The organism is Nonomuraea maheshkhaliensis, assembly GCF_039529435.1.
GTDB lineage: Bacteria > Actinomycetota > Actinomycetes > Streptosporangiales > Streptosporangiaceae > Nonomuraea > Nonomuraea maheshkhaliensis.
In genome coordinates this window covers 2387-60057 of sequence record NZ_BAAAMU010000064.1, presented here as the reverse complement: position 1 = coordinate 60057, position 57671 = coordinate 2387, and the positions used below count along the sequence as shown (strand labels likewise).

44 protein-coding genes and 1 pseudogene (1 of these 45 cut by a window edge) are annotated in these 57671 nt (G+C 71.6%); 22 read left to right on the top strand and 23 right to left on the bottom strand.

Going from position 1 to position 57671, the window contains the following annotated elements:
- Positions 1 to 5897, bottom strand: the 5' portion of a protein-coding gene (locus tag ABFX54_RS34190) for an SDR family NAD(P)-dependent oxidoreductase (protein WP_428834603.1). Its footprint begins 397 nt before the window's first position; the window shows 5897 of its 6294 coding nt (coding positions 1-5897); the start codon lies at positions 5895 to 5897; its stop codon lies beyond the left edge, outside the window.
- 218 nt (positions 5898 to 6115) lie between these two features.
- Between ABFX54_RS34190 and ABFX54_RS34185 the strand changes: the two genes are divergently transcribed.
- Positions 6116 to 7213, top strand: a complete 1098-nt coding sequence (locus ABFX54_RS34185; protein WP_346110741.1) for an alpha/beta hydrolase — start codon at positions 6116 to 6118, stop codon at positions 7211 to 7213.
- Positions 7214 to 7311: 98 nt separating this feature from the next.
- Here ABFX54_RS34185 and ABFX54_RS34180 read toward each other — a convergent pair whose 3' ends face one another.
- Together ABFX54_RS34180 and ABFX54_RS34175 are read right to left on the bottom strand one after the other, a co-directional pair.
- Positions 7312 to 7644: a hypothetical protein gene (locus ABFX54_RS34180; protein WP_346110740.1), complete on the bottom strand. Its 333-nt coding sequence runs from the start codon at positions 7642 to 7644 to the stop codon at positions 7312 to 7314.
- A 169-nt stretch (positions 7645 to 7813) separates the two neighbouring features.
- The gene (locus tag ABFX54_RS34175) at positions 7814 to 9937 is read right to left on the bottom strand and encodes an alpha-galactosidase (protein WP_346110739.1); all 2124 of its coding nucleotides are present in this window, start codon (positions 9935 to 9937) and stop codon (positions 7814 to 7816) included.
- A gap of 167 nt (positions 9938 to 10104) precedes the next feature.
- On the opposite strand from ABFX54_RS34175, the gene ABFX54_RS34170 reads away from it, so the two are divergent.
- The 4 genes from ABFX54_RS34170 to ABFX54_RS34155 are packed head-to-tail and all read left to right on the top strand — an operon-like array spanning position 10105 to position 14504.
- Positions 10105 to 11256 carry an ROK family protein gene (locus tag ABFX54_RS34170; protein ID WP_346110738.1) on the top strand — a complete coding sequence of 384 codons (1152 nt, stop codon included), beginning with the start codon at positions 10105 to 10107 and terminating at the stop codon, positions 11254 to 11256.
- A gap of 29 nt (positions 11257 to 11285) precedes the next feature.
- Positions 11286 to 12236, top strand: coding sequence for a carbohydrate ABC transporter permease (locus ABFX54_RS34165; protein ID WP_346110737.1), 951 nt, complete (start codon positions 11286 to 11288; stop codon positions 12234 to 12236).
- Complete coding sequence (locus ABFX54_RS34160; protein WP_346110735.1) at positions 12236 to 13114, top strand: carbohydrate ABC transporter permease; 879 nt, start codon at positions 12236 to 12238, stop codon at positions 13112 to 13114. Before ABFX54_RS34165 ends, ABFX54_RS34160 begins: the two co-directional genes overlap by 1 nt.
- 37 nt (positions 13115 to 13151) lie before the next feature.
- Complete coding sequence (locus tag ABFX54_RS34155) at positions 13152 to 14504, top strand: ABC transporter substrate-binding protein (protein WP_346110734.1); 1353 nt, start codon at positions 13152 to 13154, stop codon at positions 14502 to 14504.
- A 70-nt stretch (positions 14505 to 14574) separates the two neighbouring features.
- Here the strand turns inward: ABFX54_RS34155 and ABFX54_RS34150 are convergent, their stop codons facing one another.
- The 5 genes from ABFX54_RS34150 to ABFX54_RS34130 are packed head-to-tail and all read right to left on the bottom strand — an operon-like array spanning position 14575 to position 22704.
- Positions 14575 to 15870, bottom strand: a complete 1296-nt coding sequence (locus tag ABFX54_RS34150) for a hypothetical protein (RefSeq protein ID WP_346110733.1) — start codon at positions 15868 to 15870, stop codon at positions 14575 to 14577.
- Positions 15871 to 15922: 52 nt separating this feature from the next.
- Positions 15923 to 17176, bottom strand: a complete 1254-nt coding sequence (locus ABFX54_RS34145; RefSeq protein ID WP_346110731.1) for a glycosyltransferase — start codon at positions 17174 to 17176, stop codon at positions 15923 to 15925.
- Positions 17177 to 17205: 29 nt separating this feature from the next.
- Positions 17206 to 18573: an MFS transporter gene (locus ABFX54_RS34140; protein WP_346110729.1), complete on the bottom strand. Its 1368-nt coding sequence runs from the start codon at positions 18571 to 18573 to the stop codon at positions 17206 to 17208.
- Positions 18570 to 21017: an MMPL family transporter gene (locus tag ABFX54_RS34135; RefSeq protein ID WP_346110728.1), complete on the bottom strand. Its 2448-nt coding sequence runs from the start codon at positions 21015 to 21017 to the stop codon at positions 18570 to 18572. Before ABFX54_RS34135 ends, ABFX54_RS34140 begins: the two co-directional genes overlap by 4 nt.
- A complete protein-coding gene (locus ABFX54_RS34130; RefSeq protein ID WP_346110727.1) occupies positions 21010 to 22704 on the bottom strand; it encodes a fatty acyl-AMP ligase in 1695 nt (564 codons plus the stop codon). The genes ABFX54_RS34135 and ABFX54_RS34130 overlap by 8 nt, the downstream gene beginning before the upstream one ends.
- A gap of 187 nt (positions 22705 to 22891) precedes the next feature.
- On the opposite strand from ABFX54_RS34130, the gene ABFX54_RS34125 reads away from it, so the two are divergent.
- Positions 22892 to 24148: an MFS transporter gene (locus tag ABFX54_RS34125; RefSeq protein WP_346110726.1), complete on the top strand. Its 1257-nt coding sequence runs from the start codon at positions 22892 to 22894 to the stop codon at positions 24146 to 24148.
- On the opposite strand, the gene ABFX54_RS34120 is transcribed toward ABFX54_RS34125, so the two are convergent.
- On the bottom strand, positions 24130 to 24627 hold the full coding sequence (locus ABFX54_RS34120; protein WP_346110725.1) for a hypothetical protein: 498 nt from the start codon (positions 24625 to 24627) through the stop codon (positions 24130 to 24132). The two genes, ABFX54_RS34125 and ABFX54_RS34120, sit on opposite strands and share 19 nt — an antisense overlap.
- An 81-nt stretch (positions 24628 to 24708) precedes the next feature.
- On the bottom strand, positions 24709 to 25266 hold the full coding sequence (locus tag ABFX54_RS34115; protein WP_346110724.1) for a hypothetical protein: 558 nt from the start codon (positions 25264 to 25266) through the stop codon (positions 24709 to 24711).
- Positions 25267 to 25397: 131 nt separating this feature from the next.
- Here ABFX54_RS34115 and ABFX54_RS34110 point away from each other — a divergent pair, with 131 nt between their 5' ends.
- From ABFX54_RS34110 to ABFX54_RS34060, 11 genes are all read left to right on the top strand, one after another.
- Positions 25398 to 26027, top strand: a complete 630-nt coding sequence (locus ABFX54_RS34110; RefSeq protein WP_346110722.1) for an IclR family transcriptional regulator — start codon at positions 25398 to 25400, stop codon at positions 26025 to 26027.
- Between the two features lie 81 nt (positions 26028 to 26108).
- Positions 26109 to 27281 (top strand): homogentisate 1,2-dioxygenase, encoded by a 1173-nt coding sequence (locus ABFX54_RS34105; RefSeq protein WP_346110720.1) that lies wholly within the window; start codon positions 26109 to 26111, stop codon positions 27279 to 27281.
- A complete protein-coding gene (locus tag ABFX54_RS34100; RefSeq protein WP_346110719.1) occupies positions 27260 to 28045 on the top strand; it encodes a hypothetical protein in 786 nt (261 codons plus the stop codon). Before ABFX54_RS34105 ends, ABFX54_RS34100 begins: the two co-directional genes overlap by 22 nt.
- Positions 28042 to 29145 (top strand): fumarylacetoacetase, encoded by a 1104-nt coding sequence (gene fahA / locus ABFX54_RS34095; protein WP_346110718.1) that lies wholly within the window; start codon positions 28042 to 28044, stop codon positions 29143 to 29145. Before ABFX54_RS34100 ends, fahA begins: the two co-directional genes overlap by 4 nt.
- Positions 29146 to 29218: 73 nt before the next feature.
- Positions 29219 to 30391, top strand: a complete 1173-nt coding sequence (locus ABFX54_RS34090; protein ID WP_346110717.1) for a L,D-transpeptidase — start codon at positions 29219 to 29221, stop codon at positions 30389 to 30391.
- A gap of 74 nt (positions 30392 to 30465) precedes the next feature.
- Entirely contained in the window at positions 30466 to 30897 is a 432-nt protein-coding gene (locus ABFX54_RS34085) for an NfeD family protein (protein WP_346110716.1), read from the top strand.
- Between the two features lie 3 nt (positions 30898 to 30900).
- A complete protein-coding gene (locus tag ABFX54_RS34080) occupies positions 30901 to 31977 on the top strand; it encodes an SPFH domain-containing protein (protein ID WP_346110715.1) in 1077 nt (358 codons plus the stop codon).
- A gap of 196 nt (positions 31978 to 32173) precedes the next feature.
- Positions 32174 to 33262: an L-threonine 3-dehydrogenase gene (gene tdh / locus ABFX54_RS34075; RefSeq protein ID WP_346110714.1), complete on the top strand. Its 1089-nt coding sequence runs from the start codon at positions 32174 to 32176 to the stop codon at positions 33260 to 33262.
- A complete protein-coding gene (locus ABFX54_RS34070) occupies positions 33262 to 34431 on the top strand; it encodes a glycine C-acetyltransferase (RefSeq protein ID WP_346110713.1) in 1170 nt (389 codons plus the stop codon). The genes tdh and ABFX54_RS34070 overlap by 1 nt, the downstream gene beginning before the upstream one ends.
- Positions 34432 to 34495: 64 nt before the next feature.
- Positions 34496 to 35398 (top strand): LysR family transcriptional regulator, encoded by a 903-nt coding sequence (locus ABFX54_RS34065; protein WP_346110712.1) that lies wholly within the window; start codon positions 34496 to 34498, stop codon positions 35396 to 35398.
- 143 nt (positions 35399 to 35541) lie between these two features.
- Positions 35542 to 36804, top strand: coding sequence for an MFS transporter (locus tag ABFX54_RS34060; protein WP_346110711.1), 1263 nt, complete (start codon positions 35542 to 35544; stop codon positions 36802 to 36804).
- Between the two features lie 50 nt (positions 36805 to 36854).
- Here ABFX54_RS34060 and ABFX54_RS34055 read toward each other — a convergent pair whose 3' ends face one another.
- The 6 genes from ABFX54_RS34055 to lhgO form a co-directional block, all read right to left on the bottom strand.
- A complete protein-coding gene (locus ABFX54_RS34055) occupies positions 36855 to 38579 on the bottom strand; it encodes a GTPase (protein ID WP_346110710.1) in 1725 nt (574 codons plus the stop codon).
- Positions 38576 to 40441 carry a GTPase domain-containing protein gene (locus ABFX54_RS34050; RefSeq protein WP_346110709.1) on the bottom strand — a complete coding sequence of 622 codons (1866 nt, stop codon included), beginning with the start codon at positions 40439 to 40441 and terminating at the stop codon, positions 38576 to 38578. The genes ABFX54_RS34055 and ABFX54_RS34050 overlap by 4 nt, the downstream gene beginning before the upstream one ends.
- Before the next feature lie 9 nt (positions 40442 to 40450).
- Positions 40451 to 41107, bottom strand: coding sequence for a response regulator transcription factor (locus ABFX54_RS34045; RefSeq protein ID WP_346110744.1), 657 nt, complete (start codon positions 41105 to 41107; stop codon positions 40451 to 40453).
- 65 nt (positions 41108 to 41172) lie between these two features.
- Positions 41173 to 42585: a sensor histidine kinase gene (locus ABFX54_RS34040; RefSeq protein ID WP_346110707.1), complete on the bottom strand. Its 1413-nt coding sequence runs from the start codon at positions 42583 to 42585 to the stop codon at positions 41173 to 41175.
- Positions 42585 to 43277, bottom strand: coding sequence for a response regulator transcription factor (locus ABFX54_RS34035; RefSeq protein ID WP_346110706.1), 693 nt, complete (start codon positions 43275 to 43277; stop codon positions 42585 to 42587). Before ABFX54_RS34035 ends, ABFX54_RS34040 begins: the two co-directional genes overlap by 1 nt.
- A gap of 17 nt (positions 43278 to 43294) precedes the next feature.
- Complete coding sequence (gene lhgO / locus ABFX54_RS34030) at positions 43295 to 44485, bottom strand: L-2-hydroxyglutarate oxidase (RefSeq protein WP_346110705.1); 1191 nt, start codon at positions 44483 to 44485, stop codon at positions 43295 to 43297.
- 342 nt (positions 44486 to 44827) lie between these two features.
- On the opposite strand from lhgO, the gene ABFX54_RS34025 reads away from it, so the two are divergent.
- Positions 44828 to 45199, top strand: coding sequence for a hypothetical protein (locus ABFX54_RS34025; protein ID WP_346110704.1), 372 nt, complete (start codon positions 44828 to 44830; stop codon positions 45197 to 45199).
- Between the two features lie 92 nt (positions 45200 to 45291).
- Here the strand turns inward: ABFX54_RS34025 and ABFX54_RS34020 are convergent, their stop codons facing one another.
- A complete protein-coding gene (locus ABFX54_RS34020) occupies positions 45292 to 46296 on the bottom strand; it encodes a hypothetical protein (RefSeq protein ID WP_346110703.1) in 1005 nt (334 codons plus the stop codon).
- 87 nt (positions 46297 to 46383) lie between these two features.
- Here ABFX54_RS34020 and ABFX54_RS34015 point away from each other — a divergent pair, with 87 nt between their 5' ends.
- A complete protein-coding gene (locus tag ABFX54_RS34015; RefSeq protein WP_346110702.1) occupies positions 46384 to 46905 on the top strand; it encodes a sigma factor in 522 nt (173 codons plus the stop codon).
- Here ABFX54_RS34015 and ABFX54_RS34010 read toward each other — a convergent pair.
- Positions 46826 to 48160: an MATE family efflux transporter gene (locus ABFX54_RS34010; RefSeq protein ID WP_346110700.1), complete on the bottom strand. Its 1335-nt coding sequence runs from the start codon at positions 48158 to 48160 to the stop codon at positions 46826 to 46828. The genes ABFX54_RS34015 and ABFX54_RS34010 overlap by 80 nt on opposite strands.
- Positions 48161 to 48256: 96 nt before the next feature.
- Here ABFX54_RS34010 and ABFX54_RS34005 point away from each other — a divergent pair, with 96 nt between their 5' ends.
- Positions 48257 to 49225, top strand: a complete 969-nt coding sequence (locus ABFX54_RS34005) for an aldo/keto reductase (RefSeq protein ID WP_346110699.1) — start codon at positions 48257 to 48259, stop codon at positions 49223 to 49225.
- Between the two features lie 375 nt (positions 49226 to 49600).
- Here ABFX54_RS34005 and thpR read toward each other — a convergent pair whose 3' ends face one another.
- The 4 genes from thpR to ABFX54_RS33985 all read right to left on the bottom strand — a co-directional run bounded on the left by thpR (position 49601) and on the right by ABFX54_RS33985 (position 53833).
- A complete protein-coding gene (thpR, locus tag ABFX54_RS34000; RefSeq protein WP_346110697.1) occupies positions 49601 to 50158 on the bottom strand; it encodes an RNA 2',3'-cyclic phosphodiesterase in 558 nt (185 codons plus the stop codon).
- 325 nt (positions 50159 to 50483) lie between these two features.
- Entirely contained in the window at positions 50484 to 51707 is a 1224-nt protein-coding gene (locus tag ABFX54_RS33995) for an MFS transporter (RefSeq protein ID WP_346110695.1), read from the bottom strand.
- Between the two features lie 23 nt (positions 51708 to 51730).
- Complete coding sequence (locus tag ABFX54_RS33990) at positions 51731 to 52183, bottom strand: MarR family winged helix-turn-helix transcriptional regulator (RefSeq protein WP_346110693.1); 453 nt, start codon at positions 52181 to 52183, stop codon at positions 51731 to 51733.
- Between the two features lie 210 nt (positions 52184 to 52393).
- A complete protein-coding gene (locus tag ABFX54_RS33985) occupies positions 52394 to 53833 on the bottom strand; it encodes an NCS2 family permease (RefSeq protein ID WP_346110692.1) in 1440 nt (479 codons plus the stop codon).
- Between the two features lie 84 nt (positions 53834 to 53917).
- Here ABFX54_RS33985 and ABFX54_RS33980 point away from each other — a divergent pair, with 84 nt between their 5' ends.
- Both ABFX54_RS33980 and ABFX54_RS33975 read left to right on the top strand, forming a co-directional pair.
- Positions 53918 to 54130: a DUF2530 domain-containing protein gene (locus ABFX54_RS33980; RefSeq protein ID WP_346110691.1), complete on the top strand. Its 213-nt coding sequence runs from the start codon at positions 53918 to 53920 to the stop codon at positions 54128 to 54130.
- Between the two features lie 264 nt (positions 54131 to 54394).
- On the top strand, positions 54395 to 55885 hold the full coding sequence (locus ABFX54_RS33975) for an alpha/beta hydrolase (RefSeq protein WP_346110690.1): 1491 nt from the start codon (positions 54395 to 54397) through the stop codon (positions 55883 to 55885).
- 148 nt (positions 55886 to 56033) lie between these two features.
- On the opposite strand, the pseudogene ABFX54_RS33970 reads toward ABFX54_RS33975, so the two are convergent.
- Positions 56034 to 57671: pseudogene (locus ABFX54_RS33970) on the bottom strand (sacsin N-terminal ATP-binding-like domain-containing protein); the annotation flags it as partial.

The following is a 57671-nucleotide window of genomic DNA, read 5'->3' as shown; positions in this document are numbered from 1 at the left end:
TCGTAGGTCCGTCGCAGGTAGGCCGCGAAGTCCACGTACCGCCGCGCCTCGGCCTCCCGCCGCACCGCCTCGGGCACCGGCTCGGGCAGCCCCGAGTCGATCATGACCACCAGCTCCACCTCACCGCCGAGCCGGTGCGCGATCTCGAACGCCAGGATCCCGCCGAACGACCATCCACCCAGCCGGTACGGGCCCTGGCAGGTGTCCTTGATCGCTTGGGCGTAGTGGGCGGCGCGCTCGGGGATGCCCATGACGCCGTCGCCGTTCAGGCGTTCCAGCCCTTCCGGACCCTCCAGACGTTCCAGACCCAGGACCGGGGCGGGGAGACGGTCGGCCAGCAACGCGTACACGCCGGTGGTGCCTCCGGCGGGGTGGGCCAGGAAGAGCGGGTGTCCCGTGCGGGCGGGGCCGTTCAGTGGGCGGATCGGCTCGCGGCCCGCCACGGCCTCGTCCATCTCCCGTACGACGTCGGCCAGCGCCTCCACACTCAGCGTGGGCGCGGTGGCGGGCCGCTCGGCCGGCAGAGGGAGCGGCCTGCCGAGCTCCCGACCGAGAGCGTCGAGCACCTGGGGCAGGACATCGGACGTGACGATCTCAGATAAGCCCGGCTCTCGCCCGAGCAGGTTGCCCACCGCCCGCACCACCTGCCGCTCCGCCGCATCCCGCGCCCCGACCCCAGCGCCGCCCTCGACCCCTGTCCCGCCCTCGCCTCCAATGCCTCTCCCGCTCTGTGCCTCGGCTCCAGCGCCGTCCTTGCCATGAACCCCGTCCTTGGCCCCAGCCGACGCTAAGCGACCGGCAGCCCTTGGTGTCGGTTCCTGGTCGGTGGTGAGCATGCGGGCCAGCGTTCCCAGGGTGGCGCCCGTGAGCAGCGGGGCGGTGGCGATCGTGACGCCGAAGTCGTGCTCGATGATGCCGCGAAGCCGGGTGGCCGACAGCGAGTCCAGGCCCAGGTCTGTCAGCACCACGTCCGCGCCCAGCCGCCCCGCCTCCACGCCCAGCACCGTCGCCACCCGATTCCCGAGAGCGTCCAGAACCTCGGCCGGTGTGAGCCCGGCGGGGTCCAGAGCAGGGCGCTGGGCAAGGTGCCGAGCGGGGTGCTGGGCCAGGTGCCGAGCAGAGTCATGGGCGAGGTGCCGAGCAGAGTGATGGGCGGGATCGCGCGCTGGGTCTCGGATGACGAGGGCCGACCCGCGTGATGCCGAAGAGTGCGAGAAGTGCGGGAACTGGGCGAAGTGCGAGAAATACGGCATGTGGGTTATGGCGGGGAACAACTCGGTTGCCCGGTCAACATCGATCTTGACCACGCCTGCTGACAACCCCCGCTGGATCAACGCCTCCAGCGCCTCGATGCCCTCCTCCGCCGTCAGCGGGTCCACAGCGGGCAGCGCACCGGCAGCCGTACCCGCCCACGGCCCCCAGGCGATGCTGATCCCCGGCAACCCCTGCGCCCTGCGCAGCTCGCAAAGCCCGTCCAGCCAGGCGTTCGCCGTCGCGTACGCCGCCTGCCCAGGAGACCCGAGCAGCCCGGCCGCCGACGAGAACGTCACCCACCAGTCCAGGTCCAGCGCCGCCGTCGCCTCGTGCAGCCGCAGAGCGCCGTCGACCTTGGCGGCCCACACCCGTTCCAGGCTCTCCGGGTCGAGGTCGGACACCAGGCGGTCGTCCAGGACCCCGGCCGCGTGGATCATCCCGCGCAGTCGTACCCCTCCGGCCGTCGCCGTCGCCACCAGCCGCTCCGCCGTCCCCGGAGCGGCCAGGTCACCCGTCACCACAAGGTGCTCGCAGGACGCCTCGGAGCGGCCGTTCAACACGATCCGAGTGGCACCGCGCCCGGCCAGCCACCGAGCGACGAGCCGACCGAGCCGGCCGGTCCCGCCGGTGATGATGTACGCACCCGGCCCGACGACGCGCGTCACCCGGCCGGCCGGTAACGGGACACGGCACAACCGAGCCACATGGCGAACCCCACCACGCCATGCCACTTCGTCATCCGCCCGGAGTGCCGGCCCGCGCAGGACCGGCTCGACGGCCGAATCGGCAACCGGATTTGCGATCGGCTCGGCGGACAGGTCGGCGGCGAGGTCGGTGAGGTCGTCGAAGTCCACGAGTCGGGCGCGGGCTTCAGGGCGTTCCAGGGCGAGCACTCTGATCAGGCCGCGCAGCGCCGCCGGTCCCGGGTCGGGGTGCTCGCCCTCCCGCACCGCCTGCGCCCGTTCGGTCGCGATCACCACCCGGGCCCCCTCGGCGACCAGGGCGGCGACCCGGAGCATGACTCGCCGCACCCCGGCCGGGTCCAGTTCGCGCGACGGCAACACGACCACCGCCCGACCACGCATCCCCTCAGCCCCGCCGAACGCCTGGAGGGGGACAGCGGATCGGCCGAGCTCCCCGGGCCAGCCGAGATCCCCGAGTTCGCCGAGATCTCCGGGCTCACCGCCGAGCAGTGAGCGGAGCCGCTCCGCCCGTGCGTCCCCCTCATCGGCCGCGACGATCCACCCACCGACCGAGCCGACCCCAGGCAGACCAACCGAACCGACCCGATCGAGCGGGTTCAGAGGTGCGGGGATCCAGGTGCGTGCGGTCAGCTTGGTGGCGAGTTTGGTGGGCGCTGGGGATGGAGTTGTGGTCTCGATGCCCGACAAAGCGCCGTTTGCCGCCACGTGCGCGATCCTCGCCAACCCGGGCGCCCGCTCCGCCGTGCCGGGGCCAGGCGTCCGCTCCGCCGTACCAAGGGTGCCCTCCGTCGTGCCGGGGGTGAGGTGGGCGGTGGCGTGGAGATGCCAGGAGCCGGCGGCGTTCTTGGTGGAGAGTTTGATCACGTCGCCCGTCAGCATGATCATGGCCCGGGCGGGCAGGGGCAGCAGGGCGTGCAGGACGACGTCGTGCAGTTCCGTCTCCCCGTACGCCTCCAGGGCGGCGGTGTGGAGCAGGGCCGCCATGGCCTCGATGCGGAGTACGCCGGTGCCGTCTGCGTGGAGGGTCCACACGTGGCCGTCGGGGGTTTCGAGGTGCTGGCGGCGGGCGGCGGTCCAGTGGCGGGTGTGGTGCCAGGGTGGGGGCGGTACGTCCACTACGCGGCCACGGATGCGTGGGGTGATGGCGGCGGCGGCATGGGCCACCTGGGTCCGGAAGTCGCCCGTGGTGATCAGCGCGTCCGCCGGGAGGGTGTCGCGGAGCGCGTCGGTCAGCAGGGGGCGGGGGCTGAGCTCGGTGAAGAGGGTGTTGCCGTCCTCGGCCGCAGCACGTACGGCCTGCATGAGGCGGACGGGGCGGCGCACGCCGGCGGCCCAGTACGCGGCCTCGAACGTGGGCGTCTCCCGAGGATCGGCGAAGACCACCGAATAGTACGGAAGCACCGGCTTGCCCCCGGCGATGCCCGCCAGCTCCTCCCTGAGCACCGGAAGCAGCGGCTTGACCTGCGGCGAGTGCCCGGCGCCCTCGGCCGTGAGCGTCCTGGCGAACCCGCCCCGCGCCGCCACCTCGGCCGCGAACTCCGCCACCCGCTCCCGTTCCCCCGTCACCACGCTCTGGCCGGGCGCGGAGTACACGGCGACGTGCAGGCCGTCCGGCACCTCCGTCGCGCTCACGCCCACGACGGCCATGGCCCCGCCGCCGACCAGGCCGCCGAGGAGGCGGGCCCGCGTACAGATGACCTTGACCGCGTCCCGCACCGGAAGCCCGCCCGCCACCACGGCCGCCGCCACCTCGCCCATGGAGTGACCGATCACGGCGGCGGGCTCGAACCCGTAGGCGCGCCACAGCCGCGCGAGGGCGAGCTGGGCGGCGAAGGTGATCGGCTGGATCGCGGCGACGCCTTGGGGGTTTTGGTCGTATACGTCCACCCCGGCGTCGGCGAGGAGCGGGGCGAGGGTGTCGATCGTGTGGCGGTAGGCGGGCTCGGTGTCGTACAGGTCGAGGGCGGGAGGGCGGGGGTGGTAGCCGCCGAAGACCCACACCGGCCCCTTGGCCTTCGCCGTCGGGACGGGGTGCACGTCGCGCAGCCGTTCGGCCAGTTCCTCGGCGTTCGCGGCCACCACGGCCGCGCGGAACCGGCCGGGGTCCGCTCGCCTGGCCAGGGTGTGAGCGACATCCCTGAGGTGGGCTGAGGGACGCCAGGCGGCGAGGGTGCGGGCGTGCTCACGGACCCTGTCCTCGGTGGGGCCGGTGAGCAGGAAGACATGCGAGGCGGCGGCCGTCTCGGTGGCGGCCGTCCCGGTGTCCGGAGTCTCGGTTTCCGGCTTCCTTTCGACGTACGCGTGTACGACCACGTGGGCGTTCGTGCCGCCGAAGCCGAACGCCGACACCCCCGTCCGGGCGTCCCGTCTGGGCCAGGGGGTGGGCTCGGTGACCACCCGGAGCGTGTCCCAGGGGATGTGCGGGTTGGGGCGGTGGAAGTGCAGGCTGGGCGGGATCATGCCGTGGTGCAGGGCGAGGACGGTCTTGATGAGGCCGGCGATCCCGGCGGCGGCCTCCAGGTGGCCGAGGTTCGTCTTCGCCGAGCCGAGCAGCACCGGCGTGCGGACGGCGGCGGCGATGGCGCGCGCCTCGATCGGGTCCCCGAGGTACGTGCCGGTGCCGTGGGCCTCGATGTAGTCGGGGCCGCGGTCCGCGTACACCTGCCGTAACAGCGTCTCCTGCGCCTCGGGGTTGGGGGCGACCAGGCCGTTGGAGCGGCCGTCCTGGTTGACGGCGGTGGCCCCGACGAGGGCCAGCACCCGGTCTCCGTCCCGTACGGCGTCCGCCAGCCGTTTGAGCACCACCACCCCGCACCCCTCGGCCCTGACCATCCCGTCCGCCGAGGCGTCGAACGCCTTGCACCTACCGTCGGGAGCGGTGCCGCCGCCTCGGTCGAAGGCGACGGTGATCACGGGGGACAGCAGCAGGTTCACGCCGGAGGCGAGCGCCAGGTCGCATTCGCCCGAGCGCAGTCCGGACACGGCCAGGTGGGTCGCGACGAGGGAGGAGGAGCAGGCGGTGTCCACGGCCAGGGAGGGTCCGCGCAGGTCGAGGAGGTAGGACAGGCGGTTGGGGGCGATGCCGGGCGAGGCTCCCGTGGCTGTCCAGGCGTCGACGGAGGCCAGGTCGGAGGCGGTCAGGTGTGCGTACTCGTTGCCGGAGATCCCGGTGAACACCCCGGTGCGCGTGCCGGCCAGCGAGCCGGGGGCGATGCCCGCGTGTTGGAGGGCCTCCCAGGCGGTCTCCAGGAGCAGCCGCTGCTGCGGGTCCATGGCCGCCGCCTCGCCCGGCGCGATGCCGAAGAACTCGGCGTCGAACCCGGCCACGTCGTCGAGAAACCCGCCGTGCCTGGTGACGCCCCCCAGGACCGCCTCGGTACGCGCCGTTCCGTCGTCGAACGCCTCCCACCGCCCCTCCGGCACCTCGCCGACCGCGTCCCGCCCGCCGATCAGCAGTTCCCAGTACGCGGCGGGCCCGTGCGCGCCGGGAAACCGGCAGCCGACCCCAATCACGGCAACCGGCTCGGTAGAGGTGCTGGTGGCGATAACGGCAGAGGGAGCACCGGAAGCCGGAGCGGGCGTGGCCGCGGATATGGGCTCGGCGGGAGTGGTGGAGGCCCGTGCGGCGGCGCTGGGGGCGGGCGCGGGCACGGCGGGCACGGCAGGGGGCGCGGCGGGGGTGGGGGTGGCGGGGGTGGGCGCGGTGGGGGTGGGAGGGTCGATGGCGGTGAGGGCGGGGATCAGGCGGTTGATCGTCGGGTGGTCCCACAGGAGGGTCGGGCTCAGGTCCCGACCCACCAGCTCGCCCAGCTCCCCCGCCACCGCCACCGCCTCGCGCGACGACAGCCCGTACTCGCCCAGCGGCCGATCGGGATCCACGTGCTCGCCGAGCCGCGACACGAGGAAGCGTCGGAGCTCGCCCTCGCCGGGTACGTCCATGGACCACTCCCATGCCTCAGGGGGATCGGCCAAGATACCCACCTGTCCGGGGTGAGGGTCAGGTCCGTGCGGAACAATCCTCGGTCGTTATTTATCACGCGAGTGATGATTTATCCGGTACGGCGTAACGAGGGCCGAAATTTCGTTACCAGGGTCATAGAACGCTCGCCGCCCACCGCCTAGCCTCGCCTGCACCCACCGGTGAAGGGGCTCCGACCATGCGCGGCATGCTGGCTCTGGCGACGACGACGCTGCTCCTCCTCGTATCCGGAACCGCCTCGGCGCACGCCGCACCCGCCCTCACCCCGGCCCACGCCGGACCCGCACACGCCGACCCCGACTGGTCGCTCGTCCCCGACCACCCCACAGACCCGCGGCCCACCGCGAAACCGACCAAAGCCGCAGGCCCCCTCCCCTGGCAGCCGGCACTCCCTGGCCCCGCCCGCGTCGTCCGCGAGCGCCGTCTCGACCCCCGCACCCTCGACGTCCTCATCTCCTCCCGTGCGGTCGGCCGCATGCTCCCCGTCCGCCTCCTCCTCCCCCGAGGCTGGTCGAGGAGCGCGAAACGGACGTGGCCCGTCCTCTACCTGCTGCACGGCGGAGCCGACGACTACACCTCGTGGACGCGAATGACCGACGTCACCAAGCTCACAGCCGCCCTGGACGCCATCGTCGTCATGCCGGAGGCGGGCCGGGCCGGCAACTACAGCGACTGGCACAACGGCGGCAGAGGCGGCGCGCCCGCGTGGGAGACGTTTCACACCGACGAGGTGCGCCGGCTGCTGGAGCTCGGCTACCGGGCCGGGACCCGTCGCGCCGTCGCGGGCCTGTCGATGGGCGCGTACGGAGCCGTCAAGTACGCCGCCCGCCACCCAGGCATGTTCCGCTTCGCCGGCGCCTACAGCGGCATCTTGGCCACCCGGCTGCCCGGCATCCCCGCACTCATCATGAACGCCCAGGCCAGCGAGAAGCAGGACCCGACGGCGCTGTGGGGCGACCCGAGGCGGGACAAGCGGGTCTGGGCCGCGAACGACCCCATGGCCCTGGCCGGCAACCTGAGAGGCGTGCGCCTCTACCTGTCCAGCGGCACCAACAGCTTCAACGGCCCGCTGGACAAACCGGGCTCACCCTGGCATCCGGCGCACCTGGGCGAGCCGGTGTCGGCGTACACGGGCAAGGCTCTGAGCGAGCGGCTCAAGCGGCTCGGCATCCCGCACACCCTGCACCTGTACGGCAACGGCACGCACACCTGGCCGTACTGGATCAGGGAGTTCAAGACCTCGTACCCGATGATCCGCGCGGCGCTCGGCGCATGAGACGAGCGGACGGGCCGGCGCCGCACGGCGACCCCGGCCCGCGTCAATCCGTTCCGCGAAGCACGTTCCGCGAAGAACGTCCCGCAAGAAGGACGTCTCTACGGGACGTCGAACGTCTTGCGGTTGTTCGCCCCGATGACCTCGATCCCCTTGGTGCCGAGGATGCCGTCGAGCGGCAGCGACACCGTGTAGGGAGCCGTGGCGGGCAGGCCGATGCCCGACAGCGAGCCGACGACCTCGATCCCCCAGTACTCCGGCTGCTTGATGTAGATCAGCGGAGAGAGCGAGACCTTCATGTTGAGGTAGGGCTTGGTGCCGCTGACGATCAGGATGAACGTCCTGGGCACGATGCCCGGCACGACCCTCGCCTCCTCGAAGTCGACGAGCCGCACGGACGCCGCCTGCGGGTTGTCGATGAAGCTCTCGGTCATGGTGGATCCCCCTTCGTGAGATGGACATGTACCCCCGAAGGTCACGGCCGGCAGCTCCCCGCTCCCGTCCGTGGCCTCGCGGGTTCGAAACTCTCACGCACCGTGGGGGCGGGCAACGACCACTCCGGACGGTTACGGGACCCTGACCGTAAGGCCAGGTCAGGGTGGGTTACACCCTCCTGAACACCACCAGTTCGCTGCGATAGTCAGGTCCGATCGGCTCCCACGCGGCGGGCCTGATGCCGGAGGCCATGAGGGTGGAGCCGTACCAGCGGGAGCCGTCCCGCTCCAGCTCGTACCGGGCGTCCGGGTCGAGCCCGGTCAGCCGAAGCCGGCGCGGGCCGCGCTTGGCGTTGCCGAGCGGGTTGTAAACGAGCACCGCCACCTGGTCGTCGTGCACGTACTGGACGGCCGAGCGCTCCGCTCCCGGCGTGCCGGCCAGGCGGTACTGCCGGCCGTGCTGCACGGTCGCGCGCACGTGCTTGTACTGGGCGATCAGCTCGGCGGCCGCCTCCAGCTCACCGGAGGTCCACTCGTCCAGGTTGCCGCCGATGCCGAGCACGCCCGCCATGGCCACGTGGAAGCGGTAGCGCAGCGGCATCGAGCGCCGGGTGGTCGGGTTGGGCGTGTCGGTGACCCAGGCGGACATGGCGCTGGCCGGGTAGAGCTGGGAAAAGCCGTGCTGGATGTTCTGCCGGTCGCGGGCGTCGGTGTTGTCGGACGGCCACACCTCGTCGGTGTAGCGCAGGATCCCGAAGTCGACCCGGCCGCCGCCGCCCGAGCAGGACTCGATCCGCAGGCCCGGGTGGCGTTCGCGCAGCCGGGCCATGACCTCGTAGACGCCGCGCGTGTGCTCGATCCAGATCCGGTCCTGCGACTGCTCCTTCTCCGGCCAGCCCGCCTGGGTGAACGGGCGGTTCATGTCCCACTTGAGGTAGTCGAGATCGAGTTCGGTGACGAGCCCGTCAAGCCAGCCGACCGCCCACTCGCGGACGTCCTCGCGGGCGAAGTTGAGCACGAGCTGCTGGCGCTTCTCGTCCCTGCGGCGGTGCTCCAGGTGCAGGGCCCAGTCGGGGTGGGCGCGGTAGAGCTCGCTCTCCTTGCTGAGCCCCTCGGGCTCGACCCACAGCCCGGCGCTCATGCCGAGGTCGCGGATGCCGTCGAACATGGAGCGCAGCCCCTCGGGGAAGCGCTCGCGGTGCGGGAACCAGTCGCCCAGCGAGGTGGTGTCGTCGTCGCGCCGGCCGAACCAGCCGTCGTCCATCACGAACAGCTCGACGCCGATCGAGGCGGCCGTCTTAGCCAGGGCGAGCTGGTGCGCCTCGGTGACGGCGAACGTGGTCGCCTCCCACGAGTTGTAGAGCACCGGCCGTTCCTCGGCGGGGGTGGGCAGCACGTGCCGGCGGGCGTACTCGTGCCAGGCCCTGCTGGCGGCGCCGAATCCGCCGTCGGTGTAGAGGCCCAGGACGGGCGGCGTGACCAGCTCCTCGCCCGGCGCGAGCGTCCAGCGCACGCCGTCGTGGCCGAAGCCGCCCGTGACGCTCACCCCGCCCTCGGGGCGGTGCGTGGTGGTCAGCCGCCAGCTTCCGCTCCAGGCCAGGGCCAGGCCCCAGACCTCGCCGTGCTCCTCGGTGGTCTCCCCCGCGTCGATCATGATCCACGGGTTCGCGGTGTGGCTGGTGATGCCCTGGCGGCTGGTGAAGACCAGCTCGCCGACCGGCAGCGGGCCGCGCTGGAGCTGCGACTCCTCGGCCCACGCGCCGAAGACGCCGCTGTAGCGGTAGGTGTCGGCGTCCGGGATGAACCAGTTGCCCGAGTCGAGCCGGGTGACGGCGGCGTCGGTGCCGGTCCGGACGGTGGTCCAGCGTTCGATGACGTCGGTGCCGGCGCGCACCCGTACGGACAGCACGACCTCGAACGGGTGGTGGGCGTCGGCCAGCACCAGGTCCAGCCGCTCGGCCCCGTCGCCCTCGTCGCGCACCTCGGACCTGACGAAACGCAGCTCCACCGATCGCACGTGGCCGAAGGCGACCTGGAGGGACGGCGCTCCCCAGCGCTTGCCACCGTCGACCGGCAGCAGTTCCTCGACCTCCGACGGCGTGGAGAAGCTGGAGACGTGCCGCCGCGGCAGGTCGGTCACCTGGCGGGCGGCCTCCGGTCCGAGCCGCGGTCCCCAATAGGTCTGCCGCGGCGCGGCCTCACCGGTTTGCGGGTCGATCACCACGCCTATGACGTACGTGGAGCCGGGCGTGGTGAGCGCCCAGTGCTGGTCGTCGAGCGGGATTACGGGCATCGGCGTCCCCCGGGACTGCTGGATCGATCAGGCCGCTGGAGACTAACCCGCATTAGTGCACGAGGTCAATGAAAGGCTGGAGGAGCTGCAAGCCCATACCTCCTCTTCGTGATCTGTGCCACTCATTTACTTGACAGCATGAACATATAAGCCCAACCATGGGGCCCGTGTTCTCACACACCGAGACCGAGTCTGTGCGGCTCACCGACGCCATGCGATCGGTGTTCGTCGAGCTGCTCGTGCACGGCCCCCTGTCGAGGGCGGAGGCGGCACGGCGGCTCGCCCTGTCGCCGTCCGCGCTCACCAAGCTGACCAAGCCGTTACTCGAGGCGGGCTACCTGCTGGAGGCGACCGGCGAGGGTCCGGCGACCGTCGGGCGGCCCTCCCAGCCGCTGCAGGTGGACGCCTCGCGCATGTCGTTCGTCGGCATCAAGCTGACCTCCGACGAGTTGTTCGCCGTACGCACCGACCTGGCCGCCACCGTCCAGGCGGAGACGTCGAAGCCGCTCGCGGACCACGAGAGCGACCACGTGCTCGGCCAGATCGTCGAGGTGGTCGAGGAGCTGGCCGAGCCCGGCCGGCCCCTGTCGGCCGTCGGAATAAGCCTGGCCGGCATCGCCACACCCAGCGACCCCGTCGTGCACACCTCCCCCTTCCTCGGCTGGAGCAAGCTACCGCTGGCCACGCTGGTGGAGGAGGCCGTGTCCGTGCCCACGGTGCTCGACAACGATGTCAGGGCGCTGACGGCCGTGCAGCAGTGGTTCGGCGAGGGCGTGGGCCACTCGTCGTTCGCGCTGGTCACGGTCGGCGCCGGGATCGGCTGCGGGCTCGTCGTCGGCGACCGGCTGGTCACCGGGCAGTCCGGCGCCACCGGGCTGGTCGGTCACCTCCAGATCGACGACCGCGGGCCCATGTGCGAGCGCGGCCACCGCGGCTGCGCCCGCGCGTACGCCACCTCCCCCTCCATCCGCCGCTCGATCGCCACCACCCTCGACCGGCCCGAGCTCACCTTCGACGACTGCCTGAGCCTGGCCGCCGACGGCCACCCCGTCGCACGCCGCGTGCTCGACGAGGCCGGGGCCGCCCTGGGCCAGGTCGTCGCCACCGTCGCCAACCTCACGGGCCCAGAACTGGTCGTCCTGTCCGGCGAATCCGTCCACATGTACGACATCTGCGCCGGCGCGTTCCACTCCGCGCTGGCCCAGCACACCCATTGGACGGCCACCCCCGTACGGGTGGCCGTCAAGCCCTTCGCCTTCAACGAATGGGCCAGGGGAGCGGCAGTCACCGCTCTCCAGCATCTGCTGCTGCACCGCTGATCTACCGCCGGCGGGCACCTGGAGGTCTGATGACCAGTGATACCGTCCGCGCCGCCCCCCGCACCACGCCCGGGACAGTGCTCCACCCTCCGCCTTCCTCATTCCGACAACGCCTGGGCGATCTGCCCGTCGCGCTCATGTTCGTCCTGCCCGCGACCATCGGTTTCGCCCTCTTCTACCTCTGGCCCGCGCTCCGCGGCGCGTACCTGAGCCTGACCAAGTTCAACGTCCTCACCCCGCCGACCTTCATCGGGCTGGAGAACTACGAGCGGCTCTTCGGCGACCGCCTGTTCTGGAACGCGCTGAAGGTCACCGCCGAGTACGTGGTGCTCAACATCGCCAGTCAGACCGTGGCCGCGATGGTGCTGGCGGTGCTGATGTACCGGCTGACGAAGTCGATGATCGTCCGTGGCGTCGTGCTGCTGCCGTACCTGGTCGCCAACGTGGTCGTCGCCCTCGTCTGGTACTGGATGCTCGACTTCCAGATCGGCGTGGTCAACAACGTGATCGAGTGGTTCGGGCTCGACCGGGTGGCGTTCTTCGGCTCCGACTGGGCGATCCCGACCATCGCCGGGATCAACACCTGGCGGCACACCGGCTACACGGCGCTGCTCATCTTCGCCGGCCTGCAGACGATCCCGCCCAGCGTGTACGAGGCCGCCGCCATCGACGGGGCCTCGGAGTGGAAGACGTTCTGGCGGGTCACGCTGCCGCTGCTGCGCCCGGTCATGGCGCTGGTCATGGTGCTCAGCGTCATCGGCTCGTTCCAGGTCTTCGACACCATCGCCGTCACCACGGCGGGCGGGCCGATCAACGCCACCCGCGTCATCTACTTCTACATCTACGACATGGCGTTCACCCGGTTCAACTTCGGTTACGCCGCCGCTCTGTCGTCCGTGCTGTTCGTGCTGCTCGCCGGGATCGCCTATCTCCAGATGCGTCTGTCGCGGGCGGGCGAGTCGGATCTGAAGGGGTCGTGATGGGCTCGATCCGCTGGGGGCGGGTGGCCGGGTGGGCGGTGCTCGTCGTGGTCATGCTGGTGACGCTCTTCCCGTTCTACTGGATGTTGCGTACGTCCTTCTCCAACACCCGCGCGCTGGCCGGCGGCGCCTCCGACCTGCTGCCCGTGGACTTCACGCTCGGCGCCTACCGCCGGGTGCTGGGCCTGTCGAGCACGGCCGAGGCGATCGCCGAGGGCGGGTCGGGCGGCACCGTCAACTTCTGGCTCTACCTGCGCAACTCGATCGTCGTCTCCACCCTGACCACGTTCGGCCAGGTCTTCTTCAGCTCGATGGCCGCCTACGCCTTCTCCCGGCTGCGCTGGCCCGGCAGGAACGCCTTGTTCTCCGTCTTCGTCACCGCGCTCATGGTGCCGCCGATCTTCACCACGCTGCCCAACTTCATCCTGATCAAAGAACTGGGGCTGCTCAACACCTACCTCGGCATCGTCCTGCCGCACCTGCTCATGACGCCGTTCGCGGTGTTCTTCCTGCGCCAGTTCTTCCTCGGCATCAACGCCAGCGTCGAGGAGGCCGCGCGCATCGACGGGGCCGGGCACGTGCGCACGTTCTTCCGCATCGTGCTGCCCATGAGCAAGGGGCCCATCGCCACGCTGGCCATCCTCACCTACATCACCAGCTGGAACGACTACTTCTGGCCGCTGCTGGTGGGCAAGGCGGACAACGTCCGGGTGCTCACCGTCGCGCTGGGCATCTTCCGCTCCCAGACGCCGCAGGGCAGCCCCGACTGGGCCGGGCTCATGGCCGCCACCCTCTTCGCCGCGCTGCCGATCATGGTGCTGTTCGCCCTGCTCGGCCGCCGGGTCATCGACTCCATCGGCTACACCGGCGTCAAGTGAGCGCCGTCCCCCCACTCCACGGAAGGTTGTTGTTGTGATGAAGCGTTCTCTCGTCGTCGCCGGAGCGGCGGTGCTGCTGCTGGCCGGCTGCGGCACCTCGGGCTCACCGGAGCCGCAGGCCGCCGGCGGCGGCGGTTCCGCCACGATCGACTACTGGCTCTGGGACGCCGCCCAGCAGCCCCAGTACCAGGCCTGCGCCGACGCCTTCCACAAGGCCAACCCGCAGTACAACGTCAAGATCACCCAGTACGGCTGGGACGACTACTGGAGCACGCTGACCACCGCGTTCGTCTCCGGCACCGCCCCCGACGTCTTCACCAGCCACCTTTCGCGCTACCCCGAGTTCGCCGCCCAGGGCCAGCTCATGCCCATCGACGACTTCGTCGCCAAGGACAAGGTGGACCTGTCGATCTACCAGGACGGCCTGGCCGACCTGTGGGTCACCAAGGATGGCAAGCGCTACGGGCTGCCGAAGGACTTCGACACCGTGGCCGTCATCTACAACACGAAAATGCTCAAGGACGCCGGCATCAAGCCGGAGGAGATGGCCAAGCTCTCCTGGAACCCGCAGGACGGCGGCACGTACGAGAAGGTCATCGCCCGCCTCACCGTGGACAAGAACGGCAAGCGCGGCGACGAGCCCGGCTTCGACAAGACGAAGGTCGCCACGTACGGCATCGGCTCGAACGGCAGCGGCGGCGGCTTCGGGCAGACCGAGTGGAGCATGTACACGATGAGCAACGGCTGGCAGTACGGGGACCAGAACCCGTGGCCGACCAAGTTCAACTACTCCGACCCGAAGTTCAAGGAGACCATCAAGTGGTTCACCGGGCTCATCGAGAAGGGCTACATGCCGAGCCTGGACATCGTGAACTCGGGCGTCGGGATGATCGACTCGTACGGGGCCGGCAAGTACGCCATGGTCACCGAGGGCAGCTGGAACACCAAGACCTTCTTCTCCCTCAAGGACGTCAAGTCGGGCATCGCGCCCACGCCGATCGGGCCGACGGGTAAGCGGGCCAGCCTGTTCAACGGCCTGGCCGACAACATCACGGCGGGCACCGACAACCCGGAGGCGGCCTGGGCGTGGGTGAAGTTCCTCGGCTCGCCCGCCTGCCAGGAGGAGATCGTGGCCAAGCAGGCCACCGTGTTCCCGGCCATCAAGACCGCGACCGCCAAGGCGGAGCAGGCCTTCGCCGACGCCGGCATCGACGTCAAGGCGTTCACCGTGCACGTGGACGAGGGAACCACCCACCTGGCGCCGATCGCCGAGCACTGGGCCGACATCACGGCCACCATGACCGAGACCATGGAGGCGATCTTCTCCTTCAAGAGCGACGTCAACGCTCTCGACCAGGCCAACGAAACCGTCAACGGCCTGTTCGGCTGACCTTCGTCACATGCGCAAGGGGCCGGGCGCCGCTCTCCGAGCGGTTCCCGGCCCCTTGCCGTAGGTCGGATCAGGCGGCGTGCAGGTACACCTGGCCGAAGACCTCCGAGAGGTTCTTCAGGTCGGTGGCCAGGTCCACCTCGGGGTTGGCCGGGTCGTAGACGGTGGCCAGGCGGGCGCGGATCGAGCCGAGCTTCTTGAGCTGGTCCCAGGTGGGGGTGGCGGCCCACTTCTCGCCGTACACCCGGTTGACCTGCCCCTGGTCGTTCTGCCAGCGGCTCCACAGGGTGACCGTCTCGGCCGCGTCGTCCTGCAGCGGGGCGGCGATGCGCTCGGTGATGGTCTTGGTCGCCTGCTCCTCGGTGAGCTGCCCGGCGGTGAAGGCGGCGTCCTCGGCGGCGATCTGGGCGTAGGCGTCCCAGGCGCGGGCCCGGACCTGGATCCACTGGTTGCGCTGCGCCTCGGCGGCGTCGATCTTCCAGGTGGCGTACTCGGTGGCCAGGTGGCCGTTGTCCAGGGCGAGCTGGTCGATGGAGCCCTTGCTCAGCCAGGCGCCGATGCGCTCGGGGTCGAGCAGCGGGTACTTCTTGGTCAGCTCGGCCTTGCAGGCGTCGTTCGAGCCGCAGCCGAGCACCGGCACCACCGTGTGCGCGCTCAGCTTCTTGCCCGGCAACAGCGTGCGCAGCGCGGTCGTGGCCTCGGCGACGAACGCGTCCACCTCGTCGGCGGTGGCGAACGTCTGGTTGTAGCCGAGCTGGGAGGTGAACCTGACCCCCACGACGCCGGGCTGCGCGACGGCCAGCGCGGCGACCTTCCTGGCGGCCTCGTCGAGCTTGCCGGCCTTGTAGTCGTCGGCGAGCTCGGTCTCGATCCAGATCCGCATGCCCGCCGGCGCGACCGTCTTCGCGGCCTTCGCGGCCTTGCCGGCCGGCGTCTCCAGGGCCGACTCCCTCTCGGAGGCGCTGATGCCGTTGGGATCGACGAAGCACTGCTCGCCGTTCTGGCACTCGGGCGTGCCGCCGTCCTCGGCGCCGGGCACGTCGGGGTCGCCGACCTCGTGGGCCTCGCCGTCGCCCTCCATGCCCTCGGTCGGGCACTCGTTGCCCGGAGCGCTGCAGTCGATCGTGATCGGGTCCTGCGGGCCGGCGCCCTTCAGGTTCTCACCGTCGTTGTCGAGCCAGAAGTGGGCGATCTCCAGGGCCTCTTCAGGAGTGGCCATCCAGGTGCAGACGACGTAGGCCGGGGTGTCGGCCGCCATGAGGTCGTTGCAGCTCCTGTCGTCGTCCTCCGACCACGCGGGAACGCCGATGCCGAGGAGCGAGAGGGTGAGTCCGATGATGAAGACCTGCCGTAGCCGCCGTCTCATGGCACCTTACTTCCAGGGGGTGATCGTGGGCATATGCACACTATCCGCACGATCAACAACGTTCAATGAGATCCACCGCATTCTTCACGCCGTCCTCGACGCGGAGTAGCCGCCCCAGTTGCGCGGCTTTTTCTTGATATTTCAGTACGGAGCGCAGCCGCGCGGCGAGAGCGTCGCTGCTCAGCGCCCTGATCGGCAACGGTGGCGGCCCCGCGCCCAGCGCCGCCACCCGGCGGCCCCAGAACGGCTGGTCGGAGAAATAGGAACACACGACATTCGCAATGCCCGCCGTCAGCGCCGTTCCCGTGGTTCCCGCGCCGCCATGATGAACAACTGCCGCCATTTCGGCGAACAACAGATCGTGCGCCACCTCGCCCACCACCCGTACGTCGTCGTCCGGCGTCACGGGCAGCCCCTGCACGACGCCGCGCACCCGTGCCCGGCGCAGGGCGGCGACCACCTCGGCGGCCACCCGTTCGGGCTCGGACGGCACCATGCTGCCGAACCCGACGAACACGGGCCGCGGCCCCGCCGTCAGGAAGTCCCTGAGCCCGCCGAGGTCTTCGCCGTCCGCTCGGTCCTCCGAGGCTTCGCGGCTTTCCGGACGGGCGGCGCGCCGGCCGGAGGGGAGGCGCCAGTAGCCGGTCACGTGCACGTGCGCCGGCCAGTCAGCGGGCCTGGGCACCACCAGCGGGCTGAACCCGCACAACACCGGCACCCGAGCCCGCCGATCGGCCGCGAACGGGCTCCCGCGCAGCGGTCCCAGCCCCAGCACGCGCGACCGCAGCCGGTTCGCCATGCGCGCCAGCACCAGCCAGCCGAGCCGCTCGACCAGGGCATAGCTGGCCCGGTTCCCCGGTGGGCCTAGGGTCGTCACGGGGATCAGCGGGTTGGGGAAGGCGCGGGTCGGCTCGCTCGGCTGGAAGTGCAGCAGCCGGTACGGGGTGCCGTAGCGGTCGTGCAGGTGCCGGCCGAGCGCGCCCAGGGCGGGGGCGAGCACCAGGTCCGCGCCGGCGCAGGCGGCGTCCACCTCACCGATCAACGTGGCGGCCAGCGGCTCCACCACGGTCCTGAACCCGCGGACGAACCCCAGCGGGCCGCTCGCCAGCCAGCGCTGCCCCTCCTCGCTCCCTGCCACGGCGAGGGGGTCCACGCTCAGGGGCGCGAACGTCACCCCCGGCCCGGCCAGCGCCGCGTACCGGCGGGCCGCGACCAGCGTGACCCCGTACCCACGCCCGGCCAGCCCCTCGGCCAGCGCCGCACAAGGCTGCACGTCCCCTCTCGACCCGATCCCGAGCACCGCCACCTGTCCCCCGCCACGCCCGGCCCACCTCCTCACGGGAGGGTCGCCAGGCTGACCAGGGCGCCGGTCAGGACGAGGACGGCGGCGACCAGGAGGCCGGTCGCGTAGCCGAGGGCGAAGTCTCCGGCGGCGTGCACGACGACGCCGACCACCGCGATCCCGAAAAGCCCGGAAATTTCACGACTCACCGAGAAGATGCCGCCGGCCACGCCCGCCCTCGACTCCGGCACGGCCCCCAGCACCGCCGACCCCAGCGGCATGGTCAGCGCCGACCCCACCCCGATCGCGCACACGGCGGGCAGCAGCCGCCCCCACCCGTCCCCCGCCCCCCGCATGGCCGCCAGCGCCATCCCCCCGGCCACCAGCACCAGCCCGGCGGCCACCGTCCGCCCGGCGCCCAGCCTCCGCTCCACCGCCGGCGCCAGCGGCGTGACCAGCACCACCAGCAGCGCCAGCGGCACGAACGCCAGCCCCGACGCCGTCGGCGTGAACCCGAGCACCCCTTGCAGGAAGATCGCCGTGTAGAAGAAGACGCCGTTCACGCCGAGCCCCCAGAGCACCTGCGCGACCACCCCGCCCGCGAAACCGCGCACCTTGAACAGGCCCTGATCCACCATCGGCGCGCGGGCCCGCCGCTCGGCGAGCACGAACGCGAACCCACCGATCACGCACACGACCAGCGCCGCCGCCACGACCGGCGACGACCATCCGTACTCGCCGCCATGGGTCAGCGCGAACGTCCCCGCCGCCAGGAACGCCACCGACGCCGCCACCCCCGGCAGATCAAGATCCCGCCCGCCCGCACGACTCCCAGCAGCGGCGGGACCACCGGCGGGAAGGGCGATCACGGTCAGCCCCATGACCACGACGCCCATCGGCACGTTGACCAGGAACACCCAGCTCCAGTGCGCGTGCTGGCTGAGGTAGCCGCCCGCGACCGGCCCGAGCGCCAGCGCCGCCGCTCCCGAGGCCATCCAGACGGCCACCCCCGTCGACCGCTCCCGCTCCTCCCGCCCGGCCAGTACGGCCAGCGTCGCGGGCAGGATCAGCGCGGCCCCCACCCCCTGGACCAGGCGGGCGGCGACCAGGACGGGCACGGATCCGGCCAGCCCGGCCCCGAGCGAGGCGCCCGTGAAGACGCCCAGCCCCGCCAGCAGCACCCGCCGGTGCCCGTGCACGTCGGCCAGCCGGCCGCCGGCGAGCATGAGGCCGGCGAAGGTGAGGATGTAGCCGGTGGCGACCCATTCCAGGGCGCTCAGGCGGGCGCCGAGGTCGCGCTGGATGCTGGGGAGGGCGACGGTGACGACCGTGTTGTCCAGCGTGGTCATGAACCCGGCCAGGCCGGTGACGAGGAACAGCGGCCAGGCGGGCCGCCGGGCCAGGGTGGCGGTCAGGCTCACTCGTCGACCTCCGCCCACGTCCATCCGCCGTGCGGATCGGCCCTCACCACGCGTGCCGGGCTCGCCCTGATCCGCACCCATCCGGGACGGTCGGGCCCGGCGGGCAGCGGCACGGGATCGGTGTCCGCCCCGAACACGGCCGGCCGCCCGTTCACCGTCACCCGCGCGGGCAGCGCAGACGTCGGACGTGCACTCGGAAGCGCAGACGTCGGACGTGCACTCGGAAGCGCGGGCGGGGGTGCGGGTCTCGGGGATGCGGGCGGGGGTGCGGGCTCGCGGAGCTCGACCCGCCGGTGGAAGCCGCGCCATGAGCGCGGCAACCACCAGTTCGCCCCGCCCAGCAGCCGCATCGACGCGGGCACGAGCAGCCCCCTGACCAGGGTGGCGTCCACCACGATGGCCACGAACATGCCCACCCCGAGCAGCTTCACGATCGTGATCCCGGCGGTGGAGAAGGCCCCGATCACGACGAGCAGCAGCAGCGCCGCGCTGGTGATGACGCCGCCGGTCTGCTGCAGCCCGGCCGCCACGGCCGCCGTGTTGTCCCCGGTACGCAGCCACTCGGCCCGCACCCGGGACAGCAGGAACAGCTCGTAGTCCATCGACAGCCCGAACACCACGGCCAGGATGAGCACGGTCACGGTCGCCTCGATGGACCCGGTGGCGGTGAACCCGAGCGCCGAAGCCAGGTTCCCGTCCTGGAAGGCCCACACGATCACCCCGAACGAGGCCCCGATGGACAGCACGTTCATCAGCAGCGCCTTGACCGGCAGCACCAGCGACCCGAACGCGGCGAACAGCAGCACCATCGTGACCGACCCGACCACCAGCGCCATCCACGGCAGCCGGGCCACCAGGCTGTCCTGGAGGTCGAGTTGCGCAGCCGTGGCACCGCCGACCACCACCCGCCGCGTGTTCGGCTCGGGCGACATGGCCCTGATCGTCCGGACGAGGGCCCTGGCCTCCTCCGACATGGGATCCAGGTCGTGCCGTACGGCCAGCCGCACCGCGCCGTTGGCCTGCGACATCCCGGCCACCTCGACCGCCGTGACGTGCGGCAGCCGCTTCAGCCGGGCGGCGAAGGGCCGCGCGTCCACGGGGCCGACCGGGGTGACGGCGCTGATCGGCGTGTGCCCCTGCCCGAGCGGCCCCGGCAGGGCGGACTCGCCGGTGAAGGAGCGTTCGACCAGGACGTGCACGTCGATCGGCGCCATCGCGTTCCTGGCGAAGTCCCGGTCGAGGGTCTCGGCGACCCGGCGTCCCTCGGAGCCCGCGGGCAGCACGCGATGGTCCACGTTCCCGAACCTGACGTGCAGGAACGGCAGCGCCAGCGCGACCAGTACGACGCTCACCGCCACCAGGTAGGCCACCGGCCGCCGCATCACGCTCGACGCCACGGCGTGCCACGGCCCGCCCTCGCGCCGCCCGAGGTCGGGGGTCAGGCGCAGCGCGTTCACCCGTGGCCCGAGCACGCCCAGCAGGGCCGGCAGCACGACCAGCGCCGCCGCCATCGCGACCAGCACCACGGCCGCCGCCCCGAGCCCGATCGAGCGCAGGAACATCTGCGGGAACACCAGCAGCCCGAGCAGTGCCGTGGCCACCGTCAGCCCGGAGAACGCGACGGTGCGCCCGGCCGTGGCCATCGTGCGCACGACGGCCTGCTCGGTGCTCGCGCCGTCCGCGACGGCCTCCCTGAACGCCTTGAGCACGAACAGCGAGTAGTCGATGGCCAGGCCGAGCCCGAGCATGGTGACGACGTTCAGCGAGAAGACGGAGACCTCGGTGACCTCGGTGAGCAGCCGGAGCAGCACCAGGGCGCCGAGCACCGCGAGCAGCCCCACGACCAGCGGCAGCCCGGCCGCCACCAGGCTGCCGAACACGACCACGAGCAGCACCAGCAGCACCGGCATGGAGATGGCCTCGGCGCGGGCGAGGTCGGCGGCGGTCTGGTCGTTGAGCTCCTTCAGCAGCGGCACCGCGCCGCCGACGGAGACGCGCAGGTTGTCGACGTCCCTGAGCCGGGCGGCGACGGCGGCGTAGGCGCGCTGCTCGTCGCCCTTGAGGGTGATCACCGCGTACGTGGCGTGCCCGTCCTCGGAGACCATCTTCTTCGACCGGCTCGTCCAGTACGTGACCATCGCGCGCACGTGTCGGCCCGGCAGCGCTCGCAGGGAATCGTGCACCGCCCGCTTGTACCGGGGGTCGCGCACCTTGACGGTGGGGTGCCGGTAGAGGACCACCACGTCGGGGGCGTGGCCGCCGTACCAGGCGTCGTTCCAGCGGGCGGAGGTGGTGGAGTCGGCGCGCGGGTCCTCGAACCCGCCGTCCGCCATCCGCCCGAACAGCTCCAGCCCCAGCGGCACGACGAGCACCGTCAGCGCCAGGGTGAGCGCGAGCAGCGTCCAGCGGCCCCGGTAGACGAAGTGGCCCGCCGACTCAAACAAGCGCGCCCTCCAGGTAGGCCCGCAGGCACGACCGGCGGGCGATCTTCCCGCTGGACGTCCGCGGCACTCCGCCGGGCTCGGTCAGCACGAAGTCGTGCACGGCCAGCCCGTGCTGCTCCTGGACGGCGGCGCGTACGGCCCGCGCCACCTCCTCGGGGTCGGCGGCCTGCGCGTGCCGCGACCGCTCGGCCACCACCACGAGCCGCTCGGCGCTCTCCCCCAGGTCCTCGGCGGGCAGGGCGAAGGCGGCCACCCGGTCGCGGCGCACCGCCGGGTGCGCCTCCTGCGTGGTCGCCTCGATGTCCTGGGGGTAGTGGTTGCGCCCGTCCACGATGATCAGGTCCTTGACCCGGCCGGTGAGGTAGAGGCGGCCCTCGTGCAGCACGCCGAGGTCGCCGGTGCGCAGCCAGGTGCCGTCCGCGCCCTCCAGCACCGCGCCGAACACCTCCGCGCTGCGGCCGGGGTCGCGCCAGTAGGCGCGGGCCACGTTCGGGCCCTGCACCCAGACCTCGCCCACCTCCCCGGCGGGCCGTTCCCGCCGGTCGGGGCCGACCACGCGCACCTGCTGGCCGTGCGGCCTTCCACAGGAGACGAGCGGGCTGCCGGCACGCCGCTCGGCCTGGGGTTTCGCCTGTCCGTGCCGCAGGGCGTCGCGGTCGAAGGCGGTGACGACCGGCCGCTCGTCCCGCCCGGTCGCGGTGACGAACACGGTCGCCTCAGCCAGCCCGTACGCGGGCGTGTGCGCCTCCGGCCGCAGCCCACAGCCGCCGAACGCGGCGTCGAACGCCTCGATCGCGCCGGGCCGCACCGGCTCGGCCCCGTTCAGCATGACCCGCACCCCGGACAGGTCCAGACCCTCCTTCTCCCTGGCGGTGACGCGGGCTGCGGTGTACTCGTAGGCGAAGTTGGGCCCGCCGGTGAACACGTCGCCGAACTCCGACAGCAGCCGCAGCCAGCGCACCGGTCGCATGACGAACGCCACCGGGTCCATGAACACCGATTGGTTGCCCCCGACCATCGGCATCGCGACCGTGGCGACCAGCCCCATGTCGTGGAAGAGCGGCAGCCACAGCGCCGCCACCGAGGTCCTGGGCTCGGCGCGGAAGACCTCCCAGAGCTGGGCGGCGTTGGCGGTGAGGTTGGCGTGGGTGATCTCGACGCCGGCCGGCGCGCGGGTGGAGCCCGAGGTGTACTGCAGGTAGGCGAGGTCGTCGGGGCCGGGCGGCTCCTGGTCCCACTCGTCGGCCAGCAGGTCGGAGACGGTGTCCACGGCGAGCACGTGCTTGGGCGTCTGCGCGGTGGCCAGGAAGCCGGTGACGGCCGGCAGCGCGGCCGTGGTGGTCAGCACGACGGCGGGATCGGCGTCCGCGTACGCCCCGGCCAGCCGTTCTGCGTGCCCCGGCAGTCCGGGGGCGAACAGCGGCACCGCGACGAGCCTGGCGTACATCGTGCCCAGCATCGCGACCACGTAGTCCAGCCCCTGCGGCGCGAGCACGGCCGCCCGGTCGCCCGGCCCGGCCAGCTCACGCAGCCGCACCGCCAGCGCCCGCGCCCGCAGGTCCACCCGACCCCAGCCGAGCGTCTCGCGCCGGCCCTCCTGTCCCAGGTGGTCGATGAACGTGTACGCGGGCGCCTGCGGGATCTCGCGGGCCCACCGGGCCACCTGAGCGATCAGCATCTCGCGCATGCCTGGTCCCCTCGCCGTCAGCAGGGACCTAGCAAATTACGGGAGATGCAGGTTCGATTCTTGCGAAACCCCGCGCACATTCCGCGATCGGTCTTGTTGCCCGGGTGACAATAAATATGCGCACGACAAAGGGCCGGACGATGCGGCAAGATGGCGGGGTTTGGCCACTTTCAGGGGGTTTGCGCTGATGCACGACATCCTCCGCGATCTCGGACTGCTCCGGGACCGGCGGTTCGCCCTGCTGCTGACGGCGCGGACGATCTCCGTACTCGGGTCCGCCTTCGCCCCGGTGGCGCTCGCCTTCGGCATCCTCGACCTGCCTGGGGCCACCGCCTCGACCCTGTCCGTGGTGCTCACCGCCGAGTCGGTGCCGATGATCGCGTTCATGCTGGTCGGCGGCGTGATCGCGGACCGGCTGCCACGCCAGCGGGTGATGACGGCCGGCGAGTTCATCATGGCGGCGGGGTTCTTCGCGCTGGCCGCGATGCTGCTCACCGGCTGGACCCCGCTGCCCGCGCTGGCCGCGGCGGCGGCGGTCACGGGTGTGGCCACGGCGGTCACGTTCCCCGCGCTGACCGGGATCATCCCCGAGGTGGTCCCGCGCGACCGGCTGCAGACCGGCAACGCGCTGCTCGGCCTGGGCGCGAACGCCTCACGGGTGGCCGGCGCGGTGCTGGGCGGCGCCACGGTGGTGCTGTTCGGCGGCGGCTGGGCGCTGATGATCAGCGGCGCGCTGTTCGCGGTGGCGGGCGTGCTGATCGCGCTGCTGCGGCTCCAGCCGGGCGAGCAGCCCCGCGCCGAGTCCCACTCCGTGCTGGCCGACCTGCGTGACGGCTGGCGGGAGTTCAGCTCGCGGCAGTGGATCTGGGTGGTGGTCGCGCAGTTCTCGGTGATGGTCATGGCCATCCAGGCCGGACACGGCGTGCTCGGACCGCTGATGGCGAAGGAGAGCCTGGGCGGCCCCGCGGCCTGGTCGGCGTTCCTGACCGGCGAGGCCGTCGGCACGATCGTCGGCGTGCTGGTGTCGCTGCGGGTGCGACCCCGCCGGCCGATCCTGGTGGCGGTGCTGCTCTGCCTGCCGGCCGCGATCCCGTACGTGCTGCTCGGGGTGGACGCGCCGCTCTGGGCCATCGTCGGCGGGGCGTTCGTGCTCGGCGTGTGCTTCGACGTGTTCGGCGTGCTGTGGCAGACCACGATGCAGCGGGAGATCCCGGCGGAGGCGCTGTCGCGGGTCAGCTCGTACGACGTGCTGGGCTCGATGATGTTCGGCCCGATCGGGCTGCTGCTGGCCGGACCGGCCGCGGCGCTGTTCGGCACCGAGGAGTCGCTGCTCGGCTGTGCCGTCATCGTCGTGGTGTCCACGCTGGCCGCGCTGCTCTCCCCCGGGGTGCGGAACCTGCGCGCGCCCCAGCCGGGAGCCCCCGCTCAGGCCGATCTGAAGTAGGCGCCGGCCCTGGGCTGGAACATCAGGGTCAGCGCCCCCAGCACGGCCAGAATGTGCAGGGTCCTGCTGGCAGCGAAGACCCAGCTCATCGCGTCGGCCCCGGACACGGCCGCGGCGATCGAGCCGCCGTCCAGCAGCCACCGCACGGGCTCGATCACCAGCGAGAGCGTGCCGAACACGCCGAGCGTGCCCGCCAGGGCCCAGCGCGCCCAGTTCGCCCCGGCCTTCAGCCGCAGCGCCAGGAAGATCGCCCCGGCGAACACGGCCAGCCGGAACCCGGCTCCCGGCAGCAGCTCCGCCACCGGCGTGCCCTCGTACAGCATGCTGCCGATCATCAGCGCGGCCTCGAACGCGCCGAACGCGACCGCCGAGAGCCAGAGCATGGCGGCGGCGTGCACGACAGGTGGCGGCGCGGTCTCGGTGTCAGTTGCGGTGTCGGCTTCGGGGGCTTCGGTGACGGTGGTCATGGGGTGCTTCATGGGGACAAGTCTCCGCCGCGGACCTGGCCCGGATCATGCCCGCCGTCCCCCCGATTCAGGTGGGGCAGGCCCTACCGGCGCTCACACGATGATGAGCCGCACCACGACGCCCGCGCAGTTGCCCGCCACGCAGATCCGTACCGGCACCTCGCTGATGCCCGCCGCCACCGGGACGCCGCCCACGTGGCCGTCGGGGCCGATGCTCACGCCGCCCGGCACCTTCTCGACGTCGGTCACCGTGAAGGTGGGCACCACCCCGGGCGGCCCGCCGTCGATGCCGATCTCGCCGTCCAGCGGCGTGCCCACCTTGCCGGGGAAGGTCAGCTCGCGCGGCTCCCACGGCTCGTTGACCAGCACCACGAGCGTCAGCTCCTGCGCCTGACAGGATCGGCCCATGCAGAGCTGGACCGGCGCGACGAACGTGCCCGGACGCTGCGGCCTGCCGGAGAGGCGACCGCCGGCGTCGACCCTGACCCCGACCGCGAGGTAGCCGGCGCGGAAGGTGATGCCCTTGGCGATCGGCAGCAGCTGCTGCCGCACCTCGATGCCCTGGGTGAGGTAGAAGGTGTCCTCGACCAGGGCGCGCTCGGCCCGCGCGAGCGGCGTCTGGTACGCCATGGGCGTGGTGATGGACGACATGGCCGGAGAAAAGGCACATATTGCCACTCCGGCCAGCAGGAGCACCCACCAATGCCGCATCGTCACCCCCCGGCGGTTCTACGCCCATACGTACCCCCCTAACCGCGCGGCGTCACTCCATAATCGGTCGCATGGCCGCCGAATCCGCTCAGACCCTCGAACGCGGGCTCCGCCTGCTACGCCTGCTCGCCGACGGCAAGGGCGGCCGCACGCCGACGGAGCTGAGCGCCGAGCTGTCGCTGAGCCGGCCCGTGGTGTACCGGCTGCTGACGACGCTGCTCGCCTCCGGCTTCGTCCGCAGGGACGCCGAGGGCCGGGTGCACCTCGGTTTCGGCGTGCTGGCGCTGGCCCAGGCCGTGCAGCCGCTGCTGCGCGCGGCGGCGGTGCCGACGCTGCGGCGGCTGGCCGAGCGGGTGGGGGCGACCGCGCACCTGACCGTGGCCGAGGGCGACGACGGGCTGGCCGTGGCGGTGGTGGAGCCGTCGTGGACCGACATGCACGTGGCCTACCGGGAGGGCTCGCGCCATCCGCTGGCCAGGGGCGCGGCGGGGCGGGCGATCCTGGCCCTGCGAGAGGGCAGGCACGATTACTTCGCCACGGAGGGGCAGTTGCAGGAGGGTGCGCGTGGCGTCGCCGCGCCGGTCACCGGGCTGCCGTGGCTGGAGGCGTCGGTGGGGGTGGTGACGTTCGGGCCGCTGGAGGAGTCCACGGGCCCGGCGGTGGTGGCCGCCGCCGCCGAGCTGACCGCCGTGCTGGGTTGACATCTCCTGGCGGATGGCGGACGGTGGCTCACATATAGAGGACACTTCCGTCCGATAACCGGACAGATGTGGAGGGGCCGGATGCCGTACTACCGGGTCGTGGGAGAGGTGCCGCGCAAGCGGCATGTGCAGTTCAGACGGCCGGACGGCGGTCTCTACGCCGAGGAGCTGATGGGCGAGGAGGGCTTCTCCTCCGACTCCTCGCTGCTCTACCACCGGCACCTGCCCACGGCGATCGTCAAGGCCGAAGCGGTGATCCCTGCCGGGGAGACCCGCCTTGAGCCCAACCTGCCGCTCTCCCCCCGCCACTTCCGCACCCAGGAGCTCTCCAGCGCCGGCGACCTGGTCTCCGGCCGCATGCCGCTGGCGGGCAACGCCGACGTCCGGTTGTCGTACGCCACGAGCGATCAGCCGAGCGAGCTCTACCGCAACTCCATGGGCGACGAATGCGTCTACGTCCAGCGCGGGCGGGTGCGCTTCGAGTCCACCTACGGCGTGATCGAGGCCGGTGAGGGCGACTACGTCGTCGTCCCGACCGGCACCATCCACCGGTGGGTGCCCGACGGGACCGTCAACGTGCTGGCCATCGAGGCGGCCGGGCACATCAGGCCGCCCAAGCGCTACCTGTCGCAGCACGGGCAGTTCCTGGAGCACGCCCCCTACTGCGAGCGCGACCTGCGGGCGCCGGCCGAGCCGTTCACGGCCGAGGGCGAGGAGGTGCCGGTCCTGGTCCGTACGCGCGGCGGCCTGACCAGGCTGGTCTACCGCCACCATCCGTTCGACGTGGTGGGCTGGGACGGCTACCTTTATCCGTTCGCCTTCAACATCGACGACTTCGAGCCGATCGTGAAGCGCACGCACGCGCCGCCGCCGGTGCACCAGACGTTCGAGGGGCCCGGGTTCGTGGTGTGCTCCTTCTGCCCCAGGCCGCTCGACTACCATCCCGAAGCCGTTCCGATCCCGTACAACCACCACAACGTCGACTCCGACGAGTTCATGTTCTACGTGGGCGGCGACTACTCGGCCCGTCAGGGCTCCGGCATCGGTGTCGGCTCGATCTCGCTGCATCCGGCCGGGTTCACGCACGGGCCGCAGCCGGGGGCGGTGGAGGCGGTGATCGAGGCGGTCGCGCGCGGCGTCACGACGACGAGCGAGGTCGCCGTCATGGTCGACACGTTCCGCCCGCTCGACCTCGGCAGCAGCGCGCTGGCCTGCGAGGACGCCGGCTACGCGTGGACGTGGGCGCGGTCATGACGCTCTTCGCCGCCCTGGTGGACGACGCGGGTCTGTTCCCGCCGACGTCCCTGCACATGGACGAGGCCCTGATCCGCAACCAGCGCGACCTGGAGCAGGGCCACCGGGTGCTCACGCACCGTTTCCTGTGCCCGGCCAGCCGGCTCGACCGGCTGCGCGGCATGGACTACCGGCCGCGGCGCATCGGGCTGATCTGCGACATGGACGAGCTGCCCGACTTCGGCGACCTGCCCGTGGACTACGTCGAGGCGAAGCTGCCACCCGACATGTCGGTCGAGGAACTGGCCGCACGGCTGGACCTGCCGGACGGCGTGCGGCTCTGGGCCGAGGTGCCCGCGCGCAAGACGTCCATGGAGGTGCCCGAGGGCGCCGGGCTGAAGGTGCGCTGTGGCGGCGCGACGGGCGAGGAGTTCCCACCGGTGGAGCACCTCGGGCAGTTCATCAAGTCCTGCGCCGAGAACGGCATCCCGTTCAAGGCCTCCGCCGGGCTGCACCACGCCGTACGCCACTTCGACCCCTCGCTCGGCGTGGACCGGCACGGCTTCCTCAACCTGCTGCTGGCCGTCTGCGAGACCGTCGAGGGCCGCGATCCCGCGCCCGTCCTGCGCACCACCGACGTCGGCAACCTCGTCCGGCTGTGCGCGGCCGTCAGGGAGGAGACGGCCGGGCGGGCCAGGCGGCTGCTGGTGAGCTACGGCTCGTGCAACACCACCGCGCCCCTGGACGACCTGCGCGCGCTCGGACTGGTCGAGGAGAACTCATGAGCTGGGGAGTGGACAACCTGCCCTACGGTGTCTTCTCCCGCCCCGGTCAGCGCCCCAGGGTCGGGGTGCGCTACGGCGACAGGGTGCTCGACCTGGCCCCCGCGCTGCACGACGAGGTCTTCTCCGCATCCTCGCTCAACCCGTTCATGGCACGGGGCCGGGCGGCCTGGCACGACACCAGGACCCTGATCAGAAACAAGCTCACCGGCGACCTGCCGGTCACCGAGCGGCACCTGATCCCGCTCGACCAGGTGAGCCTGCACCTGCCGTTCGAGGTGGCCGACTATGTCGACTTCTACTCCTCGCTCGATCACGCGAGCAACATCGGCCGGATCCTGCGCCCCGGCTCGGAGCCGCTGCAGCCGAACTGGCGCCACTTGCCCGTCGGCTACCACGGCAGGGCGGGCACGGTCGTGGTGTCGGGCACGCCGGTCAGGCGCCCGCACGGGCAGCTCGGGCCTGGCTCCTTCGGGCCGAGTCAGAAGCTCGACATCGAGGCCGAGCTGGGGTTCGTGGTGGGCGTGCCGTCCGCCATGGGGTCGCCGGCAGGGGCGTTCGAGGATCACGTGTTCGGAGTGACGCTGCTCAACGACTGGAGCGCGCGCGACATCCAGGCGTTCGAGTACGTGCCGCTGGGGCCGTTCCTCGGCAAGTCGTTCGCCACCTCGATCTCGCCGTGGATCACGCCGCTGGAGGCGCTGCCGCGCATTCCGGGCCCGGCCCAGGAGCCCGAGCCGGCCGCCTACCTGCGCAGGAGGGCGGACTGGGGGCTGGACATCTCGCTTGAGGTGCTGCTCAACGGGGAGGTGGTGGCGCGGCCCCCGTACGCGGCCATGTACTGGACGCCGGACCAGATGCTCGCCCACCTGACGGTGAACGGGGCCTCGCTGCGCACGGGAGACCTGTTCGCCAGCGGCACCATCTCCGGCTCCGAGCCGGGCGAGCGCGGCTCGCTCATGGAGCTGACCTGGAACGGGACCGAGCCGGTGAAGCTGGCGGGCGGCGAGACCCGCGCCTTCCTGGAGGACGGTGACACGGTCGTCATCCGCGCCACCGCTGGTGACCTGACATTGGGTGAGGTGTCGGGAACTGTCGGATAAGTGACTCGACGTGCTTGAGTGATGACTCACCGCTACCCTGGGACCTCCCCTTCCCTCGGAAAGCAGGAGTCACATGCGCCGCGCCGTGATGTTCTGTGTCGCCTTCGTCCTGGTTTGCAGCGGTTGTAGCTCCGTCACGGCCGCGACCCCGTCCGCGCCTCCCGTCGTGCGGGTGTGGCCGCCGTTCGGCAGCAAGCACGCGCGGCCCGACCGGGGCCTGCTCGTCAGGGCGGATGGCGGCACGCTCAGCCAGGTCCTGGTCTACCAGGGTGGCGAGCCGGTGCCGGGGCGGCTCGACGAGTCGCGTACGACGTGGCGTACCGACTGGACGCTCAAGCCCGCCACCGAATACACGATCACCGCCACCGCCGGGCGCGAAGGGGCGCCCGCCACCGTGGCCATGGGCCGGGTCCGCACCCGCGCCGCCGTCAGGACGTTCCAGGTGGCCGCGACCGCGCCGCTGCCGGGCGAGACCGTCGGCGCCGGCATGCCGATCGTGATCGACTTCGACACGCCCGTCGAGGACCGCGCGGCCGTCGAGCGCGCGCTGGAGGTCACCACGCCGACGCCGGTCGAAGGCGCCTGGCGGTGGATCAGCGACACGCAGGTGGTCTACCGCACCCGGCGGTTCTGGCCGCCCAGGCAGCGGGTCACGGTGAGCGCCCACCTCGCCGGCGTACGCGCGGGCGACGGGCTCTTCGGCGCCGCCGACTCCACCTTCACCTTCACCGTCGGACGCCGGCAGACCAGCCTGATCGACGCGAAGTCCCACCAGATGACCGTCACCCGCGACGGGCAGATCGTGCAGCGCATGGCCATCAGCGCCGGCATGGCCACCACCCACGAATACACCACGACCAGCGGCGTCCACCTGACCATGGACAAGGGAAACCCGGTCCGCATGGTCTCCCCCGGCCGGGAGAAAGGCGACCCCGGCTATTACGACATGATGATCGACCACGCGGTGCGCATTTCCAACAGCGGCGAATACGTGCACGCCAAGGACAACGTGTGGGCGCAGGGGCGGGCCAACGTCAGCCACGGCTGCATCAATTCCCGGCCCGACCAGGCGGCCTGGTTCTACGCCTCGTCGCTGCGCGGCGACCCCGTCACCATCACCGGCACCGACCGGCCGCTCGAATGGAACAACGGATGGGGTTTCTGGCAACTGCCGTGGGAGAAATGGCGGCTGGGCAGCGCGCTGACACAAACCGTCCCCCAGGCCGGCGGGGTGCCGAAGCGTTGAAAACGGCATTACGGTAGAGGAGGGGGGAACCTCTGGCGAGCTCAGGCCCGTTACCCCTTATAGGAGGGCCGGATATGGATGAATGGATCATCTGGGTAATCCTCGCAGTCGTCCTGGGCGTGGCCGAGATATTCACGCTGACGGCCTCGCTCGGCCTCCTGGGGGCCGCGGCCCTGCTGACCGCCGCCACCGCGGCCATCGGATTGCCCGTCCCCCTGCAACTGATCTTCTTCGCCGTCTCCTCGGCGGCCGGCCTGCTGGTGCTGCGGCCGATCGCGATGCGCCATATCAAGCAGCCGCCGCTGCAGCGGTTCGGCGTCGAAGCACTCGTGGGCAAGCCCGCTTACGTCGTGGCGGAAGTGACGGGCCGCGACGGCCGCGTGCGCATCGGGGGAGAGGAATGGTCGGCGCGCGCCTACGACGAGACCCTCGTGATCCCTGCTGGGGCCACCGTCGACGTCATCGAGATCGAGGGGGCTACCGCCCTCGTATATCCCCGGGAGTGACCCATGGATCCGCTGTTGCTGGTCGGACTGTTCGTCATACTTTTCGCCGTCATGACCCTGCTGAAGGCCGTACGGATCGTGCCGCAGGCCCGTGCCCGCAACGTCGAGCGCCTCGGCCGCTACCACCGCACGCTCAAGCCGGGGCTCAACTTCGTCATCCCCTACATCGACCGCGTCCACCCCATGATGGATCTGCGTGAGCAGGTCGTCTCCTTCCGTCCCCAGCCGGTCATCACCGAGGACAACCTGGTCGTCGAGATCGACACCGTCCTCTACTTCCAGGTCACCGACCCGCGGGCGGCGGCGTACGAGATCGCCAACTACATCACCGGTGTCGAGCAGCTGACCGTCACCACGCTGCGCAACGTGGTGGGCTCCATGGACCTGGAGAAGACGCTGACCTCCCGCGACACCATCAACAGCCAGCTGCGCGGCGTCCTCGACGAGGCCACCGGCAAGTGGGGGCTGCGCGTCAACCGCGTCGAGATCAAGGCCATCGACCCCCCGAAAACCATCAAAGACGCCATGGAGAAGCAGATGAGGGCCGAGCGTGACAAGCGCGCGGCCATCCTGAACGCCGAAGGCCAGCGGCAGTCGCAGATCCTCACCGCCGAAGGTGACAAGCAGAGCCGCATCCTGCGCGCCGAGGGCCAGCGCACGGCCGCCATCCTGGAGGCCGAGGGCCAGTCGCGGGCGATCGACCAGGTCTTCCAGGCGGTCCACCGCAACGACCCCGACCCGAAGCTGCTCGCCTACCAGTACCTCCAGGTGCTGCCGCAGCTCGCGCAGGGCGACGGCAACACGTTCTGGGTGATCCCCAGCGAGGTCACCTCCGCGCTGCAGGGCGTCTCGAAGGCGTTCACCGAGGCGCTGCCGCGCTCGGCGGCCACGCGGGACGAGATGCCCGAGACGTCCGCGGCCGACGAGGAGGTGGCCAGGGCCTCCGAGGCGGCGGCCGAGGCGGTCGCCGACGCCCAGGAGGCGGAGAGCCCGAACGGGCCGCGGCAGCTCACGCAGAAGAACGAGGAGCCGTCGCCGTTCCCCGGTCTGGACCGGGAGCCGACGGAGGCCGAGCGCTGACATCTCCGGCTTTTTCCGGCGGGTTCTGACCTTTCAGGACCCGCCGGAACGTTTTCCCGCCGCGTTCCCCGCCGCACGGTGACGCGCGCGCCTGCCGCGTGAAGCGGAGCTGTGGGGGCACTTAAGAACTCCTCGATGGACACGTCCCGGGTCCTGCGGGCATGGTGCGTTAGGTTCTTAAGGGGGAAGTGAGGCCATGAAAGCGCTGGTCAAGGAGCGGGCCGAACCCGGGTTGTGGCTGGTCGACGTGCCGGAGCCCGAGCTGGGTCCCGGCGAGGTGAAGATCCGGGTGCTGCGCACCGGCATCTGCGGCACCGACCTGCACATCCGCAAGTTCGACGACTGGGCCCGGCACACGCTGGAGCTGCCGCTCGTCGTCGGGCACGAGTTCTCCGGGCACGTGGTCGAGGTGGCGCCGGGCGTCGAGGACGTCTCCGTCGGCGACCTCGTCAGCGGCGAGGGTCACCTCGTGTGCGGCAAGTGCCGCAACTGCATGGCCGGCCGCCGGCACCTGTGCCGCAACACGATCGGGCTCGGCGTCAACAGGAACGGCGCCTTCGCCGAATACGTCACGCTGCCCGCCTCCAACGTCTGGGTGCACCGCGTGCCCGTCCACCCCGACATCGCCGCCATCTTCGACCCGTTCGGCAACGCCGTGCACACCGCGCTGTCGTTCCCGCTGGTCGGCGAGGACGTGCTGATCACCGGCGCGGGCCCGATCGGCCTGATGGCAGCGGCCGTGGCCACCCACGTCGGCGCGCGCAACGTGATGATCACCGACGTCAGCGACGAACGGCTCGACCTGGCCGGCAAGCTCGGCGTCTCCCTGGCCGTCAACGTCTCCAGGTCCTCGATCGCCGACGGCATGCGCCAGCTCCACCTGCGCGAGGGCTTCGACGTGGGGCTGGAGATGTCCGGCAACCCGACGGCCGTGCGCGACATGATCGCCAGCATGACCCACGGCGGGAAGATCGCCATGCTGGGGCTGCCGGCCGAGGAGTTCGCCGTCGACTGGTCGACCGTGGTCACCTCCATGCTCACCATCAAGGGGGTCTACGGCCGCGAGATGTACGAGACCTGGTACAACATGTCCGTCCTGCTGGAGAAGGGCCTCGACCTCTCCCCCGTGATCACCGACCGGTTCTCGTACCGGGACTTCGACGCCGCCTTCGACACGGCGGCGGGCGGCAGGACGGGCAAGGTCATCCTCGACTGGAGCGACGCGTCCAGCTCGGGGGAAACCGGCGCCGAGCCGGCCGGAGCCACCACGAACAGGAGCGCCTGATGTTCACGAACGTGCGCCAGCAGCTGCGTACGACGCTCGACGAGATCACCGAGGCCGGGCTGCTCAAGCCCGAGCGCGTCATCTCCACCCCGCAGAGCTCCCAGGTGAGCGTGGCCGGCCGCGAGGTGCTCAACTTCTGCGCCAACAACTACCTGGGCCTGGCCGACGACCCGACCGTGATCGAGGCGGCCAAGCAGGCGCTCGACCGGTGGGGCTTCGGCATGGCCTCCGTACGCTTCATCTGCGGCACCCAGGAGGTGCACAAGGAGCTGGAGTCGCGCCTGTCGGACTTCCTCGGCATGGAGGACACCGTCCTCTACAGCTCCTGCTTCGACGCCAACGGCGGCGTGTTCGAGACCCTGCTCGACGCGCAGGACGCGGTCATCTCCGACGCGCTCAACCACGCCAGCATCATCGACGGCATCCGCCTGTCCAAGGCCCAGCGGTTCCGGTACGCCAACCGCGACATGGCCGAACTGGAGGCCCGGCTGAAGGAGGCGTCGGAGGCGCGGCGGCGGCTGATCGTGACCGACGGCGTGTTCTCCATGGACGGATATCTGGCGCCGTTGCGGGAGATCTGCGACCTGGCCGACCAGTACGACGCCATGGTCATGGTCGACGACTCCCACGCCGTCGGCTTCGTCGGCCCGACCGGCCGCGGCACGCCCGAGCTGCACGGCGTCACCGACCGGATCGACATCATCACCGGCACGCTGGGCAAGGCGCTGGGCGGGGCCAGCGGCGGCTACGTCGCCGCGCGCAAGGAGATCTGCGAGCTGCTGCGTCAGCGCTCGCGCCCCTACCTGTTCTCCAACTCGCTGGCTCCCGTCATCGCCTCCGCGTCACTGCGCATCCTCGACCTGCTGGAGACCTCCAGCGAGGCCAGGGAGCGGCTGCGGGCCAACACCGCCCGCTTCCGCGCCGGGATGACCGAGGCCGGCTTCGACATCCTGCCCGGCGACCACCCGATCGTGCCGGTCATGATCGGCGACGCCGCCGAGGCCGGGGCGATGGCCGAGCGCCTGCTCGACCTGGGCATCTACGTGATCGGCTTCTCGTATCCTGTCGTACCGCACGGCCAGGCCAGGATCAGGGTGCAACTCTCGGCCGCGCACTCCGAGCAGGACGTCGAACAGGCGCTCCAGGCGTTCGTCCAGGCCCGGGGCTGAGCTCGGCGCTGGGCTCCAGGCACTCGCGCATCGTAGGGAGCCCGAGGCTGAGTATCCTCGCTGCGTGATAGACACGCGGCGACTGCGCACGCTGCGCGCGGTGGCCGACCACGGCACGGTCACCGCCGCCGCCGCTGCGCTGCATCTGACGCCCTCCGCCGTGTCACAGCAGCTCGCCGCGCTGGAGCACGAGGTGGGCCACCGCCTGCTCACCCGCGACGGGCGCGGCGTGCACCTCACGGCGGTGGGCAAGATCATGGTGGCGCACGCCAACGAGGTCCTGGCCCAGCTCGAACGCGCCGAGGCCGAGGTGGCCGCGTACACGACGGGCGCCGCGGGCGAGGTGACCGTGGCCTGCTTCGCCACCGCGATCAGCGCCGTGCTCTCCCCCGCCATCGCCTCGCTGCGCACCACCGCGCCCGGCGTGCGCGTCCGCGTCCACGACGCCGAGGGCGACCACGGCCTGCTCATGCTGCTGGACGAGCGCGCCGACCTGACCATCGCGGTCGAATACCGCGGCGCCCCCGACGCCGCCGACCGCCGCCTGTCCCGCCATCCCCTCTACGCTGAGCCGTTCGACCTGGTGCTCCCCCGCGAGCATCCGCTGGCCGACTCGGCGACCCTCGTCTCGCTGGCCACCGAGACCTGGATCGGCCCCTATCCCGGCAACCCGGTGCACGACGTGATCACGTTCGCCTGCCAGCAGGCCGGTTTCACGCCCGACCTGGTCCACTGCTCCGACGACTTCCGCGCCGTGGTCGCCCTGGTCGGGGCGGGTGCCGGGGTGGCGCTGGTGCCACGGCTGGCGTTGCGCGACATGGCGCTGCCCGGGGTCGTGGTGCGGCACACACCGGGTCCAGAACGCCGCGTCTTCGCCGCCGTACGACGGGGCTCCGACGCCCACCCCCTCCTGCGCCCGCTCCTCGCGGCCCTCCGCGGCGTGGCCGGATCCCTCGGAACGGGCTGAAACACTCCGCCCCGCACCTGGATGACCTGCACCGCGCCCGCAAGCCGCCGGCCAAGGAGCTGCCCGAACGCGCGACCTTCGAAGGCAACCTCCGGCCATGACCAGGGGCCCGATCGTGTGATCTTCGGAGGTAGCCTGCGGCCATGACCAGAGACGGGCCGGGCGGTCTTCCCCATCGGAGGCTGCTCGGCCTGCCCGGGGTCGCGGCGCAGGCCGTGCTCGGGTTCCTGGCGCAGCTCACGCAGCAGGTGGCGCCGGTCGGCCTGGTGCTCGTCGCGCAGCGCGCGAGCGGCTCGCTGGCCCTCGCCGGCCTGACGGCGGCGGCGTTCTCCGCCGGGGCGGGCATGGGCCGGCCCGTGCTCGGACGTCTCATGGACCGCCACGGTCCCAGACCGGTGCTGGCCGCCACGGCCCTCCTGCACGTGGCGGCGCTGCTCGCACTGGTCGCCTACGCCCAGCCCGGCCGGCCGCAGTGGCCGATGGTGGCGCTGGCCTGGATCATCGGGGTCGCGCTGCCGCCCATCTCCGTCAGCATGCGGCTCGAATGGGGCCGCAGGACGCCCGCCGAGGGGCGTACCGCCGCCTACAGCCTCGTCTTCCTGGTCCAGGAGCTGGCCATGCTGACCGGGCCGCTGCTGTTCGGCCTGCTGATCGCGGTGGCCTCGGCCTCACTGGCCCTGGGCACGGTCGCGGCGGCGGCCGGGACCGGCACACTGGCCTTCTCCCTGGCGCTGCGCTCCGGCTCTTATGCCGGGTCGCGAGGCCGGGGGCGGGTGTTCGCCGACCGCCGGATGTTCGTCCTGCTCCCGGTGGTGCTGCTGCTGGGCGGTTTCATCGGAGCGGTGCAGGTGGGGGTGCCGGCCCTGGCCGCCGCCCGCGAGGTGCCCGCCGCGACCGGACCCCTGGTGGCGGCGCTGTCTGTAGGCGGCATCGCGGGCGCCATCGCCTACGGCTCCCGTCGGTGGCGCTCGGGAGTCCCGGCACGCCTCGCCGCCCTGATGCTCGCCCTCGGCCTCCCACTGGCTCCCCTGACCCTCCTCGACCCCCTGCCGTCCTTGTCCAGGCCCTCCTCCGGGCCGCTTGCGTCGGCGTCGGCGGTTCCTGAGTCGCCGTTATCAGGGTCGCTGTGGTGGTTGGCGGTGTTCTGGGCTGCTCTGTTCGTCGCCGGGCTGGCGCTGACTCCGGCGCTGACGACGTCCTCCCTGCTGGTGGACGAGTACGCGCCGCACGCGCAGGCGGAGGCGTTCGGCTGGGTCTCGACGGCCATCGGCACGGGCGGCGCGGCCGGTGCGGCGGTCGCCGGAGTGGCCGGTGACCGGTTCGGCCACGCGGCCCCCTTCCTGACCGCCGCCACCTTCGCCCTCACCGGGGCGGCCCTGGCCCTGGCACTCCTCAGACGCCCATGAACGCCATCAATATCCGGCCCTGACCCGCTCTCAGACGCCGTTGAGTGCCCTCACGTCTTGCCGCGGGCCAGGTCCACGGCCTCGGCGAAGCGGGCGTAGGCCGCCAGCTCTGCCGCCACGGGCTCCAGCACGTACTCCCGGCCGACCTGACCGATGGCCGCACGCAGGGCTTTGGCCGTGCGACGGGCCCGGCGCCGGCCGCCCGCCCAGGCCGCCAGCCGCGACAGCAGGGCGATCACGACGCCCGCCAGCGCCCCGCCCACCAGCAGCGCCGTCGGCCACGGCACCACGCCCACGGCCGGCAGCGGCGGCTGGGGCAGGCGCAGGTAGTCCATCGCGAACAGCCCGCCCAGCCACAGGACGCCGGCCAGCATGGTCGCGAACACCAGCCACTGCAGCACGTTCACGGCCCGCCACCACCTGGGCCGCCTCGTGGCTCCCGCCGAGGTCGTGGCCACCGCCCGGTCCACCGCGTCCGTCAGCTCGCCGGCGCGCGACCTGCCCGCCTCACGCACCGACGCCGCCCACGGCCCCGGCAGCCCGGCCGCGGCCACCTCGCCGACGTCCCTGATCGCGGTCTCGACCTGCGCCCGCTGCACGGCCGAAGCCGCAGGCACGGAGGTACGCCCGACGATCTCCCTGCCCTGCCGTACGGGTTCGCTGTCCAGCCGCCCGCGTTCCTTGCCCTGCCGGTCGTGCACTCTGCTCTGTTGTGCGAGCTTTCTGTCCAGCCGGTCGTGCGGGATGCCGCCGATGCGCAGCCTGCGCAGTGGGTCGGGTCGGAGTCTCCTGATCCACCTGGTGAGCGGCCATCCGGTGGCGACCACGGCCCGATGCCGGTGTCCCTTGGCCACAGCCTCTACGACCAGCGGCACCCCGGCCGCCGTGCTGAGCGCGCCGGTGAGCGCACGTTCCGCACCCTGCATCCGTTCGGCGGAGGCGACAGGCTCGTCCTGCCCGTCGGCCGGGGCGAGGTGGTCGGCGGCGGCCGTGATGTCGGCGGACAGGCGGGCCGACCAGGACGCGCGTTCCGCGACCCGCTCCCGCAGCAGCGAGCGCAACTCCCGCAGGCCCTGCCCCGTACGGGCCGAGACGGCGAGCGCAGGGACCCCCGCCAGCCCGTCCTCGTCCAGCAGGCGGCGCAGATCGGCCAGGCAGCGCTCCACGGCCTGGGCGGGCAGGCGGTCGACCTGGTTGAGCACGACCAGCATCACGTCCCGGTGCCCGGCCAGCGGGCGCAGGTAGCGCTCGTGCAGCGCGGCGTCAGCGTACTTCTGCGGGTCCACCACCCAGATCAGCAGATCGACCTGCTCCACGAGGCGATCCACCTCCAGCCGGTGCGACAGGCGGATGGAGTCGTGGTCGGGCAGATCGAGCAGCACCAACCCGTCCAGATCGGCCCCGGCATCGGCGTCGGTGCCGGCCGCGTGGCGTTTCGGTACGTCGAGCCAGTCGAGCAGCGGCCCCGCGCCGTCGCCGTCCCACAGCGCCCCCTGGGCGGTCGAGGTCGTGGGCCTGGTGACGCCCACGTCGGCCAGGTCCTGCCCGGCCAGCGCGTTGTAGAGCGAGGACTTGCCGCTGCCGGTGGCTCCGGCCAGTGCGGCGACGGTGTGGTCGATGGACAGCTCACGGCGTACGCCGGCCCGATCGGCAACGGCTCGCGCGCTGGACACGACCTGCTCGGGCAGCCGCCCCTCCGCCAGCGCGGCGGCCTCCCGCAACGCGGCCAGCCGGGAGTCGAGCGACGGCCCCTCCTTCCGCCGCAGCAGCTTCACGACCTCTCCCCCCGCGTATCAGGCCCCAGGGCGTCCGGCCCGGACACGGCAGGCGGATCCGTTCCGGGCGGATCCGTTCCAAGAGCGTCCGGGTGCGGTGCGGGCAGTTCGTCCGTCGTGTCCGTGCCCGCAGCGGGAAGCTCGGCCGTCGCATCCGTACCCGCAGCCGGCAGTTCGGCGCGGTGGTCGCGGATGCGCTGGGCCGCCGCACGCAGCCCATCCGCCGTCCCCCTGGGCGGCTCCACACTCTCCAACTGGGTCAGGAACCGCCCGGACTCCTCCTCCAGCAACCCCCGCACCCGTTCCCGCAGATCCTCCCGAGCCCGCGCGGTCAGCGTCCGTACGGCCTGGTCGCCGAAGACCGCCTCCAGCAGCTTCTGCGACAGCACGCTGGTCCCGCCCGCGATCCCCACCTCGATCCCGGTCAGCCCGCCGGTGGAGGCGAAGACGGCCAGCATGAGCAGCAGCCCGGCCCCGTTCACCCCGAACGAGGCGACCCTGGCGGCGGTGCGCCGTTCGGCCCCCTCCTCGCGTACGAGGTCGAGCACGTATTCCTGCCACCCCCGCACCGCCGCCTCGGCCCGCTTGCCCAGGTCGGCGTAGGCGCGGCGGATGCGGGCGGACTCGACGGCGCCCAGCCGGTCGAGCAGCCCGGGCCCGCCGGGCGCGGCCGACCAGCCCTCCAGCGCACGCTCGGCGGCCCCGTCGGCGGCGCCCCTGATCAGCGCCTCGACCCCGCTCTCCAAGGCGTCCCGAAGCTGCGCCTCCGGCACCCGCCCGGTGAAGAAGCCGACGATGCGGTCACGCAGCCAGCCGACGCGGCTCTCCAGGGAACGCATGAGGTCGCCGGTGCCGATGAAGTCCTGCCAGCGGGCCAGCACCTCGCCGCGCAGCAGCGAGCCGTCGCGCATGCCCTCGTCGAAGTCGGCCATCCCGCCCGCGTACGCGCCCGCCACGATCGAGCGCAGCCCGTCGAAGGCGGCCTGCTGGCGTTCGACGGCACCGGCCAGCGACGGCACCCTGACGGCCAGGCTGTCGAGCGCCCCTGAGAGCGTCTGGCGGACGACGCGCGACCGCTCGGCGGCGTCGGAGGCCAGCCCGGTCAGCCACGTGGCGATGGGCTCGACGTAAGCAACAGGCAGGCGGGCCTTCTCGTCGGGCAGCGCCGCCTCGGGCACGGTGAACAGCCGGGTGCCTTCGAGGCCGTTCTCGGCGAGCAGCCTGGCCAGGTCGCGCGAGACGGGCTCGACGGCCTCGGGCGGGGCGCGGTCGAGGACGACGGCCAGCGCGGTGCTGCGTTCGCGGGCCGAGCGCAGGAAGCCCCACGGCACCTCGTCGGCGTAACGGGCGGCGGTCGTGACGAACAACCACAGATCGGCGGCGGCCAGCAACTGCGCGGCCAGCTCCCGGTTGGCGGTCACCACGGAGTCGATGTCGGGCGCGTCGAGCAGGGCGAGACCCGCGCCCAGCGCCGGTGAGTCCACCACGCGCAGCGCGCCGGGGCCGCCTCCGGTGGCGCGGGACAGGCCCGGCAGCACGTTCTGGCCGAGGAACCAGGCGCGGTCGGCGGGGCTGACCACGAGGGTGGGCACCAGCGTGGTGGGCCGCAGCACGCCGGGCTCGGCCACGTCGGCCCCGACCAGCGAGTTGACCAGCGTGGACTTGCCCGCCCCTGTCGAACCGCCGACGACGGCCAGCAGCGGCGCGTCCAGCGCCCGCAACCTGGGCAGCAGGTAGTCGTCGAGCTGACCGGTCAGCTCGCGCAGCGCGCGCCTGTCGGCCTCCGCCTCGCCGACGGCCAGCGGGAACAGCTCCCGATCCAGCGGTCGCCGCAGCGACTCCAGCGCGCCCAGCAGGTCCATGCTGTCAAACTAACCGGGCGGCGGCTCTCTAAGCACGTAACCGACGCTGCGCAGGGTGTGGATGAGCCGCGGCTCGACGTCGTCGACCTTGCGTCTGAGGTAGGAGACGTACGACTCGACCACGCCCGCGTCGCCGCCGAAGTCGTAGTTCCACACGTGGTCGAGGATCTGCGCCTTCGACAGCACGCGCCCGGCGTTGACCATGAAGTAGTGCAGCAGCTTGAACTCGGTCGGCGACAGGCGCACCTGACGGCCGCCGCGCCAGACCTCGCGGGCGTCCTCGTCCAGCTCCAGATCGGCCACCTTGAGCCGGCTGGCGGGCGCGGACTCGCCGCGCGTGCGCCGCAGCACCGCCCTGATCCTGGCCTGGACCTCCTCCAGGCTGAACGGCTTGGTCACGTAGTCGTCCCCGACCCGCAGCCCGGCGATCTTGTCCTCGGTGGCCTCGCGGGCGGTCAGGAAGAGCACGGGCGCGTCGATCCGCCTGGCCACCTCGAACCCGTCCAGATCGGGCAGCATCACGTCGAGCACCACCAGGTCGGGGGAGGTCCGTACGGCCACTTCGACGGCCTCCTCGCCGTCGGCGGCGGTCAGGACCTCGAACCCGGAGAAGCGCAGGCTGGCGGAGAGCAGATCCCTGATGCTGGGCTCGTCGTCCACCACCATGATCAACGCCTCGGGTTTCGTCACCTACTTAGAGTGACGCAGCAGCCTGAGGGTTAGCTGAAGGCTCACTCCAAAGCGAGTGGGAGTTCGACCCGGAAGGTCGAGCCGGCCTCCGGCGAGCTGTCCACGGTGACCGTGCCGTCGTGGGCCTGGACGAGGGCCTGCACGATGGCCAGGCCGAGCCCGCTGCCCCGGTCCTCGGCCGAGCGGCGGCGCGAGCGGGCGGAGTCGGCGCGGTAGAAGCGCTCGAAGACGTGCTCGATCTGCTCGGGAGTGAGTCCTGGCCCCTGGTCGACGACCTCGACGAACAGTTTGTCCGCGCTCGTCCCCGTACGCACGATGATCGGGGAGCCGGGGTCGGTGTGCACGAGGGCGTTCGTGACGAGGTTGCTGACGACCTGGCGCAGGCGTACCTCGTCGCCGGAGACGATCAGGGCCGTGCCGCCGACCACGTCCAGCTTGATCACCCGGTCGGGCGCGATGATCCGGGCATCCTGTACGGCGTCCGCCGCCAGCGCCAGCATGTCCACCGGCTGCATCCGCAGCGGCCGCTGCTGGTCCACCCTGGCCAGCAGCAGCAGGTCGTCCACCAGCACGCTCATCCGGCCCGCGGCCTGCTCCACGCGCTGCATCAGCTCGGCGGGGTCGGCGCCCGGGTTCTGCCTGGCGTACTCGGCGAAACCGCGGATGGAGGTCAGCGGGGTGCGCAGCTCGTGCGAGGCGTCGCCGACGAACTGGCGCATGCGGTCCTCGGAGCGCCGGGCCGCCTCCTCGGAGGCCGACCTGGCCACGAACGCGGCCTCGATCTGGGCCAGCATCCCGTTCAGCGACCTGGCCAGGCCGCCCACCTCGGTGCGCGGGTCGCCGTCCGGCACCCGCCGGCCCAGCTCGCCGGCGGCGATGGCCTCGGCCGTACGCTCGATCTCGCCGAGCGGCCGCATGCTGTGCCGCACGATCGTGACGCCGGCCACGGCCAGGATGAGCAGGATGCCGCCGCCGCCCAGCAGCTCGATGAGCACCAGCCGCCGGGTGATCGCGTCGACCTCCTCCAGGTCCACCGCGACGACCAGCGTGCGCCACCTGTCCACGGTCTCCAGCACCCGCCACTCGCCGGGGCCGCTCATGGCCGGCGCGGTGTAGGGCTCGGCGCCGGGCGACGCCGACAGGACGGGCTTGGGCTTGGCGTCCACGTCCCGGTCGGTCAGCATCGGCACGAAGTCGCTGTTCGGCTCCTTGACCAGGGCGATGGCGTCGGACTCGATGAGGATCGGCCGTTCGGCCGTCTCCCTGTCCTTCCGCCAGTCGCTCCTGACCTTCTTCTCCATGCGCGCGCTGAGCAGGTGGAGCTGGCTGTCCACCCGGTCGATCAGGTAGCCGTGCAGCACGGACACGCTCACCAGGCCGATGAAGAACATACCGAAGCCGAGCAGGGTCAGCATCGACGCGATCAGCTTGATCCTCAGCGGCAGGCCGCGCATCAGGGACTCGGTGGCAGACGCAGGACGTAGCCGACACCCCGCAGGGTGTGGATGAGCCGCGGGCTGCGGTTGTCGATCTTCCGGCGGAGCACGGACACGTACGACTCGACGATGCCCACCTCGCCCCGGAAGTCGTAGTCCCACACGTGGTCGAGGATCTGCGGCTTGGACAGGACGCGGCCGGCGTTCGTCATGAAGTAACGCAGCAGCTTGAACTCGGTCGGCGACAGCGCGACGGCGTTGCCGCCGCGCCACACCTCGTGGCTCTCCTCGTCCAGCTCGATGTCGGCGAACGTGAGCCGGGGCGGCGCCGCCGGCGAGTCCCCGCTCGTACGGCGCAGCACGGCGTGGATCCTGGCGACCACCTCCTCCAGGCTGAACGGCTTGGTGACGTAGTCGTCGCCGCCGAGCGTCAGTCCGCGGATCTTGTCCTCGGTCTCGTCACGGGCGGTGAGGAAGACCACGGGGGTGTGCACCCCGCCGCCGCGCATCCGCCTGACGATCTCGAAACCGTCGAGGTCGGGCAGCATGACATCGAGCACGACGAGGTCGGGGCGGTGCCGTTGCACCGAGGCCACGGCGTCGAGGCCGCTCTTCGCCGTGCACACGTCGAAACCCGCGAACCTGAGGCTGGCGGCGAGGAGTTCGAGGATGTTCGGGTCGTCCTCGACTATCAGCAGGCGTGATTCCATCACCTCCAAGGATGCCCTCATCGGACGAGTGCTGGGACAATTCCGGTGATATGCCGGGCAATAGCCAGGCTTGAGGTCGCCGCGGGCGAGGGCGCGTTGCGGACGAGGACGACCCTGCCGTGCACGTCCACGACGAAGTCGTCGAGCAGGCGGCCGTCGCGGGCCACGGCCTGCGCGCGTACGCCGCCCGGAGCCCGTTCCAGGTCACTTGCGGTGAGCTCGGGGACGTAGCGGCGGGCGTCGGCGACGAACGCGCTCTTGAGGAGCGAGCCGCGGACCTCCCTCAGGCCCGTGCGCCAGTGGGCGCGGGCCATGCGCAGGGTGCCCGGCCAGCTCAGAATTTGACCGATATTACGGATATTTCGCCATCTGTAGCCTTCGTACGCGAGCGCGAGCACCGCGTTCGGCCCCACCAGCACCCGTCCGTCGACCTGCCGGGTCAGATGCACGCCGAGGAACGGGTACCGCGGATCCGGCACCGGGTAGACCAGCCCCCGCACGAGGTCCCGCGCGGCCCCCTTCAGCGCGTAGAACTCGCCCCGGAACGGGACGATCCGCACGTCCCCCGGCGCCCCCGCCATCCTGGCCACCGCGTCGGTGCCCAGCCCGCCGCACACCACGAGCTGGTCGAAGACGTGCCGGCGCCTGCCCGCCAGCACCTCGACCCGGCCGGGCCGCTCCCTGATCGCCCTGACCGGCTGCCCCAGCCGTACGGACCCGCCCAGCTCGGCCACGTCCAGCGCGAGCCTGCGCGCGACGCCGGGAAAGTCGCAGATCGCGGTGTACGGCGAGTGCACGGCGCCGACGCCGACCGCGTGCGGCTCGATCTCGCGCAGCGCCAGCGCGTCCAGCTCGGCGATGCCTGGCACGCCGTTGGCCCGCGCCCGCTCGGCCAGCGCGCTCAGCCGGGGCCGCTCGGCCCGCGTGCCGGCGATCACCAGCTTGCCGACCTCCTGGTAGGCCACCCCGTGCGCGACGCAGTACTCCTTCAGCAGTGCCACACCCTCCCGGCACAACCTGGCCTTCAGCGAGCCCGGCGGGTAGTAGATCCCCGCGTGCACGACGCCGCTGTTGTGCCCGGTCTGGTGGGCGCCGACGCGCCCCTCCTTCTCCAGCACGGTGACCTCGGCACCCCTGACGGCGGCCAGCTCCCGCGCCACGGCCAGGCCGACGATGCCCGCACCCACGACTCCGATCTTCTCCCTCACACCTCCGATTTTCCGACCATCCACGCATGACCGCCATATCGGGCCCGCTGGGCTGCCGTACGGCCGCGCACCGGACCTCGGCGGTGGGGCCGGGGTCGTCGTTCGTCAATCGCCGTAGAAGGCCCGCCCTTCCTCCGGGGACCGACCAGACCTCGGTGATGAGACCGTCTTCGACCCGAAGCATGCCGATCCCGCTGATGCGCAGGTCGTGCCCGGTCTCGTCGGTGAAGCACGCCAGTTAGGGCCGCGCGATCTTGCCACGGGCGCCGCCATCGGCGAGGCGCACGTCCGAGACGGCCTCACCGACGCCGGCCGGGAATCGAACGTGAGTACGATGGTCTCATGTATCTGCCGCCGGAGTGGCCGCCCGAGGTTCGGCCGCCCAGCGTGCCCGACTGGGAGGGCACGGCCGTGGCGTGGCTGCTCGACGCGGTCCCGCCCGACTACAGGGCGTACGAGGTGCTCAGGCGGCATCCCGTGGCGCTGGCCGCCATGGCCCGCCACCACGTCAACTCCGCCGTCGAGGCCGCGCGCGCCGGTTACCGGGCGGCGGCCGTCGACCTCAAGGGGCACCTGCCGCCGCACGCCATCGAGGCGGTGCTCGACACCTACCGGCAGGAGGGGCCGCGGCTGGTGCGGCTGGCGCGTTCGATCGAGGTGGTCGAGCGCGCGCTGAGAGGCGACCTGTTCACCGCCACGATGCGCCGCCCCTGACCCGCGCCTTCTCGCCAGCCGCATCCTGCGCCGCCCCTGGCCAGCGCGTTCTCGTCACCCGCGACCACGCGCCACCCTGACCAGCGCCTGCGTCAGCGGGTCTTTCGGGCCAGGAAGGTGATCACTCCGATGGCGGCCGCGGCGGCGGCCAGCCAGATGAGGACGTCCGTGGCGGTCAGCCCGCCCCCGGACGAGTCCGCCTGCGCGGCCACGGGCGGGTCGCGCTCCTCCGCCCTGGCCGGGCTGGGCGTGGCGGTGGGCCGCGCGGCGTCGGGGAGCGGCACGCGGTAGACCGGGCTGGCGGGCCCCTCCGTGCCGGTGAGCAGCGCCTTCCCGTCGGCCGTGTACGCGATCGACTCCGCCTGCTTCAGCTCCGGCATCGTCACCTTGGTGATCGTCTCGCCCGTGGGCTTGAACAGGGTGGCGGAGAAGTAGGTGCGCACGACGTAGGACGAGCCGTCGGGGGCGTAGGCGGCGTCCGTGGCCATGATGGGCGCGCCGCTGATCTTGCGCAGCACGTTGACCTTGTCGTCGCGCAGCTTCTTCGGCGCCGCGTAGACCGAGCCGGAGAACTCCTTGGAGACCACGTAGAGCCGCCCGGTCACCGGGTTGATCATGACGCCTTCGGCGTTGCGGGCGCCTTCGGCGTACCTGAAGCGGTAGCGGACCGCAGGGAGCGTGGCGTCTTTGAGCGTACGCGGCTCCGTCACCTTGTAGACCGAGACGTTCGGCCACGCGCCGTCCAGATTGTCGCCGATGTCGGCGAACCAGAGCACGCCCCTGCCGGTCTCCGGGTCCTTGGTGGCGGCCATGGCCTCCCAGTCGCGCGCCTCGGCCCCGCGTACCTGGAAGGTGGCCCGCGTACGGCCCCGGCCGTCCACGGCGTAGAAGGTGGGCGCGGCGGCGCTGTCGTTGTGGGTGTAATAGACGCCGTCGTGCGTCGGCGACACCGCGAGCCCGCTCGACTCCGTGATCCGCGGATCCTTGAAGACGAACAGCTTCTCCGTCCCGTCGTCGTCCGCCGCGAAGGCGGGCGCGGCGGGCAGCAGAAGAAGAGCCGCGACGGCGGCGAGCACCCTGGTCACGAAGTCCCCCACGCCGCCATCATGCCCCACGCGCCGCCGCGAGCCCGCCTTCCAACAGCGTGGCGTCCGTCCGCGTTTATAGCGGGCGAAAGGAGGGGCATGGACCCATATGAGGGCTTCAGGGAGTTCGTCCGCGGCCATCCGCGTTCGCTGATGCGCACCGCGTACCTGCTCACCGGTGACGCCCCGCACGCCGAGGACCTGTTGCAGGCGGTGCTCATGCGAACGGCCAGGCGCTGGAGGAGCCTCGCCGACGGCAACCCCGAGGCTTATGTGCGCCGGGCCCTGCTCAACGAGCACATCTCCTGGCGCCGGCGCAGGCGGGCTGAGACGCCGACCGCCTTCATCGTCGCCACCGTCGAGGTACGGGCGAGGGCCAATCTCACCGGGGCTCCCAAGACCTTTCGGGTCTCGCGGATCGGCGGCTGGCTCGGCACGGACGAGGTGCTGGTCACCGGCAGTGTCAGGGGCGACTTCCGTGGGCGCGGGCCCGAGGACGGCGAGCTGCCGACGCTGGGTGAGACGGTGCACGCGGTGAACGTCATGAGCGGCCGGGTGCGGCAGGTGGCTTCGTACACGTATCGGGCGTGGGCGGGTGATCTGCCCCTGCCGGGTTTCTAGGCGGGCCCAGCTTGGCGCTGTGGCGGTGGAAACCGGTGCCCTGCATGACGACCAGGAGCCCGTTGGCCACCGCCATGGCCGCCCACAGGCCGGTGATGCCCCAGGTCCCGGCCACGGGCACGGCGGCCAGGAACAGCAGGCCGTACCCGATCGACAGGAACATCAGGCTGAACGACGAGCGCTTGAGCGCGGTCAGGCCCATGCCCTGCACCGCCTGCGCCGCGTCGAGCGCGGACGCCAGCAGCATCAGCGGCAGCAGCCCGAGCACCCGGTCCCGCACCGCGACGTCGTCGCTGAACAGCACCAGCAGATTTTGCCCGAACCCGAGCAGCAGACCGGCCACCACAAGCGTCCCTGTCATGGCGAGCAGAACCGCGCCGCGATGGGCCCGCCGGGCGCCGGCGGTGTCGGTGGCGCGCGCCACCTCGGGCACGGCGGCCGAGGCGATGGAGAGGGAGGTCAGCATCATGAAGCCGGTGAGCGTGGTCAGCACCGCGTGGGCGGCGGTGTCGCGGGTGCCGGTGGTGCTCGCGGCGAGGGTGACGACGCCGAGCACGGCGAATTTGACCAGTACGGTGCCGGCCAGCGGGATGCTGACCCTCGCCAGGGTGATGATCTCGCGGATCCTGGGCCTGGCCTGGCCGATCGCCCGGCCGAGGGCCCGGCGCAGGCTGAGGTTGGCCACCACCGCCGACACCACGCCGGCGGTCACCCAGGCCACGCCGACGCCGGTCAGCCCCAGGGCCGGCACCAGCGCGGCGCTCAGCCCGCCCAGCAGTGTGCCGAAGGTCAGGGTCGGCCACATCACGCTCCCGCTGCGCCCGAGCGCGACCAGGATGGTGGTGGCGCCGCCGGTGGAGGCGAAGACGAGCAGATACACCGCCAGCAGATACGGCAGCGCCCCCATCTCCGCCACCACCTCGCCGGGCACCCCGGTGGCCGAGGCGAGCAGCGGCACGCAGGCGACGGCCGTGGCGCCGAGCAGCCCGGTGGTCGTGCTCAGCCAGCGGGCGTCCCTGATGACGGGCACGGCCGACGGTGGATCGTCCCGATACGGCGCGACGAACGGCCCGAGACCGCGCAGCGCGCCCTGCACGGCCGTGGCGGCCGGATTGAGCACGGCGGTCACCACCGCGAAGGCCGCCAGCGTGACCGTGGCGTGGTTACCGAGCACCGAGGTGACCACGATCGTGCCCAGCTGACCGGTGATCATGGCGAGGAAGAGCGGCACGGCGGCGCGGAGCAGGGAGATCATCGCCCACGATGATGCGCCCGTCAGGCGCTCCTGTCGACCGGGTTGCCGGCGTCGCCCTCTGGCCTGGAGTGCACTCCAGCTATTTAGGGTGAAGTCATGGACTACGTCAATCTCGGACGCAGCGGTCTCCTGGTGAGCCCGCTCTGCCTCGGCACCATGAACTTCGGCCCGCGCACCACGGAGGAAGACTCCTTCGCGATCATGGACCGGGCGCACGAGCTGGGGCTGAACTTCTTCGACACGGCGAACGTCTATGGGGGCCAGAAGGGCGCGGGGATCACCGAGAACATCCTCGGCCGGTGGTTCTCCCAGGGCGGCGGGCGCCGGGAGAAGACGGTCATCGCGACCAAGGTCTACGGCGACATGGGCGACTGGCCCAACGAGCGCCGGCTGTCGGCCCTCAACATCCGCCGGGCCTGCGACGCTTCGCTGAAGCGCATGCAGACCGACTACATCGACATCTACCAGGCCCATCACGTCGACCGGGACACCCCGTTCGAGGAGTTCTGGGAGGCCATGGAGATCCTGCGGCAGCAGGGCAAGATCATTTACGTGGGTTCGTCCAACTTCGCGGGCTGGCACATCGCCAAGGCCCAGGAGACGGCGGCCCGCCGCAACTTCACCGGCCTGGTCAGCGAGCAGTCCCACTACAACCTGCTCACCCGCGCCCCCGAGCTCGAAGTGCTGCCCGCGTGCGAGGACTACGGCCTCGGCGTGATCCCGTGGAGCCCGCTGGCCGGCGGCCTGCTCGGCGGCGTGCTGCGCAAGATCGACAAGGGCCGCTCGGCCGCCGACAACATGGTCAAGCAGCTCGAACGGCACCGCGACAAGATCGAGCAGTGGGAGAAGTTCTGCGACGAGCTGAACGAGGACCCGGCCAACGTGGCCCTGGCCTGGCTGCTCAAGCAGCGCGCCGTGGCCGCGCCGATCATCGGGCCGCGCACGATGGAGCAGCTCGAAGGCAGCCTGCGCACCCTGGAGATCGATCTCGACGAGGCCGCCCTGGCCCGCATCGACGAGATCTTCCCCGGGCACCGCACGGCGCCTGAGGACTACGCCTGGTAGGACCGCATGTCGATGGCCGGGGCCGGCGCGACCTTCCGCCGGCCCCGGCTTCCGGGACGAAGCGTGCGATCCGACAAGGGCGATGTGGCCGCAGCAGGGCCGCGCGTGCGGACCCCCGCAAGGGCAGCGCGGCCTCTGGCGACGGGTGCAGCCTTACGAGGGCGGCGCGACCGTACCTGGGGCCGGAGCGGGCGGTCGGGTGGCGGCCGGGGACGGCGGACCCGCAACTGGGACCGGCAACCGGGGGCCACGGCTGGGGACCGTCACGCCAGCCGGGCACCTCAGCTCAGCCAGGCGCCGATGATCACGATCAGCAGGAGGAGGCCGAGCACGATGGGCAGCAGCCAGGGGCGGGGACGATCCACGACCTGGAGCCTAGCCCCGCTCGGCGGGTGCCAGCGCCCATTCGGCGAGTGACTCGTACCTCACCTGCGCTCCGCCGTGGCTCTGGACCAGGTGGACGTGCTCGGCCCGCCACACGGAGCCACTGAAGCCGGCCAGCGACTCCACCAGGTCGCTGAGGTCGAGCTCCGTCTTGGCCCTGGCCAGGGTGAGGTGCGGGTGGAAACGCTTGTCGTCCGTCTGGGACGCCCCCGCCCGGCGGGCGCCCGCTTTGACGGAGTCGGCGAGCCTGGTCATGGGGTCGCCGGTCACGCCCGCCCAGAAGACCCGCGCCCGGCGTACGGAGGGGAAGGCGCCGAACCGGTCGAACGACAGCTCCGGCGCGGGGTGGCGAGCCACGGCCCGTGCCAGGCGGGTCTCCAGGTCGGGCAGCACGCGCTCGGGCACCTCGCCGAAGAAGCCCAGCGTGATGTGCCAGGTCGCGCGGTCGGGCCAGCGCAGGCCGGGCACCTGACCGACGTGCGGGGCGATGGCATGGGAGATCTCGTCCAGCACCTCGTCGGGCGGCACCAGGGCCGCGAACAGCCTCATGCCGGCGCTGCGGGAAGTGCCGTGAAGAGCTTCATGTCATGCGATTCTGCCCGGCCCCGCCTCACTCGTCACACCGGCTCCCGCCGCCGGTCCGCCCAGCCCCGCTCCACCAAGCCCCGCTCCGCCGAGCCCCGCTCCGCCGAGCCCCGCTCCACCAAGCCCCGCTCCGCCGAGCCCATCACCATTCCCGACGCCCGTCGTCTGCTTGGAGGTCGTCACCCCAGCCCAGGGCCGCCGACCTGCGGTCAAGCCCGTCGTCCCTGCGGTCAAAGGCTCACGGGCGCCGCCGGGTATCCACGGTTCTCGCTCGCGCCGTACGAATGACTCATGCCACCGCGAGCGTCGGCCGGCTAACCCGTGAGCTGATCAGCCGGGTGACCACCACGGCCAGACCCGTGCCCACCAGCACCAGAGCACCGGAGAGGATCACACCCATGCGTGGCCCGCCCAGTTCGGACAGCCAGCCGATCAGCGGTGCCCCGAGGGGAGCTCCGCCGGTGAAGACCAGCATGTAGATGCCCATGACCCGGCCCCGCATCTCAGGGGACGTGGCGATCTGGACGCTGGCGTTGGCCGCCGTGTTGATGGTGATCAGCGCGATCCCGGTGGGGACCAGCAGCAGCAGATAAACGGGGTAGAACGGCGCGATCCCGGTCAGGATCTGGAACAGGCCGAACCCGAGCGCCCCCACGAAGAGCACCTTGCGCGACAGCCGCGCCCGCCGCGCCGCGAGCAGCGCGCCACCGAACGCTCCCACCGCGAACATGCTGGACGCCAGCCCGAACGAGGACGCCCCGGCCGCGAACACCTCGCGGGCCATCAGCGCGATCGACATCGAGAACGACTGCGAGAACATCGACACGAACGCGATCAGCAGCACCGGCATCAGCAGCTCCTCGTGCTGGAGCACGTACCGGAGCCCTTCGCGCAGCTGCCCCTTGGCCCTGGGCACCGGCTCGGAGAGGTTCAGCTCGGCCTTGCGCATGAAGACCAGGCTGGAGATCACGCCGCCGAAGGTCAGAGCGTTGATCAGGAACAGCGGCCCCGTGCCGCCGAGCACGTAGATCAGCACGCCGGCGAGCGCCGGGCCGAGCACGCGGGCGAGGTTGAAGATGGAGCTGTTCAGGGCGATGGCGTTGGGCAGGTCCTGGCGGCCGACCATCTCGACCACGAACGCCTGCCGCGTCGGCACCTCCACGCAGGAGATCATGCCGAGCAGGAACGCCATGACGTACACGTGCCAGACCTGGGCGGTGCCCGTCATCGTCAGCACGCCGATGGTGAGCGCGAGGCCGGCCATGAGCGTCTGGGCGGTGATGAGGATCGGGCGCTTGGGGTAGCGGTCGGCGAGCACGCCGCCGAACATCCCGAAGAGCAGCATCGGCAGGAACTGCAGCGCGGTCGCCGTACCGAGGGCGCTCGCGCTGCCGTGGGTGAGATCGAGGATCAGCCAGTCCTGGGCGGTGCGCTGCAGCCAGGTGCCGACGTTGGACACCGCGCCGCCCGCGCTGAACATGCGGTAGTTACGAATCCTGAGCGACCGGAACATCCCGGTCTTGGGTTCTTCAGGCTCTATATCCTGCTGAGCTTCTCCAGCAGCGGCGCCGCCTGCCTGAGGATCGCTCTCTCTTCCGGAGACAGCTCCTTCAGGCGTTGCGTCAGCCACGCTTCCTTGCGGCGTCGTTCCCCCTTCAGCAGCTTCTCGGCGGCCTCGGTCACCGAGACGGTCACCTGCCGCCGGTCGGTCGGATGCGGGCTGCGGGCGACCAGGCCGCGCTCCTCTAGCGCGGCGATCACGCGGGTCATCGAGGGTGGCTGCACCTTCTCGAGCTCGGCCAATTCGCCGGGGGTTATCCCGGAATGCCGTTCCACCGCGGCGAGCGTCGCGAACTGAGTGGGAGTCAGTGTGTGCGCTGCCGCCTGTCGTCGCAGGCGTCGGTTCAGCCTTGCGAGTGAAACGCGCAGGGCTGAAGCGAGACCCGCGTCGCTGCGCAGGTCCATCTTGGGCTGGGGTTTGGTTAGCATGAGTCATTACCTTTGCTAACTATACGGCATGGTGGGATATTTCCGTACAGAACGTTCGTCTGATCCCTTGATACCTCGAAGCCGCCCCGCCTGCGCGGAGCGGCTTCGATCGGCTTCAAGGGGTTTTGGATGGCTCGACCCGGCTCGGCCCGCCGAGACGTACGCAAGTGCTCGACGTGCTTCGACGTGCCGGCCTGGTCGGGCGGGTCGTCAGATGCCGAGCAGCGCCCGGATCGGGCCGATCGCGAAGTAGAGCGCGAAGAGGAAGGCCACGCCCCACAGCAGCGGGTGGATCTCCCGCGCCTTGCCGCGCACCACCTTGATCAGCACGTACGTGATGAAGCCGGCGCCGATGCCGTTGGAGATCGAGTACGTGAACGGCATGAGCACCACGGTGAGGAACGCCGGGATGGCGATCTCGAAGTCGTTCCAGTCGATGTCCCGTACCGCGGTCATCATCATGAACCCGACCAGCACCAGCGCGGGGGCGGCGGCCTCGTACGGCACCACCTGGACCAGCGGCGCGAAGAAGATGGCCACCAGGAACAGCAGCCCCGTGACCACGCTGGCGAGGCCAGTGCGAGCGCCCTCGCCGACGCCGGCGGCCGACTCGATGTAGGTGGTGTTCGAGGAGACCGAGCCCGCGCCGCCCACCGCCGCGCCCAGCGAGTCGACGAGCAGGATCTGCTTGGTACGCGGCAGCGTCCCGTCCTCCTGCACCAAGTCCGCCTGCCGCCCGACGCCCACGATGGTGCCCATGGTGTCGAAGAAGTCCGTGATCAGCAGCGTGAACACGAACAACCCGGCGAGCAGCACGTCCACGCGGACGAACCCGCCGAACGGGTCGAACTCGGTGAAGAGCACGAGCGGGTTGTGGAAGCCGAGGATCTGGTCGGGCACGGCGGGCAGGTTGAGCTGGAAGCCGCCCGGGTTGTCGGCCGAGGCGCGGCCCACCTTGGCCAGCAGTTCGACGATGACCGCCAGGACCGTGGTGCCGACGATGCCGATGAGGATGGCGCCCTTGACCTTGCGCGCCACCATCGCGGCCGTGGCCAGCAGTCCGACGATGAACACGAAGATCGGCCACGACGTGAGGTTGCCGCCGATGCCGAGCTCCAGTGGCGTGCCGGCGCCCTTGCGGACGAATCCGGCGTCCACGAAGCCGATCAGCGCGATGAACAACCCGATGCCCACGCTGATGGCGGTCTTGAGCTGGGCCGGGATGGCGTGGAACACGGCCGTCCGCAGCCCGGTCAGCACCAGGATCGTGATGAGGACGCCTTCGAGGAAGACCAGGCCCATGGCCTCTTCCCAGGTCATCACGGAGGCGATGCTGAAGGTGACGAAGGCGTTCAGGCCGAGCCCGGCCGCCATCGCGAAGGGCACCTTGCCGACGACCCCCATGAGGATCGACAGCACGCCGGCCACGAAGGCCGTGCCCGCGGCGACGAGCGGCACGTTCGGGGTCGTGCCGTCACCGATGAACTCGCCGGTCACGTCTTTGCCGTTGGCCAGGATAAGGGGGTTGAGTACCACGATGTAGGCCATCGTGAAGAACGTGGCCAAGCCTCCCCGTACCTCACGGGAGACGGTCGAACCTCGTGCGGAGATCGCGAAGAAACGATCGATTGCATTACGTGTGTCGCTCACGACGCGAAGGGTGACAGTAGGTGGTGAACTGCGAAAAGAGCCAGTGATGAGATCGAGACCCGATTGGAAGCTAGGCTGGACAACGTGAAGCAGCAGTGGCATCCCGATCCGGAGCCGATCAAGACCAACGACACCGCCGCCGTCGCCATCGGCACGGCCGCCTGGGCCGTCGCGCTGGTCGCCCTGCTGATCTTCCGCCCCGCCCCGGAGAACTCGTGGTGGATCTGGACCTGCGTGACCGGGATCGCCTTCGGCCTGCTCGGCCTCTGGTTCGTCCGCCGGCCCAGAAACGGCTGACCGGCCGGGTCGCGAGGCTTCCCCGGCCCTCGTCCGGGCGGACCGGGCCGTAACGGGCTCACCCCGGCGTCCCGTATCAGCGGACCGCGACGCTCCCGCCCCGGGCGTCTCGTACTGGCAGCCCGGGCCGCGATGCCCCTGATCCGGCGGTTCCATTCCGTGCGGGAGCTGACATTCGTCATGTCCGGCCGTTCGCCGAAGTCATCCGCAAGTGGTGTTTCCACCCACTACATCGGCATATGCCTACCATCCCATCCTTGATGCATGAAGAAGCCCATAGTGACCCTTCTCCTGGGAGCCGCGGTCCTCACCGCCTGCGGCACCGGCGGCACTTCAGCACCCGCGGGCGACAGCACGAAGCCGGCGGCCACCAGCACGGGCACAGGCACCGGCACAGTGGCCTGGGGCGCGTGCACCGACCTCATCGGACCCGACGGCAAGCCGGCCACCCCGGCCGCCAACGTCGAGTGCGGCAAGCTCCCCGTCCCCCTCGACTACGCCAAGCCGGACGGCGAGAAGATCGACCTCGCGCTCATCCGCATCAAGGCCACCGGCGACCGCACCGGCTCGCTCGTCTTCAACTTCGGCGGCCCCGGCGCCTCGGGCGTGGACACCCTGGCCATGGCCGCCACGGCGTTCGCCGGCCCGGGCAAGAGCTACGACCTGGTCAGCTTCGACCCGCGCGGCGTGGACCGCAGCTCGGGTGTCACGTGCGGCGACGAGACCGAGGATCTGCTCACCTCCAACGCGGACGCCGACCAGGACGCGCTGGTGAAGGAGTACGCCGCCGCCTGCGCGAAGGACTCCGGCAAGATCCTCCCGCACGTCGGCACCGTCAACGCCGCCAAGGACCTCGACCTCCTGCGCGGCGCGCTCGGCGACGAACAGCTCAACTACTTCGGCTTCTCGTACGGCACCCATCTCGGCGCCGTCTACGCCACCCACTTCCCCAAGAAGGTCGGCCGCTTCGTCCTGGACGGCGCCTTCGACCCGACCGTGACGTTCGAGGAGCGGGCCGTCATCCAGGCGTCCGGCTTCGGCCAGGCGTTCGCGGCGTTCGCCAAGGACTGCGTGGCCAAGAGCTGCGAGCTGGGCGCCGACCCGGCGGCGGTGAAGAGGACGGTCGAGGACTTCGTCGAGGGGCTCAAGACCAAGCCGCTCAAGGTCGGGGACCGCGAGCTCACCAACGGCCTGGGCCAACTGGCCATCATCACGCCGCTGTACTCGCAGCAGACCTGGCCGGTGCTGGAGCAGGCGACCGCCGCCGCTATCAAGGGCAACGGCACCATCCTGCTCGCCCTGGCCGACTCCTACACCGGGCGCAGGGCGGACGGGACGTACTCGACGATGATGGCGAGTCTGGCGGCGATCAACTGCGCGGACAACACCGAACGGCCGAACGCCGCGGAGACCGCCCGGGTCAACGAGAAGGTGAAGAAGATCTTCCCGATCCTCTCCTTCGACGGGGCCACCGGAGCGTGCGCCTACTGGCAGGTGTTCGGGGACGACGCGGCCAAGCGCATCGACGCCACCGGCTCGGCGCCCATCGTGGTCATCGGCGGCAAGGGCGACCCCGCCACGCCGTACCAGTGGGCCGGCAAGCTGATGGACCAGCTCAAGACGGGCGTCCTGGTCACCTACGAGGGCGAGGGTCACGGCGCCTACCTGACCGGCAACGGCTGCGTCATGAAGACGGTGAACGCCTATCTGCTGGACGGCAAGCTCCCGTCGAACGGCACCACCTGCGCCGCCTGATCGGCGCCACCTGATCGGCGCCGCACCGACGCACCGGGGAGGCCACATGAGGGCGCCTCCCCGGCCCTTGCCTGTCAAAAGAGCACAAACCAACGCCCTCGCACTCGGTACGGGCCGCCCGCGCTCAGGCCGGCGCTCAGGCCGGCACTCAGGACAGGTCGGCCTCCGCGAGCAGGAGCGGCACCGAGCCCGGGTCGCGCAGCAGCGCCGCCACCGCGAGCCGGTCGTTCCACTGCCCGGTGGCCCAGGCGAGCCCCCTGGCCAGCCCGTCGACCCCGGTGCAGTGCACGGCCCCCTCGAAGAACCGCCAAGCGCACTCCACCCCGTCGACCAGCAGCTTCTCGTGCTCCACGTACGTGGCAGGCGCGGTGGGCAGCAGGGACCTGACCTCGGCGGGCACGTCACGCCGGACCCCTTCGGAGGTGACCTCGCCCGAGGTGAGCTCACCGGCGAGCGGCAGGTCGAGCAGCTCGGACAGCGACTCGGCCAGGTCGTAGGAGGCCAGCACCAGCGGCCGCTCTCTGACCAGTTGCAGCAGGTCGGGCGCCTCCACCACGACGGCGTCGTCCGCGGAGGCGACCACGATGGCCCCTTCGAGCACGGCCCGCACCCGCGACGGCGGCGCGACCCGCGACGGGTCCACGGCGGCCAGCGCGGTCCACAGGGCCCGCAACTGGGCCCGGTCGACCTCGATGGACTCGTCGGCCATCAGGTCGAGCAGCTCTTCCGGGCCGCCGTGGGAGGCCAGCAGCTCGGCCAGCGTCGTGCGGACCCCGAGCATGGACAGCGCGGCCTCGTCGAGCCCGGCGGGCGCATCGGCGTAGAGGCCCTGCAGCAGCGGGTCGGCCCCGGGCAGTCGCAGCTCAAGCGGCTTGCGCCCGCCCAGCACGGCGTGATTGGCCAGCCACCAGGCGGTGTAGGACGGCACCTCCACGCCCTCGACCCGCAGCGGGTGGAGCGCGGCCCGCAGCGGCGGCGTGGTGAGCAGCCGGAGCGCGGCCGGCCAGTCGGCCACCAGCTCCAGGTCGCGCACCGCCAGGAACTCGGGCACCAGCGGCGGCACGTCGAGCTCGGGCAGCAGGTCGAGCACGTGGTCGAGCCAGTCGGCCTCGCCGTCGAGGTCGTGGTCGCAGTCGTCGGGGTCGAGCAGCACGTCGGGTTCGTGCACGACGGCGAACCCGTCGAGCACCCCGGCCGCCGCCAGCACCCGCGCGCCGTAGGTCGCCTCCAGCTCGGACGCGGCCACCCCGAGATGCGTGTCGGACTCCAGCAGCCCGGCCAGCGCCCCCTCGGCCAGCATGAGCTCACCGGCCGGGTAGAGCTCGCCGTCGCTGCCGCGCAGGGCCAGCTCGGCCAGCCACGGCGCCTCGCCGGGCGCCAGCCCGGACGCCTCCACCAGCGACAGCACGGCCCGCGCCACCGGCTCGGGATCGGGGCTGTCGAGCGACTGCGCGACGGCGGCCTTGGTCAGCGGGTCGTCGAGCACGGTCCGCGGCGTGGCCTCGGCGGCGCTCAACCGCAGCAGCGCGGGATGGGCCGCCTCGGGGTGCACGATGCGCAGCCCGAGCGGCGACAGGTCGAGCTCGGCCCCGCCGTCGGTCAGGATCAGCGTGCCCCGGGGGCCGCGGACGAGCCGGCCGTCGCTCAGCGGCACCGGCAGCGCGCCCAGCGACTCGGGGGCGTCGGCGGCCAGGACCTCGTAGAGCGCGCGCCACCAGGACGGCTCGCGCACCTCGGCGGCCTCGCCGGACAGCAGGTCGTGGGCGTGGGCGGCGTCGACCCGGCG

Excerpts from the sequence above, each read along its gene's own strand:
- ABFX54_RS33995 (WP_346110695.1), bottom strand. The coding sequence starts at position 51,707 with ATGTTCCGGTCGCTCAGGATTCGTAACTACCGCATGTTCAGCGCGGGC.
- ABFX54_RS34115 (WP_346110724.1), bottom strand. The coding sequence starts at position 25,266 with ATGTCGTCCATCACCACGCCCATGGCGTACCAGACGCCGCTCGCGCGG.
- ABFX54_RS34050 (WP_346110709.1), bottom strand. The coding sequence starts at position 40,441 with ATGGACCTGCTGGGCGCGCTGGAGTCGCTGCGGCGACCGCTGGATCGG.
- ABFX54_RS34005 (WP_346110699.1), top strand. The coding sequence starts at position 48,257 with ATGGACTACGTCAATCTCGGACGCAGCGGTCTCCTGGTGAGCCCGCTC.
- ABFX54_RS34175 (WP_346110739.1), bottom strand. The coding sequence starts at position 9,937 with ATGCCCGTAATCCCGCTCGACGACCAGCACTGGGCGCTCACCACGCCC.
- ABFX54_RS34150 (WP_346110733.1), bottom strand. The coding sequence starts at position 15,870 with ATGAGACGGCGGCTACGGCAGGTCTTCATCATCGGACTCACCCTCTCG.
- ABFX54_RS33975 (WP_346110690.1), top strand. The coding sequence starts at position 54,395 with ATGAAGAAGCCCATAGTGACCCTTCTCCTGGGAGCCGCGGTCCTCACC.
- ABFX54_RS34120 (WP_346110725.1), bottom strand. The coding sequence starts at position 24,627 with ATGAAGCACCCCATGACCACCGTCACCGAAGCCCCCGAAGCCGACACC.
- ABFX54_RS34035 (WP_346110706.1), bottom strand. The coding sequence starts at position 43,277 with ATGGAATCACGCCTGCTGATAGTCGAGGACGACCCGAACATCCTCGAA.
- ABFX54_RS34060 (WP_346110711.1), top strand. The coding sequence starts at position 35,542 with ATGACCAGAGACGGGCCGGGCGGTCTTCCCCATCGGAGGCTGCTCGGC.
- ABFX54_RS34155 (WP_346110734.1), top strand. The coding sequence starts at position 13,152 with ATGAAGCGTTCTCTCGTCGTCGCCGGAGCGGCGGTGCTGCTGCTGGCC.
- ABFX54_RS33990 (WP_346110693.1), bottom strand. The coding sequence starts at position 52,183 with ATGCTAACCAAACCCCAGCCCAAGATGGACCTGCGCAGCGACGCGGGT.
- ABFX54_RS34180 (WP_346110740.1), bottom strand. The coding sequence starts at position 7,644 with ATGACCGAGAGCTTCATCGACAACCCGCAGGCGGCGTCCGTGCGGCTC.
- ABFX54_RS34185 (WP_346110741.1), top strand. The coding sequence starts at position 6,116 with ATGCGCGGCATGCTGGCTCTGGCGACGACGACGCTGCTCCTCCTCGTA.
- ABFX54_RS34040 (WP_346110707.1), bottom strand. The coding sequence starts at position 42,585 with ATGCGCGGCCTGCCGCTGAGGATCAAGCTGATCGCGTCGATGCTGACC.
- tdh (WP_346110714.1), top strand. The coding sequence starts at position 32,174 with ATGAAAGCGCTGGTCAAGGAGCGGGCCGAACCCGGGTTGTGGCTGGTC.
- ABFX54_RS34070 (WP_346110713.1), top strand. The coding sequence starts at position 33,262 with ATGTTCACGAACGTGCGCCAGCAGCTGCGTACGACGCTCGACGAGATC.
- ABFX54_RS34105 (WP_346110720.1), top strand. The coding sequence starts at position 26,109 with ATGCCGTACTACCGGGTCGTGGGAGAGGTGCCGCGCAAGCGGCATGTG.
- ABFX54_RS34165 (WP_346110737.1), top strand. The coding sequence starts at position 11,286 with ATGACCAGTGATACCGTCCGCGCCGCCCCCCGCACCACGCCCGGGACA.
- fahA (WP_346110718.1), top strand. The coding sequence starts at position 28,042 with ATGAGCTGGGGAGTGGACAACCTGCCCTACGGTGTCTTCTCCCGCCCC.
- thpR (WP_346110697.1), bottom strand. The coding sequence starts at position 50,158 with ATGAGGCTGTTCGCGGCCCTGGTGCCGCCCGACGAGGTGCTGGACGAG.
- ABFX54_RS34160 (WP_346110735.1), top strand. The coding sequence starts at position 12,236 with ATGGGCTCGATCCGCTGGGGGCGGGTGGCCGGGTGGGCGGTGCTCGTC.
- ABFX54_RS34045 (WP_346110744.1), bottom strand. The coding sequence starts at position 41,107 with ATGGTGGTGGACGACGAGCCCAGCATCAGGGATCTGCTCTCCGCCAGC.
- ABFX54_RS34125 (WP_346110726.1), top strand. The coding sequence starts at position 22,892 with ATGCACGACATCCTCCGCGATCTCGGACTGCTCCGGGACCGGCGGTTC.
- ABFX54_RS34090 (WP_346110717.1), top strand. The coding sequence starts at position 29,219 with ATGCGCCGCGCCGTGATGTTCTGTGTCGCCTTCGTCCTGGTTTGCAGC.
- ABFX54_RS34080 (WP_346110715.1), top strand. The coding sequence starts at position 30,901 with ATGGATCCGCTGTTGCTGGTCGGACTGTTCGTCATACTTTTCGCCGTC.
- ABFX54_RS34025 (WP_346110704.1), top strand. The coding sequence starts at position 44,828 with ATGTATCTGCCGCCGGAGTGGCCGCCCGAGGTTCGGCCGCCCAGCGTG.
- ABFX54_RS34085 (WP_346110716.1), top strand. The coding sequence starts at position 30,466 with ATGGATGAATGGATCATCTGGGTAATCCTCGCAGTCGTCCTGGGCGTG.
- ABFX54_RS34010 (WP_346110700.1), bottom strand. The coding sequence starts at position 48,160 with ATGATCTCCCTGCTCCGCGCCGCCGTGCCGCTCTTCCTCGCCATGATC.
- ABFX54_RS34015 (WP_346110702.1), top strand. The coding sequence starts at position 46,384 with ATGGACCCATATGAGGGCTTCAGGGAGTTCGTCCGCGGCCATCCGCGT.
- ABFX54_RS34110 (WP_346110722.1), top strand. The coding sequence starts at position 25,398 with ATGGCCGCCGAATCCGCTCAGACCCTCGAACGCGGGCTCCGCCTGCTA.
- ABFX54_RS34130 (WP_346110727.1), bottom strand. The coding sequence starts at position 22,704 with ATGCGCGAGATGCTGATCGCTCAGGTGGCCCGGTGGGCCCGCGAGATC.